We start from the raw sequence: 42,411 nt of genomic DNA, 5'->3' as shown, positions 1-42,411 counted from the left end.
GGGGCGGGGGTCTGCAGATGAACCTGCTGGTGATCGGCATGTTTTTGCTATTGACCAATTGGCATCATTATCGCAACCTGTCGTTTCTGTTCATCCGCTTCCTGATGAGGCGCAATGATACGGCGGAGCGGCGGCTGCGCGGAGGAGAGCCAGCGAAGCCGATCATCGTCAGCGGCGGCAGCTCGGTGCTGGATATCCTGCGGCTGCTGCGCCGCAACCATTACCACCTGATCTACGTACAGGGCGGACCGGGTCGGGAGCTGTTGGTGCTGCCGGAGAACCGGCTCGTCGAGGGCTACTTGACGAATGGGCAGCCGGGGCGTGAAGTCCGCGAGCTTTTGCGGTAAAATAGGGTTAGCGTCTGCCCCTGGGCAGATCACTCGGCCCAATCGGGCCGAGCATCCGGTTCGCAGGGACCATGGGCAGGTGAACGGCAGAAGATGAAGCAAATGCTGATCCATAAAGAAACAGACTATACCGTCTTGGCGTTGCTGGAGGATGGACAGGTCATGCAGACCGATATCGACCGTCCGGGCGGTAAGCAAAGCGAAGGCAATATCTATAAAGGCCGGGTCGTCAATGTGCTGCCAGGTATGCAAGCGGCGTTCGTCGACATCGGCCAGGGCAAAAACGCCTTCCTGTTCATCGACGAGCTGCTGGAGCCGAATCGCGCAGATCGCGGCGGACCCAAACCATCCATTACCGAGCTGGTGCGGGCGGGGCAGCAGCTGATCGTGCAGATTACGAAGGAGCCGATCGACGGCAAGGGGGCGAGGGTGACGACGAATATCGCCTTGCCGGGCCGCTGCATGGTGTATATGCCGGAGGCAGACTATGTCGGCGTCTCCCGCAAAATCTCGCCAGAGGAAGCGCGCGAGCGGCTCCGGACAGCGGGGGAGCGGCTGCGCCGTCCTGGCGAGGGACTGATCATCCGAACGGTTGCCCTTGAGGCTGCGCTTGATGAGCTGCAGCAGGAGGTAGCGAGTCTGAGAGAGACATGGACGACGATCCGCCAGACTGCGGGGCACGCAGAAGCGCCTGCCGAGCTGTATGGCGGCAATACGCTGCCGCAGCGCGTCGTCGCCGATCTGATATCGCGTCAGGCCGACGAGGTCTGGATCGACGATGCGGAGACATATGCGAGCATCGCCGCGATGCTGCGCCTTCGCCCCGATGGCGGGACGTCGTCGCTGAGACGTTATGAGGAGCCGGACGACATGCTCGCCCGCTTCGGCGTGCTGGAGCAGCTTGAGCGCGCCTATGCGCGTCGGGTGCGTCTGCCTTCGGGCGGCGAGCTGGTGTGGGATCAGACCGAAGCGCTGACCGTCATCGATGTGAACACGGGCAAGTTTGTCGGCACGCACATGCTGGAGGATACGGTATACCACGCGAATCTCGAGGCCGCCGTTGCAATTGCCAGACTGCTGCGACTGCGCGATACGGGGGGCATCGTCCTGATCGACTTCATCGATATGGAGCAGGAGCAGCATCGCAACGCGGTCAAGCAATTGCTGGAGCAGGAGCTGGCCAAGGACAAGGCGCAGAGTCATATCCTCGGCTGGACGAGGCTTGGGCTGCTGGAGATGACGCGCCAAAAGAAGCGGGAAAATGCGCTTGGCGCCTTGCTGGAAACCTGTGCGTCTTGCCGCGGGCGCGGAAAGCTGTACAACGGACCCGGCTTGCGGGAGCGCGCAGGCAGCCCGCGCAAGTAGCGGATCGAGCTTGCGCGAGGATGAACAGGCATGAGCAGTTGCTGCGGCCATTGCATCGGCCTGTTTTTTGTTGTTCCAGCTCTTGATATTGGAATAGCCCTATGCTATAATACTCCAGTGTGTCTAGTACCCAAGCTAGTCATGCTACAACCGCTCCGGTCGGGTATGCAAGCGCGGCGGCATCTGTCGCAGCCACCTTGAATCAGGCGAGTCTTAGACATGAGGAGGTGCACCATCCATGTACGCAATTATTGAGACAGGCGGCAAGCAATACAAAGTTCAAGAAGGCGATGTACTCTACATCGAGAAATTGGACGCCACAGCAGGCGACAGCATCACGTTTGATCGCGTGTTGGCCGTATCCAATGGCGAAGGCCTTGTAACAGGCGCTCCGCTGGTAGCCGGCGCAAGCGTCTCGGCAACCGTCGAGAAGCACGGCAAAGGCCAAAAGGTCATCGTGTATAAATACAAGCCGAAGAAAAACTACCGTCGCAAGCAAGGTCATCGTCAACCGTATTCGAAAGTAACCATCGGCAAAATCCAAGCGTAAGCGAGGAGCGGCTGATGATACAGGTTACCTTCGAGCGTCGTCAGGCTGACAAGACGATTGCGGCATTTACCATTGAGGGACATGCGAAGTATGCGCGGGCAGGCAAGGATATCGTCTGCGCCGGCGTATCTGCGATATCGGTGGGGACGGTGAACAGCATCGAGGCCTTGACCGGCGTCGTGTTGCCCGCATCGATGAAGAACGGCTGGTTGTCCTCGGATGTTCCGGAGACCGGTTCGCCGGAGACGGATGCCCAGGTTCAGCTGCTGCTCGAGTCGATGCGCGTCATGCTGGAGACGATCCAACAATCGTACGGCAGATTTGTCGTCATTCACGAACATTCGAGATAGAAGGAGGGAAACCACCATGTTGAAACTGAATCTTCAGCTCTTCGCCTCCAAAAAAGGCGTGGGCTCGACGAAGAACGGACGCGACAGCCAATCGAAACGTCTTGGCGCGAAGCGTGCGGACGGCCAGACGGTAACGGCCGGCAGCATTTTGTTCCGCCAGCGCGGAACGAAGATCCACCCAGGCAACAACGTAGGCATCGGCAAAGACGATACCTTGTTCGCCAAAGTGGAAGGCGTGGTCAAGTTTGAACGCTGGGGCCGCGATCGCAAAAAAGTGAGCGTGTACCCGGTTGATGTGGCGCCAGTCGCCGCAGCTGTCGAAAACTAATAACAGCGCACAACCCCGGCCTCCGTTGCATAGGCCGGGGTTGTTTTTTTGCTTCTCCCCTGGCTCGGGCGAGTTTGAAAACGGGTTATTTTTTGGTGACCGGCTCGCGTTGGACATGCTATACTGTAAAAAGTTGTGAACGCAGAAGAAACGGGGAACAGGCTGATGAATCGCTTGCGAGGATGGAAATATGGCGCGGCGGCGTCGATCGCGGTGCCGTCTGTGGCGGCATGGATGGGAGGTGGAAGCTCCGCATCCCAGCTGCTCCTGGTCGTCTGGGTCGCCGCAGCGGCGACGGTCTGGATCGCGGTCGAGCGGAAGGAGCAGGCCCAGCGGCTGGAGCAAGCGTTGCTCTCGGCCCGCCAGACGTCTCTGCGGATACTTAACCATCACAGGCACGACTGGATGAACGAGCTGCAAGTATTGTACGGGTATATCCGCTTGCAGAAGCCGGATAAAACCGTTCAATGCGTGGAGAGAATAAGGGACAGGATGATGATGGAAAGCCGGATCGCCAAGCTGAATGAGCCCGGACTTGTGTTGTACCTGCAATCGTTCCGTACCGTCTCAAAGGCATTGCAGTTGGAGGTGCTCCTGGAGGAGGAGGTCAACTGGATGGCGCTCGGCTCCGACGCGGCGGCGCTTGGCGTGCGTTTGACGGAGCTGCTGGAGGCTTTTCGGCTTGGCATCAAGCCGGGAGCGGGGGATGCGCCGCGGATCCAGTTGGAGCTGTCGCAGTACGAGGGGATCGTTGAGGTGTCGCTGGAGCTTGACGGCGAGCTGCAGGATGCTCCGGCTCTGGAGCGGCGCTGCCAAGAGGTATTGGCGGATTCGCGTTTTCGCATCGTACGGCTGACGCCGGAGATGGATTGCATCGTGCTGCAGGCAGAGCTTGCAGCGGGTTAAACGAACGGAGGATAATCATGTTTGTAGATAAAGCGAAGATATTTGTCAAGGGAGGCAATGGCGGCGACGGCATCGTCTCCTTCCGCCGCGAGCTCTATGTGCCCGAAGGGGGACCAGCAGGGGGCGACGGTGGCAAAGGCGCGAATATTATTTTTCGCGTCGACGAGGGCCTGCGCACGCTGATGGACTTCCGCTATCAGCGGCATTTCAAGGGTGAGCGGGGGCAGAAGGGCAAGATCAAGGGGATGCATGGCGCCGGCGCCGAGGATATGGTCGTGCGGATCCCGCCGGGCACCGTCATCATCGATGACGACTCGCAGGAGATCATCGCCGATATGACGCGGCACGGCCAGGAGCTGGTCGTCGCCAAGGGCGGACGCGGCGGACGCGGCAATATCCGCTTCGCCACCCCGAACAATCCGGCCCCGCACATCGCGGAGAATGGCGAGGAAGGCGAGGAGCGCTGGATCGTCCTGGAGCTGAAGGTGATGGCGGACGTCGGTCTGGTCGGCTTCCCAAGCGTCGGCAAGTCGACGCTGCTCTCCGTCGTATCGGCGGCCAAGCCGAAGATCGGAGCCTACCACTTCACGACGATCACGCCGAATCTCGGCGTCGTCGATGTCGGCGACGACCGCAGCTTCGTCATGGCGGATCTGCCAGGTCTGATCGAGGGGGCGCATGAGGGCGTTGGCCTCGGGCATGAGTTCCTGCGCCATGTCGAGCGGACGAGAGTCATCATTCATGTGCTCGATATGGCCGGCTCGGAGGGACGCGATCCGTTCGAGGACTGGCAGACGATCAACGGTGAGCTGGCGCAGTACAATGCCAAGCTGGCAGAGCGGCCGCAGATTATCGCCGCCAACAAGATGGACATGCCGGACGCCGAGACGCATCTGGAGATGTTCCGCGAGCGATTGCAGGAGATGTCGGATGACAAGGTGCATGAGATCGTGCCGATCTCCTCGCTCACCAAGCAGGGCATCCAAGAGCTGCTCTACAAGGCGGCCGACCTGCTCGATGCGATCGTCGAGGAGCCGTCTGTCGAGGCGGCGCCGGACGAGACCGAACGCGTCGTCTTCAAGTACGAGAAAAAAGAAGATGAGTCGTTTACCGTTCATTACGATGACGGTATCTACGTGGTGGAGAGCGCGCATATCGAGAAGTTTATCAAGCGCCACAATCTGAACTCTTATGATGAAGTGATGCGCTTCGCCCGCGTCATGCGCAAGATGGGCGTCGACTCCGCGCTGCGCAAGGCGGGTGCGAAGGATGGCGACCCGGTGCGGATCGGCGATTATGGCTTCGAGTTTTTTGAGGGCAGCGACTATATTTTTGAGTAAGAAGGCTTCGCTTTGGAAGCGTGAGAAAGCTTCGTAGCGAAGCTTTTCTTTTTTTTGTCTGGAGGGGCGTCGAACGTCTTGCGTGGGCGCAGCATGAATTGGGCGCTGCCTATTGCCAGAGGGGACAGAATTCGATATAATGTCCACTATACGAAGACGATTGTCTATTGGGGGAGGACGATTAATGACGGAACGTTATTATGTCGTTCGTGAAGATCTGCTGCCTGAAGGCATCGTCAAGACGATGCAGGTTAAGGAGATGCTCCAGCGCGGCGAAGCGGCCACCGTCCATGAAGCTGTGGAGCGGGTCGGATTAAGCCGCAGCGCCTTTTATAAGTACAAGGACGGCATTACGCTGCTCGACCAGATGGAGCGGGAGCGGATCGTCACGGTGGCGATGGATCTGGAGCACCGCTCAGGCATCCTGTCCAGAGTGCTCTCGACGATCGCTTCGCTCGAGGGCAATGTGCTGACGATCCATCAGAGCATCCCTTTGCAGGGGATGGCCGGTGTCGTCCTCTCGGTCGATACGGCCAACATGGGTCAGCCGATATCCGGACTGCTCGAAGCGCTGCGCCGTCAAGACGGCGTCCGCAAAGTAATCCTGACCGGCCAAGGATGAACCTAGTGCGTGATCAAAAGCGATAATAGATACAAGTGGAGGGGAAGTATAATGAAACCAGTAAAAGTAGGCTTGCTCGGACTCGGTACCGTCGGGACAGGTGTCGTGCGCATCATCGAGGGACATCAAGAGGATCTGCAGAGCCAGAGCGGCTCGCCGATCGTCATCGAACGGATCCTCGTGCAGAACCGCGCCAAAGCGCGCAATATCGCGATTGATCCCGACCGCCTGACAGAAGATCCGTATGACATCATCCATGATCCCGAGATCGACGTCGTCATCGAGGTAATGGGCGGTGTGCAGCAGACCAAGGAATATATCCTCGAGGCGCTGGCTCGGGGCAAGCATGTGGTCACAGCCAACAAGGACCTGATGGCGTTACATGGACCGGAGATTTTGCGCAAGGCGCAGGAGCAGCGCTGCGATGTCTTCTACGAGGCTAGCGTGGCGGGCGGCATCCCGATCATCCGGACGCTGATCGACGGCTTCTCGTCGGATCGAATCACCAAAATTATGGGGATTGTCAACGGTACGACGAACTATATGCTAACCAAGATGGCTCAGGAGGGCGTCTCCTATGACGAGGTGTTGAAGGAAGCGCAATTGCTCGGATATGCCGAGGCCGACCCGACCTCCGATGTCGAGGGGCTCGATGCGGCTCGCAAGATGACGATTCTGGCGACGCTTGGCTTCCGCGCCGATGTCGCGCTTGAGGATGTCAGCGTGAAGGGGATGACCGGCGTAAGCCGCGAGGATATCCTCTACGCGCAGCGTCTTGGCTATGTCGTCAAGCTGCTTGGCATCGCCGAGCGCCAGGACGACCAGTTCAGCATTACGGTCCAGCCGACGATGGTCAAAAACACGCATCCGATCGCTTCGGTCAACGGCGTTTACAATGCGGTGTATGTGTATGGCGAAGCTGTCGGCGAGACGATGTTCTACGGCGCTGGAGCAGGCGAGCTGCCGACGGCGACGTCGATCGTCGCCGATCTGGTCGCCGTCGCCAAAAACCTCAAGCTGGGCGTCAACGGCTTGCAGCGTACATCTGTCTACAAGGAGAAAAAGCTGAAGACGGATGAGCAGATCTCCTCGAAATATTTTATGCTGCTGCATGTGGACGATCGCGCCGGGGTATTGGCCCAGATCACGCAGGTGTTCGCCGATCACGAGGTTAGTCTCGAATCGGTGCTACAGCAGCCGAACAGCGATAATCCGCAAGCCGAAATTATCATCATTACGCATGACGCCAACAAGGCGGCTGTCAACCGCGTGCTGGAGCAGTTCGGCTCGCTGGGCGTCATCCGCAAGGTGAAGAGTGTCTACCGGGTAGAGGGTTAACGATGACAGCAGATCAGCAGCAGAGAGTCATCGTCAAAGTTCCGGCCAGTACGGCCAACCTCGGCCCCGGCTTCGACTCGCTGGGCATGGCGCTGTCGCTCTTCGCCTGGATCGAGATGGGCGCGGCGGAGCGGACGGAGATTGTCCTCCATGGCGAGGGGATGGACGGCATCCCTACAGACAAGACGAACCTGGTATACAAGGTCGCCCAGCAAGTGTTCGACGAGGCCGGCGTCTCGATCCCGGAGCTGAGCATCTCGATGTACAGCGAAATCCCGCTGACGCGCGGTCTCGGCAGCAGCGCCTCGGCGATCGTCGGCGCGCTCGCGGCGGCCAATCGTCTGGCCGGCGATGCGCTGAGCCGGGAACGGCTGTTCGAGATCGCGACCCGGCTCGAGGGTCATCCCGACAACGTCGGCGCATCGCTGTACGGCGGCATCATCGTTGCGGCCTGGGACGGCGAGCGGGCGGCAGCGATCCGGCTGGAGCCGCATCCCGAGCTTGAGGTGCTGGTAGCGATCCCTGAGTTTCACCTGTCGACGGATAAGGCGCGTCATGCGCTCCCTGCCGGGTACAGCAAGGCGGATGCGGTGTATAATGTCGGTCGCAGCTCGCTCCTCGTCGCTGCGCTGGCCTCCGGGCAGCTGGAAATGATCCGTTATGCGATGCAAGACCGTCTGCATCAGCCCTACCGGGCAGCCCTGATCCCGGGCATGGAGCGCATCCTCGCGGAGGCTACGGAGCATGGCGCGCTTGGCGCCGCGCTGAGCGGCGCTGGTCCGACGATGCTGGCGCTCGTCGACCGACGCAGTAGCCGCAAGCAAGAGCTGGAGCAATTCCTGCTCGATTCCTTGCGTCAGCACAATCCCGCCGAGGCGCGCTGGCTGACGCCTTGCCTGGAAGGCCCGGTCGTCACATCTCTGGATGCGTCGCAAGCGGGCACTACGTTCATGGAATGGATTAAAGGAGAAATTACGGCATGATTAAAACAGCCTTATTGCCGCAAGGCAGCGTCTCAGATGAGGCGGCGCATTATTTGTTCGCATCTGAGGAAGTTAGCTGGAGCTATTACAAATCGATCGCAGACGTCTTCCTGTCGACGGCCAGCGGCCAGACAGACTACAGCGTCATCCCGATCGAAAACACGATCGAAGGCTCGGTGAGCCTCCATAACGACTGGCTGGTACATGAGGTGCAGCTGCCGATCCAGGCCGAGTGGGTATTCCCCTCGCTGCAAAATCTGATCGGCCACGCCGACGAGATGTTGGACGAGCGAGGCGAGCTGGACTATGCTAGAATAAAAAAGGTGATCAGCCATCCGGTGGCGATGGCGCAGTGCACCAAGCTGCTGCGTGAGCGTCTGGCCCATGCCGAAATGGAGCATATCAACAGCACCGTCGAGGCGGTATCGACCGTCAAAGCCCATCCGGGCGAGGGCTGGTGCGCGATCGGCACAAGGGCGGGAGCGGCCTTGCATGGACTGGATGTGCTGCAGCCGAGCGTCACCGACCACAACAACAACTTTACCCGCTTCCTGCTGATCGGCGACCGCCCGTTCACCGAGCGCAGCTCGGATGTCCATAAGACGACGATTCATGTGACGCTGCCGGAGGACTACCCGGGGGCGCTGCATCAGGTGCTGTCGGCGTTTGCCTGGCGGCGCATCAACCTCTCGCGCATCGAATCGCGCCCGACGAAGCGGATGCTGGGAAGCTATTACTTTATGATCGATATCGAGATGTCCATGGATACGGTGCTGCTGCCTGCTGCGTTGGAGGAGATCCGCGCGATCGGCTGCCAGGTACGCAATATGGGCTCGTATCCGTCGTTTCGTTACGAATGCTGACGACCCGGCCTCCGGGCCGGTTCATACTCTATCAACAACCCAAACTACCGGAGGTGTCATAGCGAGATGGCTGAGCAGTGGATCTACATAAACGGTGATTATGTGACGAAAGAGAATGCGAAGGTATCGGTGTATGACCATGGATTTTTGTATGGCGACGGAATCTTCGAGGGCATCCGCATCTACGGCGGCAATATCTTCAAATGCAAAGAGCATCTGGAGCGTCTGTACGATTCGGCCAAGTCGATCATGCTCGACATCCCGCTCTCGTACGAGGAGATGGAGGAAGCGCTTGTCGAGACGATTCGCCGCAACGAGCTGCGCGACGGATATATCCGTCTCATCGTCTCCCGTGGTCCCGGCAACCTCGGTCTCGATCCGAAGCGCTGCCCGGCCGCTTGGGTCATCATCATCGTCGAGCAGCTGGCGATCTACCCGGAGGAGGCATACAAAAACGGGCTCGTGTCGGTGTCGGTAACGCAGCGCCGCAACATCCCGGATGCGCTCAATCCGAAGATCAAATCGCTTAACTATCTGAACAATATTCTCGTCAAAATCCAGGCCAATCTGGCCGGCGTCGGCGAAGCGATCATGCTTAATGCGCAGGGCTATGTCGCCGAAGGCTCCAGCGACAACATCTTTATCATTAAAAAAGGCGTTGTTTATACGCCGCCTTGCTACATCGGGGCGCTCGAGGGCATTACGCGAGGCACGATTATGGAGCTGTGCGAGAAGCTCGGCTATCCGCTCAAGGAGGAGCCGTTTACGCTTCATGACGTCTACGTGGCGGACGAGGTGTTTTTTACAGGTACTGCAGCGGAGGTTATTGCCGTGCGCGAGGTGGATGGTCGGGTGATTGGCTCCGGTCAGGCGGGCCCGATTACGACGCAGCTGCTGCACGCTTTCCGAGATATCGTCGAGGTGGATGGCGTCAAGGTCTATTAATTTTGAGCCAACTTTCAAAACAGGCGGGTTTTCGTGTCTTTCGGACAGGATCCCGTCTGTTTTTTTTGATTTCTAGGGGACACCCGCCTACTTCGTGCATAGGATGTATGGATTGGCGGCAAGGACGTAACGCTAGCGTCCTTCCGGCCGCATTAAGAGAACGTGACAGGAGGTACGGGCATTGAAAATCCATATTGTCAAGCAGGGCGATACCCTGTATCAGCTGGCCGGGAAGTACGGCGTGACCTTGGAGGAGCTGCTCAAGCTCAATCCCGAGATCGCCAATCCGGATCAGATCCATGTAGGAATGAAGGTTAAAATCCCGTCGAATGGCGGCAAATCGTCGGAGATGGTCATCGCGCACCAGCATGTCGTCCAACAGGGCGATACGCTCTGGAAGCTGTCCAAGGCATGGGGCGTCCCGCTCAGCGACATGATTAAAGCGAATCCGCAGCTGAAAAATCCGAATGTTCTGATGACTGGCGAAACCGTCAATATCCCCAAAGCTTCTGGCAAGGAAACCGATCTGCATCTGCCGGAGATGCCAATCATGCCAGAGCTGCCCGCGATGCCCTCGATAGAGTCGCCGTCTGGCAAAACGTCGACGGCGCCAATCGCCACAACGCCAGGCAAAACGTCGACGGCGCCGATCGCTTCTATGCCGGGCAAGACGTCGACAGCTCCGATGCCGATGCCGGAGGTAATGCCGCAGGCAACGCAGCAGATACAGCCGGTACAGGAGCATCACATGTATCCGATCCATCTGGAGTATCACAAAACGACCCACTTGTTCCAGCAGCACCAGGAGCCTGCGGTTAAGGCAGGCGCCAAGGAAGAGCCAAAGAAAGTAGAGCCCGCCGCCGCCACGCCATGCGGAACCTATAGCCCGGCTGCCGGAATGCAATATGGCATGCAAATGCCAGTAGGCGGAGCGGGGATGTCCTACGGTACGCAGATGCCAGTAGGCGGAGCGGGAATGTCTTACGGAACGCAGATGCCAGTAGGCGGAGCGGAGGCGTCCTATGGCGGGCAAATGCCGGCACCAGGGGCAGTCGCCCAATGGCCGGGGATCGGCGAGCTGTACGGAGGCTACGGCTACAGCTATGCGGCGCCGCAACAGGAGGTATCGGTGCACGGCATGGGATATGGCGGCTATCCTGGCAGCTACAGCAGCCCCGATAACCAAGTGGAGAGCACTTCTGTCGGTGCCGACACCTCGTCAGGTTATGGCTATCCGGGGGCTCCCGGATGGGATGGCTCTTCCCCGCAGAGCGTCATGCCTGCTGCATGGGGGCAGTCCGTCAACCCTTGGGGAGGCGGCATGGCCTATGGCTATGGCGGTCAAGCGCCCTATGGCTATCCGGGGATGATGCCGGGCGCCGAGAGCATGGGCTACGGGCAATCCATGCCGAACTACTATATGCCGCAGGCGTACGGGATGCCGCAGGTGATGGGGACGTCGGATATGAGCTATGGCGCAGCGGGCGTAGGCGGTGTGCAGACGCCTGGACAGAAGCCATGCAATTGCGGCTGCAAGGACCAGAGAGAGGAAGAAGAAGAGGCGCCCGAGGTGAAGCTGGCGACCAATGCACCGTCGGCAAAACGGACATCTGCAGCAGCTAAAACCTCTCGAAGCAAAAAAACGCCGCCCCGCACGGCGGCCAAACGTCCGTCGCGACGCCAAGGCTCCAGTCTGCCCTGGATCAATAACTAGGCTGAAAGCATTGCCTTCCGCCATCCTGGCGGAGGGCGTGTTCGCGTGTCATGCATAGATTGCCAACCCTTCGGTTATGCTACGAAAAAAAGTGGAGGGCGCTGGTCATGATCGCTTTCAGACGTTGGATACGAATTAGGAAACGGTGGGTGCGCGGCAAAAGACTGCTGGGCGCGTTCGGGGCGCTCCTCCTTGTGGCCGGCGCGCTCCAGCTTCAACCGGCTGCCGCAGCCGCTGCGCCCGAGCGCAATCGCCAGTGGGTGGAGACGCTGCAGCTAGAGGAGTCGCCGCGCACCGTCAAGCATGTCCGCAGCTTCATCTGCGGCGTCGAAGAAACGTTCCTAGGCAAGCTTGACGCCGGGGAGGTGCTGCGTCTGCTGGACGAGCATCCGGAATGGCGTCCCGAGCTGACAGAGACAGGCGAGATCGCGATGATCGAGCAGGTCGAGGATTTGTCGGAGACGTGCAAGCAGCGGGCTTACTTTAGCCTGGACAAGCTGGGGCAGCTTTCGTTGTTCGAGGGGCCGCCTGAGGAGGAGCGGGTCATTCGCACCTTTTTCCAGCTGGATACCGATTATATGGAGAGCAGTCTGCCCCGCGCGTATTGGGACGCCTTGAGCGAAGGCATCCGGATCACCGATGTGGACGAATACAACAGCGTATTGTCGACCTACAGCGAATACGCGCTGCAGCCGGTGTCGGCCGAGCATACGCCGGACTGAAGCCATTGCAAGCATGACAGCCCCGAATCATTATGGTTCGGGGCTATTTGGCATGGCTTCAGCATGCGTTGTTCTCATTCCTACGAACATTTGCTATAATGAAATGATAGAAAAAATAGCCTTACATACGGTCGGTTGAGATGGGAGAGTGCATTTTGCGCGTACTGGGGATAGATCCGGGGATTGCGATCGCCGGATTTGGATTTGTCGATAAACAAGGGCATAAGCTGTCGCCCGTACAATATGGCTCGATACAGACGGAGGCGCATACGCCGCAAGAAACCCGGCTGCGCCAGATCTATGAATCAACGATGGCGTTGCTCGAGAAATACAAGCCGGATGCGATGGCCGTCGAGAAGCTGTTTTTTAACCGCAACGTAACGACAGCCTTCGCTGTCGGTCAAGCGCGCGGCGTCATCATGCTGGCGGCCGCCCAGCAGGGGGTGCCGATCGCCGAATATACGCCGCTCCAGGTCAAGCAGGCGGTGGTCGGCTACGGGAAGGCCGAAAAACGGCAGGTGCAGGAGATGGTCAAGATGCTGCTGAAGCTGTCGGTCATCCCGAAGCCGGATGATGTCGCCGATGCGCTCGCCATCGCGATCTGCCACGCCCACTCGGCGGTGCTGCAGCGCAAGCTAAGCGAGGTGAAGCCGAGATGATCGATTATCTTAAGGGTCAGGTGGCCCATGTCGAGGCTGAATATATCGTGCTTGATGTGCGCGATATCGGATATCGTGTATTTACGCCGAGTCCGTATGCCTTCGCTGGCAAGCAAGAGCAAGTGACGGTATATATCCATCACCATGTACGGGAGGATGCGGTCCTGCTGTTCGGCTTCGCCACGCGCGAGGAGCAGCGGCTGTTCCGTCAGCTCCTCGACGTCTCCGGCATCGGCCCGCGCGTCGCGCTCGGCATCCTCGCCGGTGGCCGCCCCGAGGCAGTCATCGGAGCGGTGCAGCAGGAGAATATCGCGTTCCTGACCAAGCTGCCCGGCATCGGTCGCAAGACGGCGCAGCGGATGATCCTCGATCTGAAGGACAAGCTGGCGGCAATGCCGATCGACGGCTCCGTAGCGACGGCGATCGAGGAGCCAGGGCTCTCAGCCGCCGATGGCGGCATTGTCTGGCGGGAGGCGAGGGAGGCGCTGGCCGCCCTTGGCTACACGTCAGCCGAGCTGGATCGGGCATGGCAGAGCCTGAAGGACGAGGCCGAGGGAGCTTCGGTGGAGCAGCTGATGAAGAAGGCGCTACAGCATTTATTTAAAGGTTGACAGGGAGGGAGACAGGAATGGACGACAGGATAATCTCCGCCAACCTGATGATGGGGGACGAGGCCGTCGAGCTCAGCTTGCGCCCGCGTTATCTAGCGGAGTACATCGGGCAGTCAAGCGCCAAGAGCAACCTCAAGGTGTATATCGAGGCGGCCAAGCTCCGCAAGGAAGCGCTCGACCATGTGCTGCTGTATGGTCCGCCGGGGCTCGGGAAGACGACGCTCTCCAATATTATCGCCAATGAGATGGGCGTGCAGTTGCGCACGACGTCGGGGCCGGCAATCGAACGACCGGGCGATCTGGCAGCCATACTGACCAACCTGCAGGAGGGCGATGTCTTGTTCATCGACGAGATCCATCGGCTGCATCGCACGGTCGAGGAGGTGCTGTACCCGGCGATGGAGGACTTCGCGCTCGACATTATGATCGGCAAAGGGCCAAGCGCCCGTTCCGTCAGGCTCGATCTGCCGCCGTTCACGCTGATCGGCGCAACGACGCGAGCCGGCCTGATCTCGGCGCCGCTGCGCGACCGCTTCGGCATCGTTAGCCGTCTGGAGTTCTACACGGTCGACGAGCTCGCCTTTATCGTCTCGCGGGCGGCCGACATCCTCGGCGTAGAGATGGTCGGGGAGGCCGCTCAAGAGGTCGCGATGCGCTCGCGAGGCACGCCTCGGATCGCCAATCGGCTACTAAAGCGGGTCAGAGACTTCGCGCAGGTGCGCGGAGACGGCGTCATCACCTATGAGCTGGCGAATATGGCGCTCGAGCTGATCCAGGTCGATCCGATGGGGCTCGATACGATCGATCACAAGATGCTGCAAGCGATGATCGGCAGCTTCCGCGGCGGTCCGGTCGGACTCGACACGATCGCAGCGACGATCGGCGAGGAGAGTCAGACGATCGAGGATGTGTATGAGCCGTACCTGATGCAGATCGGCTTCCTGCAGCGGACGCCTCGGGGCCGGGTCGTCGCGCCCAAGGCGTACATCCACCTGGGACTGCCCGTACCGCAGGACGCGGGAGGGGAGAGCCCGTCATGAGAGGAGAAGGTGCTATGAGAGGACGATCTGATGCAGCCGGCCTGGCAGGGCGCCCCAGACGAAGCTGGCTGCCGCTCTGGCTGTCTCTATGTCTGGTAGTAACGGTCATCGCCTGGCCATCGCAGGCTGCGGCCGAGGATCGGTCGATCCGCGTTGGCTTGCTCTTCAACCTGCCTGGCAAATATACGGCGACGACGCCGGTCGCGACGCTTAGCAGCCCCCAGGGACTGCGAGTAGGCATCCGTCAGCCGTCGGGCGAAGCGGTCTACGGCACTCATGCCGGAGCCGCGCGCATCGCGCTCCACGACTACAAGACGACCGTACTGCAGACGACAGACTTCGCAGCGGCCCAGGCCGCCTACAAGCGGGTACGGGAGAGCAGCGCCGCGGTCTGGCTGACGTCCTCGCCCGGCGCAGGCAACGCGCGTCTGTATGAAGTAACGGAAGGAAGCTATGCTACGGCGGCGGAGGCGAGGACGGCGGCGGAGCGGTGGAGCAAAGGCGGTTATCCGCAAGCTGTCGCGGCGGGGCCGCTGCAGCTCGAGTCGACCGCTTACGATACGCTCGCCAAGGCGAGAGAGGCGCAGTCGGCCTACGGGGGCAAAGGCGTGAGCACCGATATTGGCCTGCGAGTCGGCGCCTCCGGGTCGATGGTCTACGTCGTCCTGGTCGGCCGGGCAGTCGACGCAGCCGGTCTCGAGTCGGTGCGCCAAGCGGTCGGCGCGGAAGGACTGGCGACAGCGGCGGCCGGTAGCGGACTGGTGCTGCGCGAGGAGCATAGCCTCACGGGGACGGCTGGCAGCAGCGACAGTCTGTATCTGATCGGCGGCGCTGTCAAGGCGTGGGTTGCTGCGGCGGGCTCGCCTGGCATCCAGCTGACCGAACGCTCGGCGAGGACCTATCGCGGCGGCTTCGAGCTGAGCAGCTTCAACAACCGGCTCGCGGTCATCAATGAGCTGCCGCTGGATCACTATCTGTATGCGGTCGTACCCGCAGAGATGCCCGCCTCCTGGCCGGCAGAGGCGCTTAAGGCGCAGGCTGTCGCTGCTCGTACGTATGCGCTGTTCAAAGGAACCAGCTTTGAGATCGCCGATGTTGTCGACACGGAGCTGAGCCAGGTGTACCGCGGGATGGCCGATGAAGTCGCGGCGACCAATCAGGCGGTCGATGCGACGAGCGGCATGGTGGCCAAATCCAACGACAAGCTGATTGAGACCTTGTTCTCTTCAAGCGCTGGTGGAGCCACGGCCAATGCCGAGGAGATATGGGGCAATCAAGTGCCTTATCTTGTTACTGTCTCAAGCCCTGATGAGGCTTCCGAAGCGGGCTTGTACAGCTGGTATCGGGTGGCGCTTGCGGATGGTCGCAACGGCTACATCCGCGAGGATCTGCTGGAGCCGGTCGCGGAGACGACGGCAGCCGGCTTACCAATGATGCGGGTGAAGGAGGAGCAGACCAATGTCCGCCCGATCCCGCTCATTCAGGATGCGGTCGAGCCGGTCGCACGGCTCAGCCGGGGGACGCTGGTGACGGTGCTGGAGCAGACGGTGCAGTCCAATCCGAATCGCTGGGTGAGAGGACCGTTCACATCTGCGGAGCTCCTCACGTCCATGCAAGGCAAGCTGCTGACGCCGTTTACGGCGACGATCCGAACGCTCGAAGCGGAGTTTGGCCCGTCCGGGCGGGCAGTGCAGCTTATCGCCAATGGCACACGGCTCGATATTCGCTACCCGGACACGTTCCGCTCGGCGCTTGGCGGTCTGCCCAGCACACGCTTCGTCATCGACGAGACGGCGCGCGTCACCTATCTCGGCGCGGGCGGAGCTACCGTCGACAAGCCGTCCGACACATCGGCGACGGCGGTGATCGGAGCAGGGGGACAGGCCGTGACGCTTGATTCGGCCAATTATTACATCCTTGATGGCTCAGGCGAGCTGCGGGCGGCGACCCGCGAGCCGAGCTTCCGTTTCATCGGTCGCGGCAACGGCCATGGTGTCGGATTGTCCCAATGGGGCGCACGCGCGCTGGCCGATCAAGGGTATGATTACCAGCAGATTTTGCAATACTACTATACTAATGTCACCATAGGTAAGGAATGACAGCTGCATGAGAGTAGAAGACTTTGACTTTGAACTGCCCGAGCGGCTGATCGCCCAGACGCCGCTCCTCGAACGGACCGCCTCGCGGCTGCTCATGCTCGATCGCAAGAGCGGCGAGACGAGACACGGGATGTTCACCGACCTCGCCGATCAGCTCGGCGAAGGCGATACGCTCGTCCTCAACAATACGCGGGTGCTGCCTGCGCGTCTGATCGGCCAGAAGGCAGATACCGGCGCGAAGATCGAGCTGCTGCTGCTCAAGCAGCTGGCGGCTGATCGCTGGGAGACGCTGGCCAAGCCCGCCAAGCGCGTCAAGCCGGGCACGGAGCTGTGGTTTGGCGATGACGGGTACGGGCAGCCGTTGCTGCGAGCTGTTGCTGAGGAGGCCGGAGAGATGGGCGCCCGGACGGTTATATTCCGCTATGAAGGAATCTTCACCGAGCTGCTGGATCGACTGGGCGAGATGCCGTTGCCTCCCTATATCGCTTCCAGGCTGGAGGACAAGGAGCGCTATCAGACAGTATTCGCCCGTCATGAAGGCTCGGCGGCCGCGCCTACAGCCGGTCTGCACTTCACCTCCGACTATCTGGGGCTCTTGGAGGAGCGAGGCGTGCAACTGGTCTATCTGACGCTTCATGTAGGCCTCGGCACGTTCCGGCCGATGTCCGCAGAGGTTGTCGAGGATCATGTGATGCATGCCGAATACTATAGCCTGGATGAGCGCAATGCCGAACTGCTGCAAGCGGCGCGCGAGAGAGGCGGCCGCATCGTTGCCGTCGGCACGACGTCTGCGCGCACGCTGGAGACGGTAGCCGCCCGCTGCGGCGATGGGCCGATCGAGGCATGCAGCGGCTGGACGGATATTTTCATCTATCCGGGCTATCGGTTTCGGCTGGTCGATGCGCTACTGACCAATTTCCACCTGCCCAAGTCAACGCTGGTCATGCTGGTCAGCGCGCTGGCAGGCCGCGAGGCGGTCCTGTCGGCATACAGGGAGGCGGTCGAGCGAGAGTACCGCTTCTTCAGCTTCGGCGATGCGATGTTCATATCCTAGACATGAAAGAGTGACAACGTGGCTATCAAATACGAATTTATCAAACAATGCAAACAATCCGGCGCCCGTCTGGGCCGCATCCATACGCCGCATGGCGTCATGGAGACGCCGGCGTTTATGCCGGTCGGTACCCAGGCGACAGTCAAGACGATGAGCCCGGAAGAGCTGAAGGCGATGGACGCCCACATCATCTTGTCCAACACGTATCATCTATTCCTCCGTCCCGGTCATGATCTGATCAAGCGGGCGGGCGGCTTGCACAAATTTATGAACTGGGACCGGCCGATCCTTACCGACAGCGGCGGCTTCCAGGTATTCAGCCTGAGCGAGATGCGGAAGATTACCGAGGAGGGCGTGCAGTTCCGTTCCCATCTGAACGGAGACAAGCTGTTCCTGTCGCCGGAGAAAGCGATGGAGATTCAGAATGCGCTTGGCTCGGATATTATGATGGCGTTTGACGAATGTCCGCCGGCCGGAGCCGATCATGCCTACGTGAAGCAATCGCTCGAGCGGACGACGCGCTGGGCCGAGCGATGTCTCGCTTCGCATGCCCGTCCGTCCGACCAGGCGCTGTTTGCCATCGTGCAAGGCGGCATGTTTGCCGATTTGCGCAAGCAGAGCGCCAATGAGTTGACTTCCATGGATTTCCCGGGGTATGCTATTGGAGGACTTAGTGTGGGCGAGCCCAAACCGGTCATGTACGCGATGCTCGAAGAGACCGTGCCGCTGCTGCCTGCCGACAAGCCGAGATACCTGATGGGCGTCGGCTCGCCGGATGCGCTGCTCGAAGGCTCGATACGCGGTATCGACATGTTCGATTGCGTCCTGCCTACCCGCATCGCCCGCAATGGCACGACGATGACGAGCGAAGGTCGCGTCGTGGTACGCAACGCCAAGTATGCGGAGGATTTCGGTCCGCTGGATCCGGCATGCGATTGCTACACCTGCAGGAACTATTCGCGAGCCTACATAAGGCATCTCATCAAAGCCGACGAGAGCTTCGGCATCCGTCTGACCACCTACCATAACTTGCATTTCCTGCTCCAGCTCATGCGGGACGTACGTCAGGCGATCGCAGATGACTGCTTGCTTGATTTTCGGGATGCGTTTTTCTCGAAGTACGGTCTTGACCATAATGAGAAAGGCTTTTGAAAGGGGGGATATCGATGTTCATAGCTGCAGAACCCGGAGGAGGCGCCAATCTGCTCGTGTCGATTGCGCCGTTTATTCTGATGTTTGCCGTTTTCTATTTCTTGTTGATTCGGCCCCAGCAGAAAAAACAAAAAGAACGTGGCATGATGCTTACGCAGCTGAGAAAGGGAGACAAGGTCTCAACCATTGGCGGCCTGCATGGCACGATTCATGAAATTACGGATGATATTGTCGTGCTTCGTGTGAATGACGCGACAAAACTTACGTTTAACCGAAGCTCCATCGATAAAGTGATTCAGCCGAGCACCACATTGACGGAGTAGGCATTTGAAGCTGTACAGATGGCGCCTGCCCGTCTGTACAGCTTTTTGTTTCGCGGGTAACGTTTTCATCAAGCCGTTATTGAAAAATGAAACGTCAGGGCAACTTATACGTATGAAGGATGAACGAGTTTTGTGAAACGTAAAAGAAAACTTCTCGCCATTGCGCAGGAGCAATGACGAAGACGGTGCACGAGATTGTCATGTGGGGGTGTTGCTGCTTGTCTATGCTTCATGGTGTTATTTTACTTCCTTTTGCTGCGGCAGCTATCGTGCCGCTATTCTACAAGCTGTTCAAAAAAGTCCATACCGGCTGGTTTGTGCTGCCGGTGCCGCTGCTCGCATTTCTGTATTTTATTGCCGAGCTGCCATCGATCAGCAAAGGCGAGGCCATCCAAGCGACGGTCGAATGGATTCCATCGCTGGGCGTGGACATTACCGCTTACCTCGACGGGCTAGGTTTGTTATTTGCCTTGTTGATTACCGGGATCGGGGCACTTGTTGTACTCTACTCGATTTACTACCTTTCTAAAGAAAAAGAAGCGATCCACCGCTTCTACATGTACCTTCTCCTATTTATGGGAGCGATGCTTGGGGTTGTGCTCTCCGATAATTTGATCGTGCTCTACGGTTTTTGGGAGCTTACGAGCTTATCCTCATTTCTCCTTATCGCCTTTTGGTACAATCGGGATCATTCCCGCTACGGCGCATTGAAGTCGATGCTCATAACCGTTTTTGGCGGCTTTGCCATGCTGACGGGCTTTATTTTGCTGCACACGATGACGGGCACCTTCAGCCTGCGCGAGATTATCGATCAAGCCGGTCTGCTCTCCTCGCATGAGCTGTTTGCGCCTGCGATGATTTTAGTGCTGCTCGGCGCGTTTACGAAGTCGGCCCAGTTCCCGTTCCATATCTGGCTGCCAGATGCGATGGAAGCGCCGACGCCGGTCAGCGCCTATTTGCACTCCGCTACGATGGTAAAGGCCGGACTGTATATCGTCGCCCGTTTTGGCGTTGTTTTCGGCGGCGATGCGCTATGGTTCTGGATCGTCTCGCTTACAGGACTGGTTACGATGCTCTGGGGTTCCTATACGGCCGTACGGAATACGGACCTGAAGGCCATACTTGCTTATTCGACGATCAGTCAGTTGGGGCTTATTATGAGCTTGCTGGGTCTAGGTTCGGCTTCGTTCTACACGGGGGGAGCAGACACCGCGATCTATACGGCAGCGATTATGACAGCCGTCTTTCATCTGATCAATCATGCAACATTCAAGGGCGCATTGTTCATGGTTGTCGGTATCGTCGACCACGAGACCGGCACACGGGACATTCGCAAGCTTGGCGGCTTGATGGCCTTCATGCCCGTAACGTTCACCTTTGCCTTGATCGGTACCCTTTCGATGGCGGGTTTGCCGCCGTTTAATGGCTTTTTGAGCAAGGAGATGTTCTTCACCGCGCTGCTCGAAGTGTCGACGATGGATTTCTTCAACGTCCAGTCGTGGGCGCTGCTGTTCCCTGTCGTCGCCTGGATCGCCAGCGTGTTCACATTTGTCTATTGCTTGATTATTCTGTTCCGGACCTTCACCGGCCCATTCCCCAAGGAAGAGCTGGGAGAGCCGCCGCATGAGGCTTCGCTTGGGCTGCTGATCCCGCCGGGCATCCTGGCGGCGCTGGTCATCGTCTTCGGCCTGTTCCCGAACCTGCTGACGTATACGCTGATTGAGCCGGCGATGAAGGCGATCCTGCCGACGCTCGACATCGTCGAGGCGAAGAAGATCAGCTTTTGGCACGGCTTCAACACGGAGCTGAAGATGACGCTCGGCGTCATTGCGCTCGGGGTGGTGTTGTTCCTGACGAAGCGCTACTGGATGCGGATTTACGGGTATCTGCCCGGCAACTTGTCCTTCTCCAAAATTTATGATTTCCTTTTGAAGGGCTCGCAGCGCTTCTCTAGGGCGATCACGGATACGTATATGACAGGCTCGCTTCGCCACTACATGATTTATATTTTTGCGTTTCTGGTGCTCGTCGGCGGTTATTTCCTGCTGCGCATCAACCCATTCGAGCGTCACGGCAACATTGTCTTCGCCGAGATTACGGTGTACGAAGCGATTTTGACCGGTGTGCTTATCCTTGCTGCGGCTGCCGTGCCATTCGCCAAATCGCGGATGGCGGCGATCGTGCTGGTCGGCACGGTAGGCTACATGGTAACGTTATTTTTTATCGTCTTCCGGGCGCCCGATCTGGCGCTGACGCAGATGATCGTCGAGACGGTTTCTGTCGCGTTGTTCCTGCTCTGCTTCTATCATTTGCCCAAGCTGCAGCGCGAGCGCTCGTCGAGTCGGATGCGCATCTTCAAAATTATTTTGTCCGGCTCGGTTGGCTTGCTCGTGACGATGATTGCGCTGGCCGTTTCCAATCACCAGTTGTTTGATTCGATCTCCGATTATTTTGTCGAGGAGAGCTACCGCTCCGCAGGCGGCAAAAACATCGTCAATGTCATTTTGGTCGACTTCCGGGGCTTTGACACCTTCCTTGAGATTATGGTGCTCGCTGCGGCCTCGCTGGCGATCTACAGTCTGATCAAGGTGCGTCATCGCACCGAGCAGGGAGAACAGGAGGAGGGCCGTTCATGATGAATTCGAGAGATGTAGTGCTGCAGACGACCTCCCAGGTTACAGTTTTCATCATTATGACCTTCTCCGGCTTCTTGTTTTTGGCGGGCCACAACAATCCGGGCGGCGGCTTCATCGGCGGCCTGATGTCTGCTGCGGCCCTGGTGCTGCTCGCATTGGCCTATGACCTGAAGACGATGAGGCAGGCGCTGCCCGTCAATTTTCATTACGTCACGGCAACAGGCTTGCTGATCGCCATTTTTTCGGGCATGGGATCGTTTGTGTTCGGAGCGCCATTCATGTCGCAGGCGTACGATTATTTCACCCTGCCGCTGCTGGGCGAGGTTGAGCTGGCAACGGCGATGATATTTGATTTGGGCGTCTACCTGGCTGTCGTCGGCGTGACGATGACGATCATCTTGTCCATCGGGGAGGATCGATAACGATGGAAATACTCATGTCTGTTACGACCGGGATCCTGTTTATGATCGGCACGTATATGGTACTCTCCCGTGATCTGCTGCGGATTATCCTGGGGACGTCCATGCTGACGCACGGCGTGCATTTGCTGCTGCTGACGATGTCGCGGCTCAAGACGGGCGTTGCGCCGATCTGGAGCGAGGATATCGGAGCGTATGTCGATCCGCTGCCGCAAGCTTTAATTCTGACCTCGATAGTTATTAACTTTGGCGTAACCGCATTTTTCTTCGTATTGGCGTACCGTGCATACAAAGAGCTGCGCACGGACGACATGGAGCAGTTAAGGGGACGAGACGATGAGTAACCTGACGATTTTGCCATTATTGATTCCGCTGACGACGGGAGCGCTGCTCATCTTCTTCCGCCATCAACGCGTATGGCTGCGGGCGATCAGTCTCCTCAGCGCGCTGCTGAATATCGGCGTCTCGCTGTACCTGGCTTCACAAGTATATGAGCGCGGCGTCTTGACCTTGAATATGGGGGGCTGGGCGCCGCCGTACGGCATCGTATTCGTAGCCGATATGTTCGCCTCGATTCTGGTGGTTACGACCGCTGTGATCGGCGCCTTGTGCCTGATTTATGCGTTTGTCACCGTAGAGGAAGATAAGGAACGTCATTACTTTTATGTGTTTTACCAATTTCTGCTCGTCGGCGTCATCGGTTCGTTTCTGACGGGCGATATTTTCAACCTGTTTGTCTGCTTTGAGGTCATGCTGATCTCCTCCTATGCCTTGATTGTGTTGGGCGGCAAGAAGAGGCAGCTGCGCGAATCGATCAAATATTTGCTGATCAATATTATTTCCTCGGCGATGTTCGTCACCTCGGTCGCTTATCTGTACGGCGTGACCGGCACGCTTAATCTCGCCCATCTGTCCCTAAGAGTAGCCGAGGCGGGGCAAGGCGGCATGATGACGCTGCTTGCGATCCTGTTCCTGTTCGTGTTCGGGATGAAGGCAGGCTTGCTGCTATTCTTCTGGCTGCCGGGCTCCTATACGGTGCCGTCGCCAGTCGTGACCGCGTTATTCGGAGCTTTGCTCACCAAGGTGGGCATCTATGCGATTATTCGCATCTTCACGCTGGTGTTCTATCATGACCCTGGCGTCACGCATACGTTCATCGGCGTATTGGCGGCATTGACGATGATCTTGGGCGTTATCGGCGCGTTGGCCTATCAGGATGTCAATCGGGTGCTTGTCTACAATATTGTCGCCGGCGTCGGCTTTATCGTCTTCGGACTGGCGGTTGCCAATCAGTCTTCCCTGGAGGGGGCCATCTATTATCTGATGCATGACATGGTCGCCAAGGCGCTGCTCTTCCTGCTTGGCGGACTGATCGTCATGGCAGCGGGCACCGACAAGCTGACGCGCATGGGTGGGATGATCAAGACCTATCCGATCGTCGGCTGGCTGTTCCTGCTGACGACGATGTCGTTGGTCGGCGTGCCGCCGCTCAGCGGCTTCATCGGCAAGCTGCTCATCGTCAAGGGCGGGCTGGAGGCAGGCTGGTACTGGACCACCGCGATCAGCCTGATCATGAGCTTGCTCGTCCTGCTGTCGCTGATCCGCGTGTTTATGATGGCTTTCTGGAGCGAAGGCAGTCTGAACAAGATTCAACCGGAAAAGCCGTTTAAGCTGAATGCGGGCCATGTGGCGCCGATCGTCGGACTCAGTCTGCTGGTCGTGCTCATCGGCGTAGGCGCGCAGTTGCTTCATCCCTATGTGTCGACAGCGGCCGAGCTGCTGATGAAGCCCGAGCTCTATATCGATGCCGTGCTAAAGGAGTAGATGACGATGGCCTTCCAATTTATTATTAATATGATCATCGCTTTCATATGGATGTTCCTTCACAATGAGTGGACATTTTCCTTTTTTGTCGTCGGATTCCTGGTCGGCATCGGCTTCGTCTATGTGTTTCGACGGTTTTTCGGCGGTCGCTTCTACCTGTATCGCGTCTGGAAATGCATCAAGCTGATCCTGCTGTTGCTGCGGGAGCTGGTGCTGTCGAGTATCTCGGTCATTCTCCATATCATTCAGCCGGAGCTTAAGATTCGTCCGGGGATCTTCGCTTACAAGACGAAGCTGAGCAGCGACTGGGAGCTGACCGTGTTGTCCTGCTTGCTCACGCTGACGCCGGGCACGCTTGTGCTGGAGGTTTCCAAGGAACGCCAGACCTTGTACCTGCACGCGATGAACATGGCGGAGGAAGAAAAATATGTCAAGCAGATTCGCGATGTTTTTGAGAAAGCAATACTGGAGGTGAGCCGATAATGCTCGATACGGTATTGTATATCGCTATAGTCATCCTCTCGCTGGCTACGCTGACCTGTCTGTTCCGGGTGATCAAGGGCCCTTCGATGCCCGACCGGATCGTCGCGCTCGATACGATCGGCATTAATCTGATCGGGATGGTCACGGTGCTGTCGATTATGTTCCGGACCACAGCGTATCTGGAATTGATTTTGTTAATCGGCATCTTGGCTTTTCTGAGTACGGTAGCCTTTTCTAAATTTATTCAACGGGGGGTGGTGATCAACCATGGAGAAGACAGCCCAGATGATCGCTGAGCCGATCATAGCGATCCTGATCTTGATCGGTGCCATTATTAGCGCGCTCAGCGCCTTTGGACTGATCCGCCTTCCCGATGTGTACCTGCGATCGCACGCTGCGACCAAAAGTGCGACGTTAGGCGTGCTGAGCGTGCTGACGGGCGGCTTTTTGTACTTTATGTTTTTCGAGGGATTGATCAGCGCCAAGATGCTGCTCGGCATTGTCTTCGTGTTCATCACGGCCCCGGTCGCCGGTCATCTGATCGAGAGAGCGGCCTATATGTCGGGCGTGCCGATGTGGCAAAAGAGCATCCGCGACGATCTGAAGCTGGCGATTGCCGAGGAACGGAAGTCAAAGCCTCAACCGGAAAAATCGCAAGCTTAAAACTTCATCAGCAACTAAAAAATCGCTTTCGGCGTCTGCGACCGAAAGCGATTTTTAGTTGAAGGCTACGGCATGGCCGATTATTGGCTGCGGGCATGAATGCCAACCATACCACCGACGCCGCCGGCGGCCAGGGCAAGCGCGAGCAGCGTCAGGCTTTGCAGCCCGACCGAGGCGTCGAGCGCCAAAAAACCGGCGATCATGACGAGCAAGCCATAAAATATACCCAGCATGCAGCCGTGATACCAGCCCTTCTGACCGGAGCGCCGCCCCGCCACAAACCCGCCTGCGAGCGCGCACAGGCCATGTACTGCAATGGAAAGCTGCGGCAGCGATTGCTCCTTCATACTGCTGAAATGCAGCAGCAGGGAGAGCAGGAGGACGCTGGCTGCCAGCCACACGGCGGCCGTCATCAAGCCGGCCAAGAGCGGGGAACGGATTTTCACTTTGGGCACATGCTTGATCGGATTCATCATAAGCTTGACTTCCTTTCCAAGTGGAGTGGATGCAACAGAAACCGTCGCCGCACGGAGGCGGACAATCATCGTAATACAGCATATGGTCAAGCTGACCGAATTAGTACGGGTAGACGGCAATTCGGATGCTTTAGTATACTAGGCTCGGAGTATGCAGACACGTCCTAGAGGGGCTTTGCCTGGGCTTGCTTGACAACAGGAGGGATACAGAATGGAATACACGATGACCGATCAACTGCTTGGCGGCGGCTGGCATTGGATTGCCGCAGCGATCTTGTTTGGTCTCATTTATTTGGCGGGCATCATGGAGAAGCCTGGACGGGCGGTCGTATCGGCCGCTGCTGTAGGCGCGCTTTTATTGCTAGGCATTCTCTCGATCCGCGAAGCATTCATCGACGCGATCATCTGGGAGACGCTGCTGCTTGTGGCCGGTGTCCTGCTGCTCACCGGGCTGCTCGGCAGGTTCGGCGTCTTCATGCATATGGCTGTCCGGGCGTTGTCGCTGGCGCAAGGGAGATCAGGGCGACTACTTGCGTTGCTGATGCTGTTGAGTGCACTATTGTCTGCGCTGCTGGATCAATTGGGGACTGTACTGCTGCTTATGCCTTTGGCCATTACGGCGGCCCAGTTGCTACGAATATCCGCCTTTCCTTATATGGTTGGCATTCTCATCAGCAGTCATATCGGCGGCGCGGCGACGTTGGTCGGCAGCCCGGCCAATATGCTGATCGGCGCTTCCGCAAAGCTGTCCTTTTGGGAGTTTGTGCGTCACCTCGGACCTCCGCTGCTGCTCGCATTGGGCGTCAGCATGGTCTCGCTGTTGCTGGTCTACCGGGCGCGGCTGCGGGTATCGCCTGCCGTCCGCGCCAAGCTGATCAAGCAAACCGCAGCTGCAGCGGAACAGACGACGGCTCGCGGCAGCTGGATCGGCTGGGGGGTGCTGCTTGCTGTCATCATCTGTCTACTGCTGCACGGTTGGCTGGATATACCGGCCTATGCAATTGTCTGGAGTGGCGCAGTTGCATTAGCCGTCGCTGGTGGAGTCGGTACGATAAAAGGCGCAGCGGTTGCCCTGGACTGGAAGCTGTTAACTTATATTGCAGGTCTGCTCATTGTCGTGAGCGCGCTTGAGAAGACCGGCATCACCCATTATTTGGCGGGTCTGGCGCTGCAGATGACCGAAGGCCATGCCGTCGCAGCCACGCAGCTGGTGCTGTGGACCTCGGGGCTTGTATCGGCATCGGCCGATCAGCTGCCTTTGGTGGCGGGAGCGATCCCGATTATCGAGGAGATGGGCATGTTTTTGAACAGCGTCAACGCTCCGTCATGGGACGGCGGCTGGTGGGCGCTGGCGCTGGGCGCAGGATTGGGGGGATCGGCGACCTTGCTCGGGTCTTCCGCGAGCATTGTCGCCGCAGGGATGGTCGCCAAGCAAGGCGAGCCCGTTTCTTTTTTGCGCTACAGCTTGATTGGCATCCCGTTGGCATTGATTTCGCTTGCGATTAGCGCAGCTTATCTTTATTTCTTTTATACGTGACGCGGCACTGCCATATTTCGACGCTGCTTGTTTTGCATGGCGACACAGGTTGGCGGCTACACTACCCCTTACGTATGATTATACGCGTACTCCTTGCGCGCGTAATCTTTCGAAGGGGTGATTGTGATGTCCGAGCTTGGCATGATTTTATTACGTACCGTGCTGATTTATTTTGTTGTCTTTTTGGTCATGCGATTTATGGGCAAGCGGGAGATCGGCAAGCTGTCGATTTTTGACCTGGTCATCTCAGTAATGGTGGCGGAGATTGCGGTGATCGTCATCGAGGATACGAAGGTGCCGATGCTTCATGGTATTGTACCTATGCTGGCGTTGATGCTGATCCAGGTCGGGCTGGCCTTTGTCGCGCTCAAAAACCGCAAAATTCGCATCCTCTTTGATGGCAAGCCAAGCGTCATCATTGCCAAGGGCAAGCTAAACCGGAAGGTTATGGCCAAGCAGCGCTACAATCTGGACGACTTGCTGCTGCAACTGCGCGAAAATCAGATCTCGGCGGTATCGGATGTTGAATTTGCCATCCTCGAGACAAGCGGCAAGCTGTCTGTCTTCGAGAAGGAGCAAAATGAGCAGCAAGGGCAAAATCAGCAAAGCCAGCAAAAAGAGCAACATCAGCAAACAAAGCAACATCAGCAAACAAAGCAAAAAGGGAAGCAAAATAAGCAGGAGGAAATCACCTTCCCGTCCAAGTTTCGCTATGAAATCTTGCCCATCCCGCTTATTATGGATGGCCAGATTCAAGAAGAGAACCTGGCGAAGCTGGAGAAAAGCCACTTCTGGCTAAAGCATCAGCTGCGCCAGCAAGGCGTCGGCGAGGTCAAAGACGTCCTCCTCTGCACGGTCGATCATAAGGGACGGCTGTTCGTCGATAAAGGCCGCCGCAAACGCTAAGGCTTCACCCAGCGACCTACAACGGGCAGGCGAGACAGATCGCTCTTGTCGATGATGCCTAGCAGCAGCATGAGCAGCAGGTAGACGACAAGTCCGATACTCGCGGATGCCAGCAGCTTCAACCACTCGCCGGCAAGCCAAGGGAGGGCGTATGCGTACTTGATGACGGCTGCGGTGATCAATGCGGCGGCCCCTACCTTGATGCCATCCAGCAACTGCATATGGGAGCCTACCAGACGCAGCACACTGCTCCAATGCAGCAGAGTGACGATGACGATCTGCACGCCCATCGCGATCAAAGCGCCGTAGATGCCGAGCTCCGGCCGCGAGGCGAGCAGCGTGATCAGGGTCAGCTTGACGGCGGCGCCGATGAGTGTGTTGCGCAGCGCGGTGCCGGGCTTGTCTAACGCCTGCAAGGCGGCCTGCAGCGGTGCCTGGAGATAGATAAACAAGGCAAACGGTGCAATCATCTGCAGCATCGGCGTAATCTCGGCATGATCGTACAGCACGCTGCAGATCGGCCCTGCTAGCATGGCCATGATGACGACGCATGGCGCGCCGCTGACGAGCGCCAGCCGCATCGTCTGGCCCATGCGCTTGCGGATCGTGGCGTGGTCGCCGCGGGCGGCTGCCTCCGAGAGCGACGGCACCAGGGAGACCGAGAGCGAGTAGGTGAGCGCCGTTGGCAGCAGGACGACCGGCAGGATCATGCCTTGCAACGCGCCGTATTGCGCGGTCGCCGCTCCGGTAGCTACGCCGGCGACGGCGAGCGCTCGCACCGTGAGGATCGACTCGAACAAGTACGAGAGCGAGCCGGACATTTTGCTCAGCGTAACCGGCACAGACCAGCTTACGAGCCGCTTCAGCAGCGGCTCTTGGGCTTGGTTATCTTCGGTAAGCCGCCGTTTCTTTTCGCGTGCGAGCTGGTAGAGCAGCACGAGCAGGCCGCAGCATTCGCCGATGACCGAGCCGATCATCGCTCCCGCAGCGGCCCACTCCAGCCCACGCGGCAGCAGCAGCTGAGCGAAGAAAAGGACGAAGACGATGCGGAACAATGTCTCGATCACTTGCGACAGCGCGCTGGGGATCATATTTTGCTTGCCCTGAAAATACCCTCGGCACACAGAGGATACGGCGGCAATGAGCAGCATCGGCGTCATGAATAAAAAGGGATAATAAACTCGCTCGTCGGTCAGCACCTTGGTAGAGATCCAAGGAGCCAGAGTAATTGTAATCGCGGTAAAGACAATCGCCAGCACCACCGTCAGCCCAATCGCCGTGCGGAAGATGTGTCGCACCTTTCGCTCGTCGCCCTGGGACTGCGCTTCGGCGACCCACTTGGCGACGGCGAGCGGGATGCCTCCCGTAATGACGGTCAGCATGACGATCAGGAACGGATAACCGAGCTGGTATAGCCCGACTCCCTCAGCGCCGATGATGCGCGGCAGCGCGATGCGGGGGATAAAGCCGAGGATGCGGTTGATGATGCCGGCTGCGAGCAAAATCATAGCGCCCTTAATGAAGGTTTGCTTGGTCATAGGTTCTCCCTCGACTTTCCTGGCGGGTTGGATGGGCACAGCAAGGCTTAATGGCAAGACAGGCCCCTATGTTCAGCTTATGCGCGGCATGTCCGGTTCGATGCGCATATATTTCCAAGCAGGAATCAGGGCGGCTCACGTCGAATTATATCTTCCCAAAGGGATGGTGATGCTCATGGACGAACGCGAGCTAAATGAAGCGATCGAGACGCTGTGCTGCAGCAAGGCGGAGGAGTTTCATTTACTCGGCTACGAGCATGTAACGGCGGAGGAGATCTGGCAATGCGTCAGCGACCGCTACAAATCGGGAGAGGACCCGCCGCTGTATCGGATTGTCAACGATATTTTGTCGCTCAAGGTGACCGGTTTTATGAACTACCTGACGCTCAGCGCTTTTAAGGGAACCGCCTTTTAAGAGGCGGTTTTTTTTGACGGCGATTTAGGGCATCGTTATAATAGGACTGATAAGCCATGCGAGGCGCAAACGGCACGCATACAGAAGGGGTGGTCGAGATGGCGGCAAAACCGCGACATGCGGAAGCCGAGGCTTCCGCTACTTTGGGGCTGGCCGGCAATGCCGGGCTGGCGCTGCTCAAGGGAGCGACGGGGATAGCGGCGGGCAGTGCGGCGCTGCTCGCCGATGCAGTGCGGTCTGCAGCAGAGGCGGCGGCATGCTTCGCCGCTGTTATCGGACTGCGCAAAGCCCAGTCGCCGCAGCCTTACGAGAAGCGCTCGGCCCAGCGGGGCCGCAACCGAATCGAGACGGTCTCGGGCGTCATCATTTCGGTCTTGCTGTTGCTGCTTGGCCTCGAGATCGCGATCCAGACGCTGCGCGCCGTGCTGCTCGGCGTTGATGCGGCGCCGCATTGGTCGGCGCTGGTCGTCATCGTCGTCTCGCTGCTCGTGCAGTTGCTGGCGGTGCCCAGCAAGAGCCGCAAGACGGATCTGCTCGCTTCGGCCGTCGCCCTGCTCGGGATCGCCGGCGCTTATAGCGGCGAGCTCTTCAATGCGCCTGCATTGTACTATCTGGATCCTGCCGCGGCCTTCGTCATCGCAATCCTCGTCCTGTTGAGCGGCTACCGTCTCATCACGGGGCTGGTGCTCCAGGGACACAAGCTGTCGCTTCAGGAGGAGGACGCAACAGAGCTGATGCAGATCGTACAGCGCATCGAGGGCGTCATAACGGTCGAGGATCTCAAGGCGTGGGAGCAGGGACATTATGTCGCCGTCGAGCTGCGGATCAGCGTCAATCCGCGGATCAGTGTTTTGGAGGGGCAAGAGATTGCCAAGCGCGTACGAGAGATTTTGCTCAAGCGGTTCATTCATATTAGCGAGGTCTATATCGCTGTCGATCCTTACGATCCGGGTTATCCGTACAAGTCCAATCATGACCCGAACCAGGAGCCGATGCCGACCTTGCTGCAATAATCCATACCCCATTCATTCCAAGCCAAAGACGAGGTGATGACAACACGTGATTCAAGCAAAAACAAGATGGGTCATGCCAACGGAGCGGGAAGATCGGCTGGCGCGCGAGTTAGCGGAGCAGTTGGAACTACCGCCGCTGGTGGCGGGCTTGCTGGTGAAGCGAGGTATCTCTGATCTGGGGAGCGCCCGCACTTTCCTGTATGGCGATGCGGCCGACCTCCATGATCCGTATCGGATGGCGGGCATGCGCGAGGCGGTGCGGCTCATCCGCGAAGCAGGCGAGGGCGGAGCCAAGCTGAGGATCTACGGCGACTATGACGCGGACGGAGTCAGCAGTACCTCCCTGATGATCCGACTATTCTCGGCGCTTGGCTACGACTATGACTACTACATACCGGACCGCAAGCTGGAGGGCTACGGTCTCAATCGGCAGGCGATCGACCATGCGGCTTCCGCCGGTGTGAAGCTGCTCGTGACGGTCGATACAGGCATCAGCGCTGTAGGGGAAGTCGCGTATGCCCGGTCGCTCGGGATGACGGTCGTCGTCACGGACCATCATGAGCCACCGGAGCAGCTGCCGGAGGCCGATGCGACGATCAATCCGAAGCTGCCGGACTGCGCTTATCCCTTCGACGGGCTGGCCGGCGTCGGCGTCGCCTTCAAGCTGGCCTCCGCGCTGCTGGAGCGCCCGCCGCTGGAGTGGGCGGAGCTGGCAGCGCTCGGCACCGTCGCTGACCTGATGCCGCTCCAGGACGAGAACCGGATCCTCGTGCGCGAAGGCTTGCGTCGTATGGCGCAGGGCGCCGGCGTTGGTTTTAGGGCGTTGGCCGAGGTGAGCGGCATCGATCTGCGTCATGTGACCTCGACGCAGATCGCCTTCGGCATGGCGCCGCGCATCAACGCCAGCGGCAGACTCGCCCATGCCGATGTCGCCGTGCGCCTGCTGACGACGGGCGATGCCGACGAAGCGCTGGCAGCCGCCTACCAGTTGGACGGGCTTAACAAGGAGCGCCAGCAGCTCGTTGAACGGATGGTCGACGAGGCGGAGGCGATGTGGAGCGAGCGTTGTCGCGAGCGCGAGGCTGCGGGCCTGCCGGAGCCATCCGTCATCGTGCTCGCCGCCGAGGGCTGGAACGTCGGCGTCATCGGCATCGTCGCCTCCAAGCTGCTCGACCGACATTATCGCCCGACGATCATCCTGGGTATCGATGCCGATAGCGGGATGTGCAAGGGCTCAGCCCGCTCGATCGAAGGCTATGATCTGCATGCTGCGCTGACCGAATGCAACGAGCTGCTGGACCATTATGGCGGCCATCAGGCTGCAGCCGGGATGAGCATGCATCGCGACCGATTGCCGGCGTTCGAGGCGGCGTTATGTGAGCTGGCGGACCGCTGGCTGACGGCAGAGAACTGGATACGGCGCACCGTCGTCGATGCGCGATGCTCGCTGGCCGAGGCTACGCTGGAGACGATCGGCAAGCTGGCGTTGCTTGAGCCGTTCGGTCAGGGCAACCCGTCGCCCAAGCTGCTGCTGCCTGATGTCGAGATCAGCGAGCGGCGCACGATGGGCAAGGAGGGCAAGCATTTGAAGCTTGGCCTGCGCAGCGGCCGCGCCACGTTGGAGGCGGTCTGCTTTGGCCAGGGAGCGCTGGCCGAGCAGTTGACTGACGAGGCGCTCGCCGATGTGATCGGCGAGCTTGCCGTCAATGAATGGAACGGCAGCCGTCGCCCGCAGCTCATGCTTAGCGATATGCGGGTCAAGCATGTCCAGCTGTTCGACCGGAGAGGAGCAGGTGAGGGCTCGGAGCACCAGCTGCGCGATCGATTCGCGGGCAAGCGGATCGCTACTGCGATCGCCGGCGCAGCCAGCGAAGGGCTGGCCGAAGTCGCGGCGGCCCTTGCCGGCACGGCTTCGGCGGAGCGGTTGCTCGCGTATGACGAGGCTGTGGAGTCGATCGATGCGCAGGTGCTCGCGCTCGTCCACGCTCCCCCTTCGGCGCAGAGGCTGGAGCAGCTGCTGCAAGCTTGTCCGGCGCTGGAATGGGTCGTTGCGCTCTATGATCGCAAGGGCCCGCAAGCGCCCGCTCCATTCCCTGAGCGCACGCAGTTCGTCGAGCTCTATCAGCGACTGCGACGGATGGATGAGCGCGAGCGGGAGAGCGCAGACTTGCCCGATCGGCTGGCGAGACTTACCGGACGAGCAGCGGCAACCTGCCGGATGATGGTCGACGTTTTTTTGGAGCTGGAGTTTCTGTACGAAGAGGAAGGGCGGATCCATGTGCACGCTGCCCCGGGCAAGCGCGAGCTGACGAGCTCAAGCGTGTACCAGGAGGCGCAGCGTCAGGCGGAGGAGGATATGATCCTCGTCGCGCCTACCTCGCAGTTGGCCGCCTGGATCGCCGAGCGATGCGGCGGAGCAACAACACCCGAATGAAATAGAGGATAGGAGCTGCCTACAGATGAATTTCAAAGACTATATTCGCGTCATCCCCGACTACCCGCAACCGGGCATTCGGTTCAAGGACATTACGACGCTGCTGAAGGACGCCAAGGCGTACAAGGCGGCGATCGAAAGTATGAAGGCGCAGGTCCAGCATCTGCCGGTCGATCTGATCGCAGGACCAGAAGCGCGCGGCTTTGTCATCGGAGCTCCGCTGGCGCTCGAGCTTGGCGTTGGCTTCGTGCCGATCCGCAAGAGTGGCAAGCTCCCCGGAGAGACGGTCGAGGAGAGCTACGATCTGGAGTACGGCAACGACAAGCTGGCACTGCACAAGGATGCGATCCAGCCTGGCCAGCGCGTCCTGATCGCCGACGATCTGCTGGCGACAGGCGGCACGATCGGGACGACGATCCGGCTGATCGAGCAGCTCGGCGGCGTGGTCGTAGGCGCGGCTTTCCTGATCGAGCTCAGCTATCTCCCCGGGCGCGACAAGCTGGGCGAGACGCCGGTGTTCTCCCTGGTCACCTACTGACCCGAGACTCTCACGCCTGCTGCGCCAGCGCCTTCAGCGCTAGCGCAATGCGGGCGTTTTTTGCAGGAATGCCAAAGGCACGGTTGACGATTGCATAGCGGAACAGGCATAATATTAGGAAAATCGGAAAACTACCTCTTTACACCTTTTCATGGGGGACTCTTTTCGGGAAGGGACGTTTCATGGGCATAGAGCAGTTACTCGAAAAGGCATCGGCCTATCTTAAAGAGCATGATTTGCAAAGCATCCGGGAAGCCTACGATTTTGCTGAACAAGCCCATCACGGCCAAGTGCGGAAATCCGGGGAACCCTATATTCTTCATCCAGTCGCTGTCGCCGACATCATCGTCAATATGCGCATGGACGTCATATCGATCATCGCTGCCTTGCTGCACGACGTGGTGGAGGATACGACAGTGGCGCTTGACGAGGTGCGCTCCCGCTTCGGCGAGACGTGCGCGATGCTCGTCGACGGGCTAACGAAGCTGGAGAAGATCCGCTTCCGCTCGAAGGAAGAACAGCAAAACGAAAACTACCGCAAAATGTTCGTGGCGATGGCGCAGGACATCCGCGTCATCCTGATCAAGCTGGCGGATCGGCTGCACAATATGCGCACGCTGAAGTTCCAGTCGGAGGAATCGCAGCGTCGGATCGCCTACGAGACGCTCGAGATCTTCTGTCCGATCGCACATCGGCTCGGCATGTCGGCAATCAAGTGGGAGATGGAGGATATCGCGCTGCGTTATCTCAATCCCCAGCAATACTACCGGATCGCCAACCTGATGAAGAAGAAGCGGACCGAGCGGGAGAACTACATCGCCGAGGTCGTCCATGATATTACCGAGAAGCTGGAGGAGATGGGCATCAGCGGAGATATCTCCGGCCGGCCCAAGCATATCTACAGCATCTACAAAAAGATGACCGACAAAAACAAGCAGTTCAATGAGATCTACGATCTGCTGGCGATTCGGATCATCGTCGACAATATCAAGGATTGCTACGCGACGCTGGGCATCATTCATACGTTGTGGCGGCCGATGCCCGGGCGCTTCAAGGATTATATCGCCATGCCCAAGGCCAATATGTACCAGTCGTTGCATACGACGGTTATCGGGCCGAACGGCGAGCCGACAGAGGTGCAGATCCGCACCTGGGAGATGCATCGCACGAGCGAATACGGCATCGCCGCACACTGGGCTTACAAGGAAGGCAGCTCGACGCCGGAGGCGAGTCTGGGCGATAAGGTTTCGTGGTTCCGCGAAATTTTGGAGCTGCAGCATGAGACGAGCGACGCTGCCGAATTTATGGAGTCGCTGAAGATGGACTTCTTCTCCGACCTTGTCTTCGTCTTCTCCCCGAAGGGAGAAGTTTTCGAGCTGCCTGCCGGGTCGGTCCCGCTGGACTTTGCCTATCGCGTCCATACCGAGGTCGGCAACCGGACGATCGGCGCCAAGGTGAACGGACGGATCGTGCCGCTTGATTACAAGCTGAAGACCGGCGACATCGTCGAGATCCTCACCTCCAAGCACTCGTACGGACCAAGCCAGGATTGGGTGAAGATCGCTCAGTCGTCGCATGCCCGCAGCAAGATCAAGCAATGGTTCAAGAAGGAGCGCCGCGAGGAGAATGTCGCCAAGGGGCGGGAGCTGCTCGAGCGCGAACTGAAGCGGCTTGGCCTCGAGCCGTCCGACTGGATGTCGGACAACAAGCTGCAGGAAGTGGCCGAGAAATTCACCTTTAACGAATACGAGGATATGCTGTCGGCGATCGGCTTCGGCGGGATCACTGCCGCTCAGATCTGTACGCGTCTAACCGAGAAGCTGCGCAAGGAGAATGAGGAAGCCAATCAAATCGAGCTGACTGCCGAAGTGAAGGAAGTGAAAGCCGGCGGTTCGACCGAGAAGAAGCGGCCGACTCACGGCGTGCGCGTCAAAGGCGTCGACAATGTGCTCGTCCGGTTCGCGCGCTGCTGCAACCCGGTGCCGGGCGACGCGATCATCGGGTATATTACGCGCGGACGCGGCGTATCTGTACATCGGCTGGACTGCCCCAATGTCCATGCGAGCGAGGAGCAGGGGGACGAGGCGGCGCGTGTCATCGAGGTCGAGTGGGAGGATGCGGTGGAGGCCAACTACAGCGTCGACATCGAGATCACCGGCCACGATCGTCGGGGTCTGCTCAATGAAGTGCTGCAGTCGGTGTCCGAGAGCAAGACCAACATCGCCGCGGTCTCGGGACGATCGGACAAAAACAAGCTGGCGCTCATCCATATGACGATCCTGATCCGCAATATCGAGCATCTGCATGCGGTCGTAGAGAAGATCAAGCGTGTCAAGGACGTGTATTCGGTCCAGCGCATCATGCAATAGAGAACGGAGGGCGACAGGTGCGTGTCGTGTTACAGCGCTGCAAGAGCGCTGCCGTCCGTGCGGACGGCAACCTGACGGGAGAGATCGGACAAGGGCTGATGCTGCTCGTCGGTATTACGCACGAGGATACCGAGACGGACATCGTCTGGATGGCGGCGAAGCTGGCCGGACTGCGATGCTTTGACGATGCGGAGGGCAAGATGAATCTGTCGATTCTGGAGGCGGGCGGAGATGTGCTGTCGATCTCGCAGTTTACGCTCTATGGCGATTGCCGCAAGGGTCGCCGTCCCAACTATATGGCTGCCGCCCGTCCGGATCAGGCGGAGCGGCTCTATGAGGCGTTTAACGAGGCGTTGCGCGGACACGGGCTTCGTGTGGAGACCGGCGTCTTCGGAGCGATGATGGACGTCAGCCTCGTCAATTGGGGCCCGGTGACGCTGCTGCTTGACAGCCAGGAGCGCTAACCGCTCTGACGTTTGCCGCAATGGCGAGTAAGGCTGACCCTGCTTGCACACACTATCGTTAGTGGTGGACTGGCAAGGAGGGACGAGCCTTGAGGCAAAGCGAGCAATGGAGCACATGGGCGGAGGCGGCGCGGCAGCTGCAGCCGCAGAGTCGGCGCGAGGCGCTGCTATGGGCCCGTCTGGAGGACAAGGACGGCTGGAAGCATGGCGTAACGGAAGGACGGAGGGCCGCGACGCCGCGAATCAAGTAGGCTGCAGCGAAGCGCTTTCTAACTTGTAATCTTTTTGTAATGATTTTAACATCTTTTCATAACACGTCGGGGTTATAATTTACTCGACCCCCTTTTTTATAATACATTTTGGACCTGCCGCTTGGCAGGTCTTTTTCTTTCCATCTTGACTTTAATGTTGTCAGGCTGTACAATCTAAAAATATTGTATATGTGATTCAATGACAGGAACAGTACTTCATGATCGCCGTACCCAGAGAGGGATGCGCTTGCTGCAAGCATCCTTATGGCCCATGGACGAACGACCTCCTGGAGAACAAGCGGCGAACCTGGACAGTCCCATCAACGGACTGTGCCATTACAGTAGCCGGTTGCGTGTAGCGGGCGTTAACCGTTTGAGCGGATGGGTTCAGATTGACTCATTCGGAATGTGGGTGGTACCACGGGAGTCGTCAACAACTCTCGTCCCTGGCATAGCGATGCCCGGGGCGGGAGTTTTTTTGCATTCCGGGCAGCAAGATTAGGAGCAGACAAGGACAAAGGAGGAACACCGATGGGATTTCAAAAGCCGCCGGGCACGCAGGATATCCTGCCAGGGCAATCGGCCAAATGGCAGCGCGTCGAAGCGATAGCCAGAGAGCTATGCCGTCGCTTTGGCTTTGGCGAGATTCGCACGCCCGTCTTTGAGACGACGGAGCTGTATCAGCGGGGAGTCGGCGAGACGACCGACATCGTCGAGAAGGAGATGTACACCTTTATCGACCGGGGCGAGCGCAGCGTCACTTTGCGTCCCGAGGGGACAGCCGGCGTCGTCCGGGCGTATGTGGAGAACAAGCTGTATGGCGAGCCCGATATCAGCAAGCTGTATTATATGGGACCGATGTTCCGCTATGAGCGGGCGCAGGCGGGGCGTTACCGGCAGTTCCACCAATTCGGCGTCGAGGCGCTTGGCTCGACCGATCCGTCGCTCGATGCTGAAGTGATCGCGCTCGGCTACACCTTCTATACCGAGGTCGGACTGAGCGGCGTCCGCGTCGAGCTGAACTCGGTCGGGACGCCGGAGATTCGCGCCGCGTTCCGCGAGGAGCTGCTGGCGTTCCTGCGACCGAAGCGAGAGCTGCTCTGCCAGGACTGTCAGGCACGGATGGAGCGCAACCCGCTGCGCGTGCTCGATTGCAAAAAGGATCAGCATCACTTCGAGGGAGCGCCGTCGATCCTGGATAGTCTGGACGAGGCGTGCACCGCGCACTTCGAGCAGGTGAAGGCGCATCTCGATGCGATGAACATCCCGTATGTCGTCAATCCGCGCATGGTGCGCGGACTGGATTATTACACCCATACGGCCTTCGAATACAAGGCGGAGGGCATCGGCGCGATCGATACGATCGGCGGCGGCGGCCGTTACAACGGCCTCGTCGCTGATGTCGGCGGACCCGATCAGCCGGGCGTCGGACTCGGCCTCGGACTGGAGCGTACGCTGCTGCTGCTCGAGAAGCAAGGCGCGACGCCGCCGGAGCCGCAGATCGACATCTATCTGGTCGCGCTGGGCGAGGCGGCGGAGCGCGAGGTGACGCGGTTGCTGCATGAGCTGCGGCTGCGCGGACTGGCCGGCGAGCGCGACTATCTCGGCCGCAAGATGAAGGCGCAGATGAAATCGGCCGACCGGCTGCGGGCGCGCTACACGGCGATCCTGGGCGACGACGAGCTGGCCAAGGGAGAGATCGCGCTCAAGCATATGGCGAGCGGCGAGCAGCAGACCGTAAGGCTGACCGAACTAGCGGATCGCCTTACCACACCAAACATTGAAAGGAATGAGTAACATGTTGCAAAAAACACATCCATGCGGCCGGCTCTCAAAATCCGATATCGGCCAAACCGTTGTCTTGAACGGCTGGGTACAACGCAGACGCGATCTGGGGGGCGTGCTCTTCATCGATCTGCGCGACCGTACCGGCATCGTCCAGATCGTCTTCAACCCCGCCTTCTCCGGCGACGCGCTGGAGATCGCGGATCGGGCTCGCAACGAATACGTATTGGCGGTTCGCGGCGAGGTCGTAGAGCGTGATCCTGAGACAGTGAACCCGAACCTGGCGACCGGCGAGATCGAGGTGCGCATCACCGAGATCGAGATCGTCAACGCCGCCAAAACGCCGCCGTTCGCCATCGAAGACGGCGTCGAGGTCGACGAGTCGATCCGGCTCAAGTATCGCTATCTCGACCTGCGTCGTCCGGAGATGCAGCAGACGCTGCGACTGCGTTCCAAGGCGGCGAAGATCTTCCGCGACTTCCTCGACAACGAGGAGTTCATCGAGGTTGAGACGCCAATCTTGACCAAGAGCACGCCGGAGGGCGCGCGCGATTACCTCGTGCCGAGCCGCGTGCATCACGGCGAGTTCTTTGCACTGCCGCAATCGCCGCAGATCTTCAAGCAGCTGCTGATGGTCGGCGGACTGGAGCGCTACTACCAGATCGCCCGCTGCTTCCGCGACGAGGACCTGCGCGCCGACCGCCAGCCGGAGTTCACCCAGGTGGACATCGAGACGTCCTTCCTGTCGCAGGACCAATTGCTCGGCATGATGGAGCAGCTGATGGCGCGGCTGCTGCGCGAGACGGTAGGCGTCGAGCTTGAGCTGCCGTTCCAGCGCATCACCTACACCGATGCGATGAACAAGTACGGCTCCGACAAGCCGGACCTGCGCTTCGGTCTGGAGATCGAGGACATTACCGATCTGGTCGCTGGCAGCGAAGTGAAGGTGTTCGCAAACGTAGCGGCAGGCGGCGGGGTCGTCAAGGCGCTCAACGCCAAAGGCTGCGCCTCCTGGAGCCGCAAGGAGCTCGATGACCTGCAGCCGTTCGCCAAGCGCTACGGCGGCCAGGGCATGGCTTGGGTGACGGTCAAGGAAGGCGAGTGGCGCGGTCCGATCGTGAAGTTCTTCAAGCCAGAGGAGATCGCAGCGTTGACCGAGCGTCTGCAAGTCGAGGAGGGCGACCTCATCCTGTTCTCCGCTGACAAGAAGAAGGTCGTTGCCGACGTGCTCGGCAATCTGCGCCTGAAGATCGGCCGCGAGCTCGGACTGATCGACGAGTCGAAGTTCAAGTTCGCCTGGGTCGTCGACTTCCCGCTGCTCGGCTGGGATGAGGATGCGAAGCGCTATGTGGCCGAGCATCATCCGTTCACCCGTCCGAAGGAAGAGGATGTGGCGCTGTTCGAGACGAACCCTGGCGAGATCAGAGCGCAGGCGTATGACCTGGTGCTGAACGGCTACGAGGTCGGCGGCGGCTCGATGCGGATCTACAAGCGCGACGTGCAGGAGCAGATGTTCTCGGCGCTCGGCTTCAGCCCGGAGGAAGCGCACGAGAAGTTCGGCTTCCTGCTCGACGCCTTCGAATACGGCACGCCGCCGCATGGCGGCATCGCCTTTGGCTTCGACCGTCTCGTCATGCTGTTGGCTGGCCGCACCAACCTGCGCGAGACGATCGCCTTCCCGAAGACGGCAAGCGCGACCGACCTGCTGTGCGACGCGCCTTCCGAGGTCGAGCTGTCCCAGCTCGAGCAGCTGCATATCCGCACGCTGCCGAAGCCGGCGCCGAAGACGCCGGTCGCTGCAGGGACTGCTCAGCCAGCCGCAGAGTAAGCTGACGCGCAGCGGAGCTGCGCCGAGCGGACCAACTACCCTTCCAAGAAAGGCGGCATAGCGAATGCTACATCAATTTTCGCGTACGGAGCTTGCGATCGGACCAGAGGGTCTGGCGATCATGAAGGGCAGCACCGTCGCCGTGCTCGGCATCGGCGGCGTCGGCTCGATCGCAGCCGAGGCGCTGGCGCGCACCGGCGTTGGCCGGATCATCCTGATCGACAAGGATGTCGTCGACATTACGAACATCAACCGGCAGATCCACGCGCTGACGACGACGGTCGGCCAGCCGAAGGCGGATCTGATGCGCGACCGCATCAAGCTGATCAACCCCGAATGCGAAGCGATCTCGCTGCGGATGTTCTATACCGAGGAGACGTATGAGCAGTTGTTCGTGCATAAGCCCGACTATGTCCTCGACGCATCGGATACGATCATGTACAAGATTCATCTTATCAAGGAATGTTTGAAGCGGGACATCCCGATGATCTCCAGCATGGGCGCGGCGAACAAGATGGACCCGTCGAAGTTCCAGGTTGGTGACATCTCCAAGACGACGATGGACCCGATCGCCAGAGTGATCCGGCAAAAGCTGCGCAAGGACGGCATCCGCAAGGGCGTCAAGGTCGTATTCTCCACGGAGCAGCCGACGAAGCCGCGCGCCGATGTGACGCAGCGGATCGTGCCGGACAATGCGCCGGAGATTCGCAAGGCGCAGCAGCCGCCGGCGAGCAATGCGTTTGTGCCGCCGGTGGCGGGACTGATCATGGTCGGCGAAGCGGTGCGCGACTTGCTCGCGCGCGGCGGCGTTCACGTCTAAGCCAGGCAAGCGACGAAGAGGGGCATCCGGCGATGCCCCTCTTTGACGCATCGTCTGAATGCCTGTGATGGCGAACGTGCATTCGGCTATGGTATGATAGGGGCAGGAGCAAGCAGGCGTATGTTTTATATCAATGGTTAGAAAGGCGGATCATGATGGATCTTTTCTCCTTCCGGGAAGAGCCGGACAAGCCTGCGGGCCGCACAAACCGACTGTTGGCCGATCGGATGCGTCCGCAGACGCTCGACGAATATATCGGCCAGGAGCATGTCATCGGTGAGGGCAAGCTGCTGCGTCGGGCGATCGAGAGCGATCAGGTGTCGTCGATCCTGCTCTACGGCCCGCCCGGCTGCGGCAAGACGACGCTGGCCCATATAATCTCGGAGCGGACGGCGGGACTGTTCGTGAAGCTGAACGCCGTCGATGCGACCGTCAAGGACGTACGCGAGACGATCGAGCAGGCCAAGCTGAACAAATCGATGTACGAGCGCAAGACGATCCTGTTCCTCGACGAGGTGCATCGCTTCAATACCGCTCGTCAGGATGCGCTCCTGCCAGCCGTCGAGCAGGGCATCATCATCTTCATCGGTGCGACAACGGAAAATCCGTTCCACCATGTGAATGGCGCCTTGCTCTCGCGATCGACGCTGTTCCAGCTCGAACCGCTCACCGGCGAGCACTCGCTGCTGGCGATGCGGCGG

Annotated in this window: 42 protein-coding genes, 1 pseudogene and 1 other annotated feature; of the genes and pseudogenes, 41 read left to right on the top strand and 2 right to left on the bottom strand. The window is 59.1% G+C overall.

The genetic code is table 11. The annotated features are described in order from the left end of the window. The 28 genes and pseudogenes from PA598K_RS10820 to mnhG all read left to right on the top strand — a co-directional run. Nucleotides 1-347 (top strand): annotated as a pseudogene (locus PA598K_RS10820) (Zn-dependent protease); the annotation flags it as partial. 93 nt (nucleotides 348-440) lie between these two features. Further along, on the top strand, nucleotides 441-1,712 hold the full coding sequence (locus PA598K_RS10815) for an Rne/Rng family ribonuclease (protein WP_128656962.1): 1,272 nt from the start codon (nucleotides 441-443) through the stop codon (nucleotides 1,710-1,712). A 138-nt stretch (nucleotides 1,713-1,850) separates the two neighbouring features. After that, nucleotides 1,851-1,936: a sequence feature (ribosomal protein L21 leader region), on the top strand. A gap of 14 nt (nucleotides 1,937-1,950) precedes the next feature. Next, the gene (gene rplU, locus PA598K_RS10810; protein WP_128656961.1) at nucleotides 1,951-2,262 is read left to right on the top strand and encodes a 50S ribosomal protein L21; all 312 of its coding nucleotides are present in this window, start codon (nucleotides 1,951-1,953) and stop codon (nucleotides 2,260-2,262) included. Between the two features lie 14 nt (nucleotides 2,263-2,276). Beyond that, on the top strand, nucleotides 2,277-2,612 hold the full coding sequence (locus PA598K_RS10805; protein ID WP_128656960.1) for a ribosomal-processing cysteine protease Prp: 336 nt from the start codon (nucleotides 2,277-2,279) through the stop codon (nucleotides 2,610-2,612). A gap of 16 nt (nucleotides 2,613-2,628) precedes the next feature. Beyond that, nucleotides 2,629-2,940, top strand: a complete 312-nt coding sequence (gene rpmA, locus PA598K_RS10800; protein WP_128656959.1) for a 50S ribosomal protein L27 — start codon at nucleotides 2,629-2,631, stop codon at nucleotides 2,938-2,940. Nucleotides 2,941-3,105: 165 nt separating this feature from the next. Beyond that, entirely contained in the window at nucleotides 3,106-3,846 is a 741-nt protein-coding gene (locus tag PA598K_RS10795) for a Spo0B domain-containing protein (RefSeq protein ID WP_260405350.1), read from the top strand. Between the two features lie 17 nt (nucleotides 3,847-3,863). Continuing rightward, nucleotides 3,864-5,186, top strand: a complete 1,323-nt coding sequence (gene obgE / locus PA598K_RS10790; protein ID WP_128656958.1) for a GTPase ObgE — start codon at nucleotides 3,864-3,866, stop codon at nucleotides 5,184-5,186. A 184-nt stretch (nucleotides 5,187-5,370) separates the two neighbouring features. Further along, nucleotides 5,371-5,808, top strand: coding sequence for an ACT domain-containing protein (locus PA598K_RS10785; RefSeq protein ID WP_128656957.1), 438 nt, complete (start codon nucleotides 5,371-5,373; stop codon nucleotides 5,806-5,808). A 51-nt stretch (nucleotides 5,809-5,859) separates the two neighbouring features. Continuing rightward, nucleotides 5,860-7,146 carry a homoserine dehydrogenase gene (locus tag PA598K_RS10780; RefSeq protein ID WP_128656956.1) on the top strand — a complete coding sequence of 429 codons (1,287 nt, stop codon included), beginning with the start codon at nucleotides 5,860-5,862 and terminating at the stop codon, nucleotides 7,144-7,146. 2 nt (nucleotides 7,147-7,148) lie between these two features. Then, nucleotides 7,149-8,129, top strand: coding sequence for a homoserine kinase (gene thrB, locus PA598K_RS10775; RefSeq protein WP_128656955.1), 981 nt, complete (start codon nucleotides 7,149-7,151; stop codon nucleotides 8,127-8,129). Beyond that, nucleotides 8,126-8,992 carry a prephenate dehydratase gene (gene pheA / locus PA598K_RS10770; RefSeq protein ID WP_128656954.1) on the top strand — a complete coding sequence of 289 codons (867 nt, stop codon included), beginning with the start codon at nucleotides 8,126-8,128 and terminating at the stop codon, nucleotides 8,990-8,992. Before thrB ends, pheA begins: the two co-directional genes overlap by 4 nt. A gap of 66 nt (nucleotides 8,993-9,058) precedes the next feature. After that, complete coding sequence (ilvE, locus tag PA598K_RS10765) at nucleotides 9,059-9,937, top strand: branched-chain-amino-acid transaminase (RefSeq protein WP_128656953.1); 879 nt, start codon at nucleotides 9,059-9,061, stop codon at nucleotides 9,935-9,937. A 181-nt stretch (nucleotides 9,938-10,118) separates the two neighbouring features. After that, on the top strand, nucleotides 10,119-11,651 hold the full coding sequence (locus tag PA598K_RS10760; RefSeq protein ID WP_128656952.1) for a LysM peptidoglycan-binding domain-containing protein: 1,533 nt from the start codon (nucleotides 10,119-10,121) through the stop codon (nucleotides 11,649-11,651). 149 nt (nucleotides 11,652-11,800) lie between these two features. Further along, a complete protein-coding gene (locus tag PA598K_RS10755; protein ID WP_185601820.1) occupies nucleotides 11,801-12,373 on the top strand; it encodes a BofC C-terminal domain-containing protein in 573 nt (190 codons plus the stop codon). 155 nt (nucleotides 12,374-12,528) lie between these two features. Next, nucleotides 12,529-13,032: a crossover junction endodeoxyribonuclease RuvC gene (gene ruvC / locus PA598K_RS10750; RefSeq protein ID WP_128656950.1), complete on the top strand. Its 504-nt coding sequence runs from the start codon at nucleotides 12,529-12,531 to the stop codon at nucleotides 13,030-13,032. Further along, on the top strand, nucleotides 13,029-13,643 hold the full coding sequence (ruvA, locus tag PA598K_RS10745) for a Holliday junction branch migration protein RuvA (protein ID WP_128656949.1): 615 nt from the start codon (nucleotides 13,029-13,031) through the stop codon (nucleotides 13,641-13,643). The genes ruvC and ruvA overlap by 4 nt, the downstream gene beginning before the upstream one ends. Nucleotides 13,644-13,660: 17 nt before the next feature. After that, nucleotides 13,661-14,683 carry a Holliday junction branch migration DNA helicase RuvB gene (gene ruvB / locus PA598K_RS10740; RefSeq protein ID WP_128656948.1) on the top strand — a complete coding sequence of 341 codons (1,023 nt, stop codon included), beginning with the start codon at nucleotides 13,661-13,663 and terminating at the stop codon, nucleotides 14,681-14,683. 14 nt (nucleotides 14,684-14,697) lie between these two features. Further along, nucleotides 14,698-16,782: a SpoIID/LytB domain-containing protein gene (locus tag PA598K_RS10735; protein WP_185601818.1), complete on the top strand. Its 2,085-nt coding sequence runs from the start codon at nucleotides 14,698-14,700 to the stop codon at nucleotides 16,780-16,782. A gap of 7 nt (nucleotides 16,783-16,789) precedes the next feature. After that, the gene (queA, locus tag PA598K_RS10730) at nucleotides 16,790-17,836 is read left to right on the top strand and encodes a tRNA preQ1(34) S-adenosylmethionine ribosyltransferase-isomerase QueA (RefSeq protein WP_128656946.1); all 1,047 of its coding nucleotides are present in this window, start codon (nucleotides 16,790-16,792) and stop codon (nucleotides 17,834-17,836) included. Nucleotides 17,837-17,854: 18 nt separating this feature from the next. Continuing rightward, nucleotides 17,855-18,988: a tRNA guanosine(34) transglycosylase Tgt gene (tgt, locus tag PA598K_RS10725; protein WP_128656945.1), complete on the top strand. Its 1,134-nt coding sequence runs from the start codon at nucleotides 17,855-17,857 to the stop codon at nucleotides 18,986-18,988. 14 nt (nucleotides 18,989-19,002) lie between these two features. Then, nucleotides 19,003-19,311: a preprotein translocase subunit YajC gene (gene yajC / locus PA598K_RS10720; protein WP_128656944.1), complete on the top strand. Its 309-nt coding sequence runs from the start codon at nucleotides 19,003-19,005 to the stop codon at nucleotides 19,309-19,311. Nucleotides 19,312-19,529: 218 nt separating this feature from the next. Beyond that, on the top strand, nucleotides 19,530-21,947 hold the full coding sequence (locus PA598K_RS10715) for a Na+/H+ antiporter subunit A (RefSeq protein WP_128656943.1): 2,418 nt from the start codon (nucleotides 19,530-19,532) through the stop codon (nucleotides 21,945-21,947). After that, a complete protein-coding gene (locus PA598K_RS10710; protein WP_128656942.1) occupies nucleotides 21,944-22,369 on the top strand; it encodes a Na(+)/H(+) antiporter subunit B in 426 nt (141 codons plus the stop codon). Before PA598K_RS10715 ends, PA598K_RS10710 begins: the two co-directional genes overlap by 4 nt. A gap of 2 nt (nucleotides 22,370-22,371) precedes the next feature. Then, nucleotides 22,372-22,710: a Na(+)/H(+) antiporter subunit C gene (locus PA598K_RS10705; RefSeq protein ID WP_128656941.1), complete on the top strand. Its 339-nt coding sequence runs from the start codon at nucleotides 22,372-22,374 to the stop codon at nucleotides 22,708-22,710. Then, entirely contained in the window at nucleotides 22,703-24,190 is a 1,488-nt protein-coding gene (locus tag PA598K_RS10700) for a Na+/H+ antiporter subunit D (RefSeq protein ID WP_128656940.1), read from the top strand. The genes PA598K_RS10705 and PA598K_RS10700 overlap by 8 nt, the downstream gene beginning before the upstream one ends. Before the next feature lie 6 nt (nucleotides 24,191-24,196). Next, nucleotides 24,197-24,673 (top strand): Na+/H+ antiporter subunit E, encoded by a 477-nt coding sequence (locus PA598K_RS10695; RefSeq protein WP_128656939.1) that lies wholly within the window; start codon nucleotides 24,197-24,199, stop codon nucleotides 24,671-24,673. Further along, nucleotides 24,673-24,969: a Na(+)/H(+) antiporter subunit F1 gene (locus tag PA598K_RS10690; protein ID WP_128656938.1), complete on the top strand. Its 297-nt coding sequence runs from the start codon at nucleotides 24,673-24,675 to the stop codon at nucleotides 24,967-24,969. Before PA598K_RS10695 ends, PA598K_RS10690 begins: the two co-directional genes overlap by 1 nt. After that, nucleotides 24,941-25,336, top strand: a complete 396-nt coding sequence (gene mnhG / locus PA598K_RS10685) for a monovalent cation/H(+) antiporter subunit G (protein ID WP_128656937.1) — start codon at nucleotides 24,941-24,943, stop codon at nucleotides 25,334-25,336. The genes PA598K_RS10690 and mnhG overlap by 29 nt, the downstream gene beginning before the upstream one ends. 80 nt (nucleotides 25,337-25,416) lie before the next feature. On the opposite strand, the gene PA598K_RS10680 is transcribed toward mnhG, so the two are convergent. Beyond that, nucleotides 25,417-25,812, bottom strand: coding sequence for a TIGR04086 family membrane protein (locus PA598K_RS10680; protein WP_260405349.1), 396 nt, complete (start codon nucleotides 25,810-25,812; stop codon nucleotides 25,417-25,419). Between the two features lie 211 nt (nucleotides 25,813-26,023). Between PA598K_RS10680 and PA598K_RS10675 the strand changes: the two genes are divergently transcribed. Together PA598K_RS10675 and PA598K_RS10670 are read left to right on the top strand one after the other, a co-directional pair. Then, on the top strand, nucleotides 26,024-27,349 hold the full coding sequence (locus PA598K_RS10675) for an SLC13 family permease (RefSeq protein WP_128656936.1): 1,326 nt from the start codon (nucleotides 26,024-26,026) through the stop codon (nucleotides 27,347-27,349). Nucleotides 27,350-27,475: 126 nt separating this feature from the next. Beyond that, nucleotides 27,476-28,255 carry a YetF domain-containing protein gene (locus PA598K_RS10670; protein ID WP_128656935.1) on the top strand — a complete coding sequence of 260 codons (780 nt, stop codon included), beginning with the start codon at nucleotides 27,476-27,478 and terminating at the stop codon, nucleotides 28,253-28,255. Here PA598K_RS10670 and spoVB read toward each other — a convergent pair. Next, on the bottom strand, nucleotides 28,252-29,793 hold the full coding sequence (gene spoVB, locus PA598K_RS10665) for a stage V sporulation protein B (RefSeq protein ID WP_128656934.1): 1,542 nt from the start codon (nucleotides 29,791-29,793) through the stop codon (nucleotides 28,252-28,254). The genes PA598K_RS10670 and spoVB overlap by 4 nt on opposite strands. 175 nt (nucleotides 29,794-29,968) lie before the next feature. On the opposite strand from spoVB, the gene PA598K_RS10660 reads away from it, so the two are divergent. From PA598K_RS10660 to PA598K_RS10615, 11 genes are all read left to right on the top strand, one after another. Next, nucleotides 29,969-30,208 carry a post-transcriptional regulator gene (locus tag PA598K_RS10660; protein WP_128656933.1) on the top strand — a complete coding sequence of 80 codons (240 nt, stop codon included), beginning with the start codon at nucleotides 29,969-29,971 and terminating at the stop codon, nucleotides 30,206-30,208. Between the two features lie 98 nt (nucleotides 30,209-30,306). Further along, nucleotides 30,307-31,221, top strand: coding sequence for a cation diffusion facilitator family transporter (locus tag PA598K_RS10655; RefSeq protein ID WP_128656932.1), 915 nt, complete (start codon nucleotides 30,307-30,309; stop codon nucleotides 31,219-31,221). A 46-nt stretch (nucleotides 31,222-31,267) separates the two neighbouring features. Continuing rightward, a complete protein-coding gene (gene recJ, locus PA598K_RS10650) occupies nucleotides 31,268-33,655 on the top strand; it encodes a single-stranded-DNA-specific exonuclease RecJ (protein ID WP_128656931.1) in 2,388 nt (795 codons plus the stop codon). 25 nt (nucleotides 33,656-33,680) lie between these two features. Then, complete coding sequence (locus PA598K_RS10645) at nucleotides 33,681-34,193, top strand: adenine phosphoribosyltransferase (protein WP_128656930.1); 513 nt, start codon at nucleotides 33,681-33,683, stop codon at nucleotides 34,191-34,193. 182 nt (nucleotides 34,194-34,375) lie between these two features. After that, nucleotides 34,376-36,562 carry a RelA/SpoT family protein gene (locus PA598K_RS10640; RefSeq protein WP_128656929.1) on the top strand — a complete coding sequence of 729 codons (2,187 nt, stop codon included), beginning with the start codon at nucleotides 34,376-34,378 and terminating at the stop codon, nucleotides 36,560-36,562. 17 nt (nucleotides 36,563-36,579) lie between these two features. Continuing rightward, complete coding sequence (gene dtd / locus PA598K_RS10635) at nucleotides 36,580-37,026, top strand: D-aminoacyl-tRNA deacylase (RefSeq protein WP_128656928.1); 447 nt, start codon at nucleotides 36,580-36,582, stop codon at nucleotides 37,024-37,026. A gap of 89 nt (nucleotides 37,027-37,115) precedes the next feature. Then, the gene (locus tag PA598K_RS36130) at nucleotides 37,116-37,277 is read left to right on the top strand and encodes a hypothetical protein (RefSeq protein ID WP_185601816.1); all 162 of its coding nucleotides are present in this window, start codon (nucleotides 37,116-37,118) and stop codon (nucleotides 37,275-37,277) included. 531 nt (nucleotides 37,278-37,808) lie between these two features. Next, entirely contained in the window at nucleotides 37,809-39,074 is a 1,266-nt protein-coding gene (hisS, locus tag PA598K_RS10630; RefSeq protein WP_128656927.1) for a histidine--tRNA ligase, read from the top strand. A 1-nt stretch (nucleotide 39,075) separates the two neighbouring features. Next, nucleotides 39,076-40,890 (top strand): aspartate--tRNA ligase, encoded by a 1,815-nt coding sequence (gene aspS / locus PA598K_RS10625; protein ID WP_128656926.1) that lies wholly within the window; start codon nucleotides 39,076-39,078, stop codon nucleotides 40,888-40,890. Between the two features lie 64 nt (nucleotides 40,891-40,954). Then, nucleotides 40,955-41,710: a tRNA threonylcarbamoyladenosine dehydratase gene (locus PA598K_RS10620; RefSeq protein ID WP_128656925.1), complete on the top strand. Its 756-nt coding sequence runs from the start codon at nucleotides 40,955-40,957 to the stop codon at nucleotides 41,708-41,710. Between the two features lie 155 nt (nucleotides 41,711-41,865). Then, the coding region (locus PA598K_RS10615; RefSeq protein WP_128657051.1) for an AAA family ATPase at nucleotides 41,866-42,411 on the top strand (546 nt) is incomplete at its 3' end.

Source organism: Paenibacillus sp. 598K (assembly GCF_003851045.1).
In the GTDB taxonomy this organism is placed as follows: domain Bacteria; phylum Bacillota; class Bacilli; order Paenibacillales; family Paenibacillaceae; genus Paenibacillus_D.
Note: the sequence above shows the minus strand (reverse complement) of the source record. Positions and strands in the feature narration are given on the sequence as shown.

Excerpts from the sequence above, each read along its gene's own strand:
- hisS (WP_128656927.1), top strand. The coding sequence starts at position 37,809 with ATGGGATTTCAAAAGCCGCCGGGCACGCAGGATATCCTGCCAGGGCAA.
- PA598K_RS10780 (WP_128656956.1), top strand. The coding sequence starts at position 5,860 with ATGAAACCAGTAAAAGTAGGCTTGCTCGGACTCGGTACCGTCGGGACA.
- PA598K_RS10670 (WP_128656935.1), top strand. The coding sequence starts at position 27,476 with ATGTCCGAGCTTGGCATGATTTTATTACGTACCGTGCTGATTTATTTT.
- PA598K_RS10815 (WP_128656962.1), top strand. The coding sequence starts at position 441 with ATGAAGCAAATGCTGATCCATAAAGAAACAGACTATACCGTCTTGGCG.
- PA598K_RS10680 (WP_260405349.1), bottom strand. The coding sequence starts at position 25,812 with ATGATGAATCCGATCAAGCATGTGCCCAAAGTGAAAATCCGTTCCCCG.
- PA598K_RS10700 (WP_128656940.1), top strand. The coding sequence starts at position 22,703 with ATGAGTAACCTGACGATTTTGCCATTATTGATTCCGCTGACGACGGGA.
- PA598K_RS10645 (WP_128656930.1), top strand. The coding sequence starts at position 33,681 with ATGAATTTCAAAGACTATATTCGCGTCATCCCCGACTACCCGCAACCG.
- PA598K_RS10640 (WP_128656929.1), top strand. The coding sequence starts at position 34,376 with ATGGGCATAGAGCAGTTACTCGAAAAGGCATCGGCCTATCTTAAAGAG.
- mnhG (WP_128656937.1), top strand. The coding sequence starts at position 24,941 with ATGGAGAAGACAGCCCAGATGATCGCTGAGCCGATCATAGCGATCCTG.
- PA598K_RS10655 (WP_128656932.1), top strand. The coding sequence starts at position 30,307 with ATGGCGGCAAAACCGCGACATGCGGAAGCCGAGGCTTCCGCTACTTTG.
- PA598K_RS10805 (WP_128656960.1), top strand. The coding sequence starts at position 2,277 with ATGATACAGGTTACCTTCGAGCGTCGTCAGGCTGACAAGACGATTGCG.
- thrB (WP_128656955.1), top strand. The coding sequence starts at position 7,149 with ATGACAGCAGATCAGCAGCAGAGAGTCATCGTCAAAGTTCCGGCCAGT.
- rpmA (WP_128656959.1), top strand. The coding sequence starts at position 2,629 with ATGTTGAAACTGAATCTTCAGCTCTTCGCCTCCAAAAAAGGCGTGGGC.
- PA598K_RS10620 (WP_128656925.1), top strand. The coding sequence starts at position 40,955 with ATGCTACATCAATTTTCGCGTACGGAGCTTGCGATCGGACCAGAGGGT.
- PA598K_RS10710 (WP_128656942.1), top strand. The coding sequence starts at position 21,944 with ATGATGAATTCGAGAGATGTAGTGCTGCAGACGACCTCCCAGGTTACA.
- aspS (WP_128656926.1), top strand. The coding sequence starts at position 39,076 with ATGTTGCAAAAAACACATCCATGCGGCCGGCTCTCAAAATCCGATATC.
- PA598K_RS10660 (WP_128656933.1), top strand. The coding sequence starts at position 29,969 with ATGGACGAACGCGAGCTAAATGAAGCGATCGAGACGCTGTGCTGCAGC.
- queA (WP_128656946.1), top strand. The coding sequence starts at position 16,790 with ATGAGAGTAGAAGACTTTGACTTTGAACTGCCCGAGCGGCTGATCGCC.
- PA598K_RS10785 (WP_128656957.1), top strand. The coding sequence starts at position 5,371 with ATGACGGAACGTTATTATGTCGTTCGTGAAGATCTGCTGCCTGAAGGC.
- yajC (WP_128656944.1), top strand. The coding sequence starts at position 19,003 with ATGTTCATAGCTGCAGAACCCGGAGGAGGCGCCAATCTGCTCGTGTCG.
- ruvB (WP_128656948.1), top strand. The coding sequence starts at position 13,661 with ATGGACGACAGGATAATCTCCGCCAACCTGATGATGGGGGACGAGGCC.
- PA598K_RS10690 (WP_128656938.1), top strand. The coding sequence starts at position 24,673 with ATGCTCGATACGGTATTGTATATCGCTATAGTCATCCTCTCGCTGGCT.
- PA598K_RS10695 (WP_128656939.1), top strand. The coding sequence starts at position 24,197 with ATGGCCTTCCAATTTATTATTAATATGATCATCGCTTTCATATGGATG.
- ilvE (WP_128656953.1), top strand. The coding sequence starts at position 9,059 with ATGGCTGAGCAGTGGATCTACATAAACGGTGATTATGTGACGAAAGAG.
- PA598K_RS10705 (WP_128656941.1), top strand. The coding sequence starts at position 22,372 with ATGGAAATACTCATGTCTGTTACGACCGGGATCCTGTTTATGATCGGC.
- obgE (WP_128656958.1), top strand. The coding sequence starts at position 3,864 with ATGTTTGTAGATAAAGCGAAGATATTTGTCAAGGGAGGCAATGGCGGC.
- spoVB (WP_128656934.1), bottom strand. The coding sequence starts at position 29,793 with ATGACCAAGCAAACCTTCATTAAGGGCGCTATGATTTTGCTCGCAGCC.
- PA598K_RS10735 (WP_185601818.1), top strand. The coding sequence starts at position 14,698 with ATGAGAGGACGATCTGATGCAGCCGGCCTGGCAGGGCGCCCCAGACGA.
- rplU (WP_128656961.1), top strand. The coding sequence starts at position 1,951 with ATGTACGCAATTATTGAGACAGGCGGCAAGCAATACAAAGTTCAAGAA.
- PA598K_RS10675 (WP_128656936.1), top strand. The coding sequence starts at position 26,024 with ATGGAATACACGATGACCGATCAACTGCTTGGCGGCGGCTGGCATTGG.
- ruvA (WP_128656949.1), top strand. The coding sequence starts at position 13,029 with ATGATCGATTATCTTAAGGGTCAGGTGGCCCATGTCGAGGCTGAATAT.
- PA598K_RS10795 (WP_260405350.1), top strand. The coding sequence starts at position 3,106 with ATGAATCGCTTGCGAGGATGGAAATATGGCGCGGCGGCGTCGATCGCG.
- pheA (WP_128656954.1), top strand. The coding sequence starts at position 8,126 with ATGATTAAAACAGCCTTATTGCCGCAAGGCAGCGTCTCAGATGAGGCG.